The organism is Taklimakanibacter lacteus, assembly GCA_003576695.1.
Taxonomy (GTDB): domain Bacteria; phylum Pseudomonadota; class Alphaproteobacteria; order Rhizobiales; family Aestuariivirgaceae; genus Taklimakanibacter; species Taklimakanibacter lacteus.
Genome location: QOZQ01000018.1, coordinates 1 through 57,671, shown reverse-complemented (window position 1 = coordinate 57,671; position 57,671 = coordinate 1). Strand labels below are relative to the sequence as shown.

Here is a 57,671-nt window from a genome sequence, read left to right as displayed (position 1 = left end):
CCTCGGCATCGAGGTCACCATGGAGAACGGCCTGGTCAAGGTGGTGGCGCCGATCGACGACACGCCCGCCGCCAAGGCCGGCATCATGGCCAACGACCTGATCATCAAGCTCGACGGCGCCGAAGTGCAGGGCCTCACCCTCAATGAGGCGGTCGACAAGATGCGCGGCAAAGTCAATACGCCGATCACCCTCACCGTGGCCCGCCAGGGCGCCAAGGAGCCGCTCGAATTCAAGCTGGTGCGTGATGTCATCCGGGTGAAGTCGGTGAAATTCGAGATCGAGGGCCCGCAGAAGGATGTCGGCTATATCCGCATCTCCTCCTTCACCGAGCAGACCCAGGAAGGTCTCGAGGCGGCGATCAACCAGATCAAGAAGGACGCCGGTGACAAGCTCAAGGGCTATATCATCGACATGCGCAACAATCCGGGCGGCCTGCTCGACCAGGCGATCTCGGTATCGGATTCTTTCCTCGACCGCGGTGAGGTGGTCTCGACGCGCGGCCGCAATGCCGACGAGACCCAGCGCTTCAACGCCCAGAAGGGCGATCTCTCCGACGGCAAGCCGGTCGTCGTGTTGATCAATGGCGGCTCGGCCTCGGCATCCGAGATCGTCGCCGGCGCTCTGCAGGATCACAAGCGCGCCACCCTCATCGGCACGCGCTCCTTCGGCAAGGGCTCGGTGCAGACCATCATCCCGCTCGGCAGCCAGGGCGCATTACGTTTGACGACGGCGCGCTATTACACGCCCGCCGGCCGTTCCATCCAGGCCAAGGGCATCGATCCCGATACGATCATAGAGCAGGAGCTGCCGCCGGAGCTTCTTGGCAAGGACACCTCGACCAAGGGCGAAGCCAGCCTCAAGGGCCACCTGACCAATGAAGGCGGCGGCGACGAAGGCGGCGGATCCTCGGCCTATGTGCCCGACGACAGGGCCAAGGATCTGCAGCTCAAGGCGGCGATCGACGTGCTGCACGGCGTCAAGGTGGCGACCAACGCCAAGCCCAAGGAAGCCAAGCCTAACCAGCCGATCAACGGCACGAACAACGAGACCAACGCCAACTGACATTCGCTGCTGCGGAACATGGAGCGCGCGATCGGGGCAACCGGTCGCGCGCTTCTCTTATCGACAGGGTCTTGTCGCAGAGTTGCAACTCGTCTATGAAGTAGACCTTGGATAATTGTTTCGGGGGGCGACAATGTCGATCAGGGCAGTCATTTCCGCGGCCAAAGCAGCTTTGCGCCGCGCAGTATTTTCACGGTCTGTGGTCGTTTTGGGCTGCGTGGCGGCTTTGGCCGCGACCTCGCTCAATCCCGCCCTCGCCGACTACAAGAAGGTCGGGCCCGACAAGCGGTCGAAGGCCCAGATCGCCGAGGATGAATGCGAAGCGCAGTCCAATGGCTCGCGCCAGGTCATTGTCGGCGCCGTGCTGGGCGGCCTGATCGGCCAGGCCATCGGCCGCAGCAACTACGTCAAGGACTGCATGAAAGCGCGCGGCTACGAAAAGGCGCCCGCCCGGAAGAAGGTGAAGAAGGTAAAGACGGTGCAGAAAAAGCGGGTCAACAACAACTTCAACAGCAAGAAGGACTGACCGCCACGTCCCGCGGCGGCCTATGACGGATAAAATCCCGTTGTAATTCAACAGTTAAACGCGAAATTAACCCTTCCGCGCAAGCATGCCCGACGGGAGACGAATCGCTCATGCGGGCAAATGAACTGCGGCAACCTTTGCGCAAGCGTGGGGCTTTCGAGAAGCTCTGGGCCAAGCGCCCCTCCGCCTTGCTGGCGGCTTCGGTGGCGGCCGCTCTCCTGCTGACCCTTGGCGCGCTGTGGCTCATCCGCACGCCCTACCCCTATGCCGGCGAGCCCGTCGTCATGGTCAAGATCCCGCCGCTCGAGATCATGACCGCCGCGACCGACAAGGCGCCGGAGACCGCCCCCGAGGACCAGGACGAGACCGCTGAAAGGCCCAATGCTGGCGAGAATCGCAAGATCGAGATTCTCGAATCGACCCCGCAGGAAACGGTCGAGACCGAGGCGGCGATCATCGTTTCGCCGCGCCGCACCCTCAAGCCCGCACCTTTGGCCGAGGTCAGCGAGACCGGCCCCTATGGCACCTTGCCGCGCATCGGCACCGGCAACAAGAAACCGCAGAATGTCTATGCCCGTCCGGTTCCGGCCGGTATCGTCCATTCCGACATGCCGAAAGTGGCGATCCTTCTGGGCGGCATGGGCCTCAATACGGAACTGACCAAGAAGGCCATCGGCAAGCTGCCGGGCGAGGTGAGTTTCGCCTTCGCGCCCTATGGCGAGGATCTGCAGGCGCAGGTGAACCGCGCCCGCGCCCAGGGGCATGAGATCATGCTGCAGCTGCCGCTCGAGCCCTTTGGCTACCCTGCCAGCAATCCCGGTCCCAAGACCCTGATGGCGGCTGGCGACACCAACGCCAATCTCGACGCGCTCGCCTGGCATATGGGCCGTTTCGCCGGCTATACCGGCATCACCAATTATATGGGCGCCAGGTTCCTCGCCGATATCGGCGCCTTGCGCCCGGTGCTGGCCGAGATGAAGAAGCGCGGCCTTGTCTTCCTCGATGACGGCACCGCGAGCCAGAGCATGACGGCCCAGATCGGCAAGATCATCGGCCTGCCGGTCAAGACCGGCGCCAAGGTGATCGACGCCGACCCGGCCCAGGCGAGCATCGAGCAGGCGCTCGCCGATCTCGAGGCCGAGGCCCGGGCCTCGGGGCTCGCCATCGGCACCGGAACCGGCCTCGATGTGACGATCGATGCCGTCGATGAGTGGTCGCGTTCGCTCGCCGAAAAGGGCATATTGCTGGTGCCCGTCAGCGCGGCCTATCGCGGCCGGACGGGGTGAACCCCGTCGCTTGACGCCAAGCCAACAGCCATTAAAACCATGCCGGCTTCGAAAGGACCCGCGTGAGCAAGAAGAACTCGGATATGGCCTACCGCCCCTGCGTGGGTGTCATGCTGATCAACCCCAAGGGACTGGTCTGGGTCGGCCGGCGCGCCGACAAGCCCAATGACGAGGGTGGCGGTCAGTGGTGGCAGATGCCGCAAGGCGGCATCGACAAGGGCGAGACGCCTGAAGAGGCCGCCATCCGCGAGCTTGCCGAAGAGACCGCCGTCACCTCGGCCAAGGTGATCGCTGAGGCGCCCGACTGGTACAAATACGATCTGCCCGATCACCTGATCGGCAGGTCCTGGGGCGGCAAGTACAAAGGCCAGACGCAGAAGTGGTTTGCGCTTCGTTTCGAAGGGCCCGACAGCGAGGTGAATCTGGCGCCGCCCGGCCACAAGCAGGAATTCGATCAATGGCGCTGGGCCGGGATGAATGAGGTGCTCGATCTCATTGTCCCCTTCAAGCGCCAAGTCTATGAGAAGGTCATTGCCGCCTTCCGCCATCTCGGAGCCTGATTTGTGATTTGCCCGCCGATTTCCCGAACCGGTCCGTCCTCTCGATTTGCGAGCCCTGCCGGCTGATGTTCAAGCACGTCATTTTCGATTGTGACGGCGTCCTGGTCGACAGCGAGCCTCTGTCGATGGAAGTCGACCGCGACATCCTGGCCGAGAACGGCATTGCGATGACGGTCGAGGAAGTCGGCGCCCAGTTCATCGGCCTCACTTTCGAAGCCTTCATCGACAGGATCGAAAGCGACTATCGCATCAAGCTGCCGGACGATGTGAGCGCGGACAAGAACCGCCGCCTGCTGGCTCTGTATGAGCGCGAGCTCAAGGCCGCCCCCGATATCCATGCCACTCTGGCCACGATGAAGCTGCCGATGAGCGTCGCCTCCAACAGCCCGCGCCATCGCGTCGAGGCGGCCTTCCGCATTGCCGGCCTGACCGGATTCTTTGGCGACCGCATCACCACTTATGAGGATGTCGCCCTGGGCAAGCCTGCCCCCGATGTCTATGTCGAGGCGGCGCGGCGCGCGCAGGTGAAGCCCCAAGCCTGCCTCGTCATCGAGGACAGCAGAGCCGGCGTCACCTCGGCGGTCGCCGCCGGCTGCCATGTCATTGGCTTCACCGGGCTCGCCCATGACGGCGACGCGCTGGGCCGGACCTTGGCGCAAATGGGGGCGCAAAAGGTGGTTAACCGGCATGCCGATCTGCCTGCGGCAATTGCTGCCGCTTTAAGCCTTTGACTTTCCGGGGCTCTGGCCCCATATAGCGCCTGCTCGCGAGCATCAAAGGATGCGTGAAGCGGCACCGGTTCAAGACCGGGTGCCCTATCCGGCTCAAGCGGGCATCCCCGAACATTCCTGTCACGCGGAAGGTTTCAGCGCCGCCCAGGGCTTGCGCCTCTCAGCGCATGCCCGTTTCGGACGGACGGCGCTGCTCATCCGTTCCGAACGAAAGTGATTATTTTGACTCAATTCAACGAACTCGGCCTCAACGCGTCCCTCCTCAAGGCGCTGGACAGCGAAGGCTATAAGACCCCGACACCGATCCAGTCGGCTTCCATCCCGGAGCTGCTCAAGGGCCGCGACCTGCTGGGCATCGCCCAGACCGGCACCGGCAAGACGGCGGCCTTCGCGCTGCCCATCCTCGACCGGCTGGCCAAGCTCAAGGGCCGTCCCGACCGCGGCACCTGCCGGGCCCTCATTCTGTCGCCGACGCGTGAGCTCGCCGCCCAGATCGGCGAGAGCTTCCGCACCTATGGCAAGTTCCTGCGCCTGTCGCAGGCCACCGTCTTCGGCGGTGTCTCCATCAACAACCAGATCCGCACCGTAGGCCAAGGCGTCGACATCCTGATCGCCACGCCTGGCCGGCTTGTCGATCTCATCGACCGTCGCGTGCTGTCGCTCGCCAAGCTCGAGGTCTTCGTTCTCGACGAAGTCGACCAGATGCTCGATCTGGGCTTCATCCACGCCATCCGCAAGATCACCGGCCTCCTGCCGGCGAAGCGCCAGAACCTGTTCTTTTCGGCGACCATGCCGAAGGAGATCGCCGGCCTCGCCGACGCCCTCCTCAAGGATCCGGTGCGCGTCGAGATCACGCCGGTGGCGACGACCGCCGAGCGCGTCAACCAGAGCATCATCCATGTCGAAACCCGCAACAAGCTCAACCTGCTGATCGATCTCCTCGCCAACAACGCCATGCCGCGCACGCTGGTCTTCACCCGCACCAAGCACGGCGCCGACAAGGTGGTGAAGGGGCTGATCAAGCAGCGCATCGAATCGGCGGCGATCCACGGCAACAAGTCGCAAGGCCAGCGCGAGCGCGCCCTTGCCGGCTTCAAGAGCAGCAAGCTGCGCGTGCTGGTGGCGACCGATATCGCCGCGCGCGGCATCGACATCGATGGCGTGTCGCATGTGGTGAATTACGACCTGCCCTTCGTGCCCGATTCCTACGTGCATCGCATCGGCCGCACCGCGCGCGCCGGCGCCTCGGGCGAAGCGGTGGCCTTCTGTGATCCGGAGGAGCGTCCGCTGCTGCGCGACATCGAGCGCACCATCCGCCAGAAGATCCCCGTCACCCAGCATGCCATGAGCCTCGCCACACCCGAAGGCAATGAGCGCTCAGGCGGCCCCCAGGGTCATCACCACCCCAACCAGAACCAGCCTTCCTGGCGCAAGAAGCCCGGCCAGCGGCCGCAGGGCAACCGCGGCAACGGCAAATGGCGCCCGAAGCATCAGCAGCGCCAGGGCGGCGGCCAGTCTCGCTAACCTAAGGAAGAGCCCGCTTCACAGCGGGCTTTTTCATTTGCCCGGATAGCCTTGCAACCGGTCATCGATCCTGGTGCCGTAAGAATTCCAATAGATCACGGCAACACGCCCGACGAGATTTTCATAAGGAACGAAGCCTACTCCTCCGCCCGGCGCATTGTCTGCAAAGCGGCTGTCGAGCGCATTATCGCGATTGTCGCCCAACATGAAGTAGTGGCCATCGGGAACAATATACTCTGGCGTACTGTCCGCCGCGCCATTGGCTATGGAATCATTGACGACATATGAGTTTCCGCCAGGCAGGGTCTCGCGGAAATAGTTGCACGGATCATAGCCGAGGCACGGAACGCCCTGAACCGGCGCAAGCTTGAGCTCCTCTCCATTGAGATGGACGATGCCATCTCGCATCTGGATTCGATCGCCGGGCAACCCGATGAGGCGCTTGACATAGTCTGTCTGATTATCACGCGGCAATTTGAAGACGACGATATCACCACGCCGCGGTTCGGCGCCCCAGATACGCCCGGAGAAGTTCGGTCCCAAGATGAAGGAATAGCGGCTATAGCCATAGGCGGTCTTCGATACAAAGACATGATCGCCGGGCGTCAGGGCCGGGATCATACTGCCGGACGGTATATTGAAAGGCTGGAACAGGAGTTCACGTATCCCGAATGGAATGAGCCAGCTCAGGGCAAATGTGAGCACGATCGCGACATACCAGCGGGAAAACCATGGCCGTGCTGACGAAGCCTCTCTGATCCTCAGGCCATGTACGATGCCCACAATGTTGAACAGGGCGTTCACAAGAAGGACCATGACGTCGAAATCGGCAAAGGCAGGAGGCGCGACGACACCGGTCCCGACCACGAGGAGAGCAAGAGCGATCAGGATCAGCTGTGCCAGAAGATAGAAGAAGGCGAGCCAGCCGCGGCCTAACCACAACATCAGGATAATCGGTCCAAGGAGTAGTCCGATCAGCCAGATCGACAGCTTGCTTCTCGCCCGAGCTTCTTCCATGGCACGTCCCCCCAAAAACAAAGGCCCGCGCGAGGCGGGCCCTTCAATCAGATTGTGAAAGCTCTCACTGAAGAGCGCCCTGCAGCGCCAGCAGGTGATCGAGATTTTCCTGGGCACGCCGGCGCGTCTCATCGTCCTGCGCATCGGAAACGTCTTCCTGCGCGTCCTTGACCTGCTGCGCCAGAAGATCGGCATGGAGCTCGGCGACCGGCACGGCTACTTCGGCGAGAACCGTGAGCCCCTGCGGATTGACCTCGGCGAAGCCGCCGCGCACGAAGATGCGCTCCTTCTGGCCACCTTCCTTGGTCACCGTGACGACGCCCGGACGCAAGGTCGAGAGCACCGGCGCATGACCGGGAAGGATGCCCATATCGCCCTCAGTGCCCGGAATGTCGACTTCCGCGACATCGCCCGAGAAGAGCAGCCGTTCCGGCGAAACCAGTTCGAAATGGAGCGCCATGACGATCAGGCCGCCTCGGCCAGGCGCTTGCCCTTTTCGACCGCTTCTTCGATCGTGCCCACCATGTAGAAGGCGGGTTCGGGCAGATAGTCATACTTGCCTTCGCACAGGCCCTGGAAGCCCTTGATCGTGTCTTCGAGCTTGACCTGGACGCCGGGCGAGCCGGTGAACACGGCGGCGACGTCGAAGGGCTGCGACAGGAAGCGCTCGATCTTGCGCGCGCGGGCGACAGTCAGCTTATCCTCTTCCGAGAGCTCGTCCATGCCGAGAATGGCGATGATGTCCTGCAGCGCCTTGTAGCGCTGGAGGATGACCTGCACGCGGCGCGCCGTCTGATAGTGCTCGTCACCGATGACGCGCGGGTCGAGCATGCGCGACGTCGAGTCGAGCGGATCGACCGCCGGATAGATGCCCTTCTCGGCGATGGCGCGCGACAGCACGGTGGTCGCATCCAGATGGGCGAAGGAGGTGGCCGGCGCCGGGTCGGTCAGGTCGTCGGCCGGCACATAGATGGCCTGCACCGAGGTGATCGAACCCTTGGTCGTGGTGGTGATGCGCTCCTGCAGCGCGCCCATGTCGGTGGCGAGGGTGGGCTGATAGCCCACCGCCGAGGGGATGCGGCCGAGGAGAGCCGACACTTCCGAACCCGCTTGCGTGAAGCGGAAGATGTTGTCGACGAAGAACAGCACGTCTTGGCCCTGGTCGCGGAAATGCTCGGCGACGGTGAGGCCGGTGAGGCCGACGCGGGCGCGGGCACCCGGCGGCTCGTTCATCTGGCCGTACACCAGAGCGCATTTGGAGCCCTTGCCGCCGCCCTTCTGGTTGACGCCCGATTCGATGAACTCGTGATAGAGGTCGTTGCCTTCGCGCGTGCGCTCGCCGACGCCGGCGAACACCGAATAGCCGCCATGGGTCTTGGCGATGTTGTTGATCAGCTCCTGGATGAGCACGGTCTTGCCGACGCCGGCGCCGCCGAACAGGCCGATCTTGCCGCCCTTGGCGTAAGGCGCCAGCAGGTCGACGACCTTGATGCCGGTGACGAGGATCTGCGCTTCGGTCGACTGCTCGACGAATTCGGGCGCCGGCTGGTGGATGGCGCGAGCCGACTTGGTCTTGATCGGGCCCGCTTCATCGACCGGCTCGCCAACGACATTCATGATCCGTCCCAGCGTCTCATCGCCCACCGGGATGGTGATCGGGGCGCCGCTGTCGACGACTTCCTGGCCGCGCACCAGGCCTTCGGTCGAGTCCATGGCGATGGTGCGCACCGTGTTCTCGCCGAGATGCTGGGCGACTTCGAGCACCAGGCGGACATCGCCATTCTGGGTCTCGAGCGCGTTCAGGATTTCCGGCAGATGCCCGTCGAACTGCACGTCGACAACGGCGCCCGTCACCTGACGGATGCGGCCGACCGACTTGCCGTTGGCGGCCTTCACACTTGCGGGTTTCTTCGCCATTTCGCTGTTCCTTCTGTCGTCGGTCTAGAGCGCTTCCGCGCCCGAAATGATTTCAATGAGTTCCTTGGTGATCTGCGCCTGGCGCTGACGGTTGTAGCGGATCGACAATTTGTTGATCATGTCGCCGGCATTGCGCGTCGCACTGTCCATGGCGCTCATGCGGGCGCCCTGTTCGGACGCTGCGTTTTCGAGCAGCGCCCGGAAGATCTGCACCCCGATATTGCGCGGCAGCAGATCGGCGAGGATTTCGCCCTCATCGGGTTCGGCATCATAGATGGCGCCGCCGAGATCGGGCGTCTTGCCGCCTGAGACAGCTGCCGGGATGAGCTGCAGCGCCGTCGGCTTCTGCGAGATCACCGACTTGAATTCGGCGAAGAACAGCGTGCAGACATCGAACTGACCATCCTCGAACAGCTTCAACACCTTCTGCGCGATGCCCTGGGCATGGCTGAAGGCGAGTGTCCGCGCCGCACGCAGATCGACCGTGTCGATGATGAAGCGGCCATAGAGCCGTTTCAGGATGTCGTTGCCCTTCTTGCCGACGGTGAGGATCTTCACCGTCTTGCCCTGGGCGAGCAGCTTGTCGGCATGCTCGCGCGCCAGCCTCGCGATCGAGGAATTGAAGCCGCCGCACAGACCGCGCTCGGCGGTGCACACGACGAGAAGATGCGTCTGGTCCTTGCCATTGCCGGCGAGGAGCTGCGGCGCGTCATCGCGGCCTTCCATCGAGGACGAGAGATTGGCCAGCACCGTCGCCATGCGCTCCGAATAGGGACGCGCGGCAAGCGCCGATTCCTGGGCGCGGCGCAATTTCGCCGCCGCCACCATTTGCATCGCCTTGGTGATCTTGCGGGTCGACTTCACCGAGGTGATGCGATTTCTGAGGTCTTTTAGACTTGGCATCGTCCTGCCTTCAGCTCCTAGCCTCGTTCAGGATGATCAGGCGAACGACTTGGCGAAGCCCGCCACGACATTCTTGAGCTTGTCGCCGACCGCGTCCGAGATCTGCTTCTCGGTCCGGATCGAGTCGAGAATGTCGGCATGGCTCTCGCGGATGAGGCGCAGCAGCCCATCCTCGAAATCACGCACCTTGTTGACCGGCAGCCCGTCGAGATAGCCGTTCACGCCGGCATAGATCACCACGACCTGCTCTTCGGTCTTCAGCGGCGAGAATTGCGGCTGCTTGAGGAGCTCGGTCAGGCGGGCACCGCGGTTGAGGAGACGCTGGGTTGCGGCGTCGAGGTCCGAGCCGAACTGGGCGAAGGCCGCCATTTCGCGATACTGAGCGAGCTCGCCCTTGATCTTGCCGGCAACCTGCTTCATCGCCTTGATCTGCGCCGATGAGCCGACGCGCGACACCGACAGACCGACGTTCACGGCCGGACGGATGCCCTGATAGAAGAGATCGGTCTCAAGGAAGATCTGGCCGTCGGTGATCGAGATCACATTGGTCGGGATATAGGCCGACACGTCATTGGCCTGCGTCTCGATGATCGGAAGGGCGGTCAGCGAACCCGCACCCTGGCTGTCATTGAGTTTGGCGGCGCGCTCGAGCAGGCGCGAATGGAGATAGAAGACGTCGCCCGGATAGGCTTCGCGGCCCGGTGGGCGGCGCAGCAGCAGCGACATCTGGCGATAGGCGACGGCCTGCTTGGAAAGGTCGTCATAGGCGATCACGGCATGGGCGCCGTTGTCGCGGAAATATTCGCCCATCGTGCAGCCGGTGAACGGCGCCAGATACTGCAGCGGGGCGGGATCCGACGCCGTGGCGGCGATGATGATCGAATATTCGAGCGCGCCATTGTCTTCCAGGATCTTGACGAACTGGGCGACGGTCGAGCGCTTCTGGCCGCAGGCCACATAGACGCAGTAGAGCTTTTCCTTGTCGGGTCCGGCGATATGGATCGGCTTCTGGTTGAGGATGGTGTCGAGAACGATGGCGGTCTTGCCGGTCTGGCGGTCGCCGATGATCAGCTCGCGCTGGCCGCGGCCGATCGGGATCAGCGCGTCGACGGCCTTGAGGCCGGTCGACATCGGCTCATGCACCGATTTGCGCGGGATGATGCCGGGCGCCTTGACGTCGACGCGGCGGCGCTCTTTCGACTTGATCGGGCCCTTGCCGTCGATCGGATTGCCGAGCGCATCGACCACGCGGCCGAGGAGCTCGCGGCCGACCGGCACTTCCACGATGGCGCCGGTGCGCTTGACCGTGTCGCCTTCCTTGATGTCGCGGTCGGAGCCGAAGATCACGATGCCGACATTGTCGACTTCGAGATTGAGGGCCATGCCGCGGATCCCGTTCGGGAACTCGACCATTTCGCCGGCCTGCACATTGTCGAGGCCGTAGACGCGGGCAATGCCGTCACCGACGGAGAGCACCTGGCCGATCTCGGACACTTCGGCTTCCTTGCCGAAGTCCTTGATCTGCTTCTTGAGAATTGCGGAAATTTCGGCGGCGCGGATATCCATATCAGCCGGTCCCCTTCATCGCGATCTTGAGGTTTTGAAGTTTGGTCTTGAGCGAATTGTCCACCATGCGCGAGCCGACCTTGACGATAAGGCCGCCGAGGATGGCGGGATCAACCCGGGTGGAGAGTTGCACATCGCGCCCCACGCTCGCCTTGATGGCGGCCTTGAGGTCGGCGAGGTGTTTGGCGGAAAGCGCGTCGGCCGAAGTGACTTCGGCGCTGATCTCGCCCTTCGACTGGGCGACCAGCGTCTGATACGCCTTGATCATGTCGGGAAGGACGAAGAGCCGGCGGTTCTGCGCGACGAGCTTGATGAAATTGAGGGCGAGGCTCTTGATGCCGGCCTCTGCGCACAGTGCCTCGAGGGCGGAAATCTGGTCCTCGGCGGAGAAGACGGGCGAGCGGACGAGGCGCTTCAGATCGTCGGATTCATCGAGAAGGGCCTGGAAATTTGCGAGATCGGCGCCGATCTGGTCGACCGCATTGGCTTCCTGAGCCAGTTCAAAAAGGGCGGTCGCATAACGTCCGGGGACGCCTGATACCGTCTGATCACCTTGAGCCACGACAACTCCCCGCCGAACCCGCGCTTGTCGAACCATCGCCACTGGAACGGAAGCACATGAATTTATTGGATAATCGCACTTGATAAAGCACGTGCGGCATGGGTCCCGCCTGAAGCCGCGCGCGTGGGTTATCACATGGGAAATGGACTCGCAACTGGGAAGGCACGGCGGATTGCCGCAAGCGGAAACGGCACTGTCGGGGTCTGCGCATTTTAAGAGCTGGATCCCGAAAAGTTGCAGACTTTTCGGGACAAATCCCGCGGTCCTATAAAACGAAGAACCCGCCAGGGGAGGACCGGCGGGCTCTTTATGCGGAGCCATGATCACTTCGCCAGGACGCAATACGCGACGGCGAAGGATGAGGCTCGCGAATTTCTCTTTGGGTGAGCTTAGCGGGCAACGCTCTCGCGCGCGATGCGCGGAATGTCGGAGCGCATGATGCCGAGATCGGCAAGCTCACGGTCGGTGAGCAGGTCGAGCTCACGCTTGGTGATGTTGTAGCGGTTCCAGCGCTTGAGGCCGTCAGAGAAGAAGTTGAACATGGGTCATTCCCCTATGGATTGACAGGTTGGTTGGTTGCTTTCGACGAGAGTAATATGGTGCATCGCACCAATTTGTGCAATGCGAAATTCGCATGGCTGTTCCCACCGTCAATTTCATCAAACCTTAACAATCGAACGTCTTAACTAGTTGAAATTGCAGTGACTATTTCTTGACACAATAAACACGATCAAATTCATAGACTTAAACCCTGATTGGCCAAAACTTGACCAGCCCATGCCCTGAAATTGCGCAACGCAACATGGGATTCTGACCTCTGGATCCACCACTCTGGCCGCACTTGAAAAGACCCCTTATGGGTGTGCGATGAGCGCGATTCGCCTCCTTCTCGACTGCGATCCGGGCCTCGACGATGCCATCGCGCTGGCTCTGGCCATGGCATCTCCGGAATTGGAGGTGACCGGTTTGTCGACGGTTGCCGCCAATGCGCCGATCGACACCGTGACGGCCAATGCCGAGAAGGTCATGGGCCGGCTCGCCTGCCGCTTTCCACTTTTCCAGGGCGCCGCCAAGCCCCTCGCCATCACGGTGCGGCATTCGACCGATGTCTGGGGCGGCGACGGCATATTGCCGCTCGCGGCCCCGCAAAGACCAGCGCACCGAATGGCTCGCGAAGAATTCATCCGCCGCGCCGTCGATGCAGATGTCGTCTGCGCCATCGGCTCGCTCACCAATATTGCGGAGCTGATAAAGAACGGACACAGGCCCAGGCGGCTGGCCATCATGGGCGGGGCGCTTGGCCGCGGCAATGCCACGCCCCATGCCGAGCTCAATATCTGGGCCGATCCGCAGGCCGCCGAGATCGTCTTCGCATCCGGCATCGACATCACCCTCATCCCGCTCGACATCACCCGCACGCTGATCGTGCCTGCGGACATGACCCGGCACTTGGCCCAATCTGCCGCGGCGCCGGCGCGTCTGTGCGGCGAGCTCCTGCCCTATGCCGGCAGCAATGCCCATCCGGCCGCCATCCATGACGCGGCGGTGATCGCAGCCCTTCTGTGGCCGGATCTGTTCGCGCGCCGGCGCGGCACGCTGACGGTCACGACGTCAGGCGGGGAAGATGGCCGCACCCACTTTGCCGGTGACGCGGAAGGGCCGCACGAAGTTTTGACCGAGGTTGCCCGCGACGCATTGTTCGCGCATATGCAAAGGCGCCTTTGCGGGGAGATGTGAATAATGAGTGTTGCGGTTTTCGGCTCCATCAACATGGATGTCATCGCCTATCTCGATCGCCTGCCGAAGCCGGGCGAGACGCTGCACGGCATGGGCTACAAGATGGGCCTCGGCGGCAAGGGCGCCAATCAGGCGGTGGCGGCACGCAAGCTCGGCAGCGAGGTTCATTTCGTCGGCCGCGTCGGCGCTGATTCCTTCGGCGATGCTGCGCGCGCTGAGCTCGCTTCTTATAATGTCGATCTTGGTTCTATCCGCCGCGATGAGAATTCGCCGAGCGGCATTGCCATCATCAAAGTCGGCGAAGGCGGCCAGAACATGATCTCGGTGATCGCCGGCGCCAATGCGGCCATCGATGCGAGCGACGCCGAGCGCGCCCGCGCCGATCTCGAAAATGCACGCGTGCTGCTGCTCCAGCTCGAAGTGCCGCTCGGCGCCTCGCTGGCCGCCGCGCGGATCGTGCGCGCCAGGGGCGGCATCGTCATTCTCGATCCGGCACCGGCGCCGAAGCAGCCCTTCCCGCCCGAGGTGGCCGCCACGGTCGATATCATCACGCCCAATGAGAGTGAGACGGCGGGACTTCTCGGCTGGCAGCCCATGACACCCGATGACGGGCTGCGGGCCGCGCGCGAGCTCAAGGCCAAGGGCTTCCGCATCGCCCTCGTCAAGCTCGGCGCCAAAGGCGTTGCTTTCTCGGGCGACAAGGAAGAGGGCTTCATCCCGCCCTTCAAGGTCGATGCCATCGATACGGTGGCGGCGGGCGACAGCTTCAATGGCGGGCTCGCCGCAGCGCTCGATGACGGAAAACCGCTTGCCGAGGCGGTACGGTTTGCCGCCGCCTGCGGGGCTCTGTCCACGACCAAGCGAGGCGCATCCGCCGCCGCCCCGACGCGGCCGGAGATCGACGCCTTCTTGCGGATGTCATAAATTTGTGTGTATACTAACATTCAACGATACGAACCTGCCCGGATGAGCCGCCGATTGCTGGCCTGCCGCCCGTCCGATAAAGTCCATAAAAACCTAGGGAGATAGTCCATGTCACGCTTTGTTTTGTCCCGCCGCTCCGCTCTCGCCTTGATGGGCGGCGCTGCCACTTTCGGCCTTACCGGCCGCATCGCCCATGCCGCCGGCGAGATCAAGGTCCTCAACTGGCAGGGCTATGGCACCGACGAGAAATGGGCGCTCGAGATGTTCGAGAAGAAGACCGGCATCAAGGTCGTGCATGACTATTTCAACTCCGAGCAGGAGATGCTGACCAAATTGCGCACCAGCCCCGGCACCTATGACGTCGTGCTGATGAACAACATCTATGTCATGGAAGCCGCCCATGAGGGCCTGATCCAGCCGCTCGACACGTCGAAATTCTCCAACTTCGGCGACCTCGCGCCGTCGCTGCGCGACAGCGACCGCTTCGTCATGGGTGGCAAGCACTTCGCCATCGCCTGGGTGTGGGGCCTCACCTCCTTCGCCTACAACACCCAGAAGATTTCGGCCAAGCCCGACACGATGGGCGCTCTGTGGGATCCGGCCCATGCGGGCAAGGTCGGCTGGCGCGACGACGCCTTGGAATCGATCCAGATCGCCGCCCTCGCCACCGGCCAGGACATGAACGCGCCGGCCGATCTGGAGAAGGTCAAGGACAAGCTCAAGGCGCTCAAGAGCCAGATCAAGACCTTCTGGTCGTCGGAAGACGAGTGGAACAAATACATGGCGGCGGGCGACTATGACATCGCCGTCTACTGGTCGGGCTCGGCGGCGCGCTCCAAGAAGGCGATGAAGCTGCCGGTCGAATTCGTGGTGCCGAAGGAAGGCGCCATCGGCTGGTTCGACGGCCTCACCATCGCCGACAAGGCGCCGAATGCCGAAGGGGCGGCGGCCTTCATCAACTTCATGGTCGATCCCGAATTCTACGTGAAATGGGACAATGACATCGGCGCGCCCGCATCCGCCAACGCCAAGGCCAATGCGCAATTGCCGGCCGATGCGCTCAACCGCACGGTGCTCGGCGACCCCGAAGTGGTGAAGCGCGTCCAGTGGATGGCGCCCGTCTCCGACGAGCAGAAGCAGAAGAACCAGGAGCTCTGGGACGAAGTGAAGACGAGCTTCGCGCTTTAAGGTTCGCAATCTTACATCCGTCATTCCCGGCGAAAGCCGGGACCCCTTGAATTCGTGGAAATGCATGCGATTCCCGCCAAGCGGAAAGAATTTAATGGGCCCCGGCTTTCGCCGGGGTGACGGACAGTAATGACGCGCCAGGCCCGCACCGTTTTCGCCTTGACCGCACCGGCCTATCTCTGGCTGGCGGTGACGGTGCTGCTGCCGCTCGCCACCATGCTCTATTTCAGCTTCCTCACTGCTTCGCCGCTGGGCGGCAAGGAGGTGCAGTTCACCCTCAAGCACTACACCGATTTCTTCACCAAGCAGATCTACTGGTACAACGCCTGGCGCTCGGTCGAGCTCGGCCTCTATGTGACGGCACTCTGCCTCATCATCGGCTATCCCGCGGCCTTGGGCCTCGCCAAATACATCAAGGGCCGCTGGCGCGAGGCGATCTTCCTTCTCATCATCCTGCCCTTCTGGTCCAACGCGCTGGTGCGCACCTTCTCCTGGACCATGGTGCTGCGCGAGCCCTTCAACATCTTGTTCTCCTATCCGGCGATCGTCGTCGGCCTCGTCCATGCCTACCTGCCCTATGCGATCCTCACCTGCTACATCTCGCTCCAGGCGATCGATGACTCCTTGATCGAGGCGGGCCGCAGCCTCGGCGCCACGCCGGCCCAGGCCTTCCGCCGCATCACCCTGCCGCTCAGCATGCCGGGCATCATGGCCGCCATCTTCCTCATCTTCGTGCCGGTGATCGGCTCCTTCATGGAGCCGCGCATATTGGGCGGCAAGGACGCCATTATGCTGGGCCCGATCATCGAGGGCCAGTTCATCACCGCCTTCAACTGGCCGCTGGGGGCGGCGCTTTCCTTCACCATGCTCGGCATGGTGCTGCTCATCCTGCTCGCCGCATCGCCGTTCCTCAAGCACCAGATGGCGAGGAGCTAGCGCGATGGCCCAGCGCGTCGTCAAACTCTATCTCGCATTCGTGCTCGTCTTTCTCTATCTGCCGATCGTGGTGATGATCGCCATGGCCTTCAACCGCTCGGCGCTCTATGAAATGCCCTTCACCTTCGATCTCGTCTGGTTCAAGGCGCTCAGCACCAACGAGCGGCTGCTGCAGGCGAGCTGGAACAGCGTGTGGATCGCCTGCATCAACACAGTGATCGCCACCGCGCTCGGCACGCTCGCCGCCTACGCCTTCGCCCGCTACGAATTCCGCGCCAAGCGCCTGCTGCAGCTCCTGCTCTTCCCGCCGATCACCATTCCCTGGCTGATCATCGGCACCTCGATGCTCATCTTCTTCTTCTGGACCGGCATCGGGCGCGGCCTGCACGCCATCCTGCTCGGCCATGTGGCGCTGTCCTTGCCCTATGTGATCGTCGTGGTCGGCGCCCGCTTCGCCAATTTCGGCCCTGAGCTCGAGGAGGCCGCCGCGAGCCTCGGCGCCACGCCCTGGCAGGCCTTCTGGCGCGTCACCATCCCGGTGCTGGCGCCCGGCATCACCGCCGCAGCGCTGTTCGCCTTCGCGGTGTCCTTCGACCAGTTCGTCATTTCCTATTTCCTGGCGCCGCCCGGCACCTCGACCCTGCCGGTCGAGATCTACACCTCCATCCGCAAGGGCTTCACTCCGGAGATCAACGCCATTTCCTCCATCATCATCCTCTTTTCCATGGGCCTCATGCTGATCGTCGCCCGCAACTACAAATTCGGCGGAGATAATTGATGAGCCGCGTCGACATCCTGCATGTGAGCAAGCGCTATGGCAGTTTTGCCGCGCTCGACAATGTCACCATCACCTTCAATGACGGCGAGTTCTTCGGCCTGCTCGGACCCTCGGGCTCGGGCAAGACCACCTTGCTGCGCTCCGTCGCGGGATTCATCGTGCCCGATGAGGGTTCGATTTCCTTCGATGGCGAGCAGGTGGAGAATGTTCCGGTGCATCGCCGCGCCATCGGCATGGTGTTCCAGTCCTATGCCCTCTTCCCGCATCTCACCATTGCCGACAATGTCGGCTTCGGCCTCGATGTCCGATCGACGCCGCGCGAGGACATCAGGAAGCGCGTCACCGAGATGCTGGGGCTGGTGCGCCTGTCCGGCCTCGAAGGGCGTTACCCGAAGCAGCTGTCGGGCGGCCAGCAGCAGCGTGTGGCGCTGGCCCGCGCCTTGATCACCCGGCCCAAGGTCCTCCTCCTTGATGAGCCTCTGGGCGCGCTCGACCGCCGCCTGCGCCAGGAGATGCAGGTCGAGTTGAAGGAGATCCAGCGCGAGACCGGCGTCACCGCCATCTTCGTGACCCACGACCAGGAAGAGGCGCTCACTCTCTCTGACCGCATCGCCATCATCGACCAGGGCAAGCTCATCCAGGTCGATGCGCCGCAGACCGTCTATGAGCGCCCGGCCAATATCTTCGCCGCCAATTTCCTAGGGGATGCCAATGTCTTCCGCGGCACGCCGGTGAAGGACGGGCTCAAGCTGGCCGACGGCACGATGATCGAGACCTTGAAGGCCGCGACCGGTGCCGCCATCGTGCGGCCGGAGAAATTGCGCGTCGCCAGCGGCAGGAAGAAAGCCGCCGGCAACAGCCTTGCCGGCGAGATCACCCAGGCGATCTATTCCGGCGCCAGCGTCACCTACCGCATCCGCACCAAGGCCATGGGCGATGTGCCGCTTCTCGCCTTCATCCAGAACCAGACCGGTGAAGTGCTCGATACCGGCACCTTAGTCACGGTGAGCTGGGACAAGGATCAGACCATCCCGGTGGCGCCATGAGCATCCGGGGATTGCGCTTCGGGGCCATCGGCACCCGCGCCGTCCATGCCGCGATCGACATGCAGCTTCTCTTCGCGGAAGACAGCGAATGGGCCTCGCCCGTCGTCCATGCGATCGAGCCGCAGGTGAGGCGCATCTCGGCCCATGCGCCGCATCTCACCTTGTTCACCCGTTTCCTGACGCCCGAGCATGCCGAGGAAGCCAAGGGCCAATGGCAGATCTATTACCGCCATTGGCGGAGCGTGCTCACCAGCAATATCGATCCCGATCTGCTCGATCTCCTGCCGCCCTTGCGCCACTTCGTGCCGCCGGCGCGCGTGATCGACAAATATGCGCATTCGGCCTTCGAGGCATTGGAATTTCAGACGGCGCTCGATGAGCTGGAGGCCGACACGATCATCTTCACCGGCGTCGAGACCGATGTCTGCGTGCTCGCCACCGCTCTGACGGCGGTCGATCGCGGCTATCGCACCATCCTGATCGAGGACGCCATTGCGAGCTCGAATGCGGCGAGCCACAAGGCCGCACTCGACGGCATCTATCCGCGTTTCGACCAGCAGGTCGAGCTCATCGACACCGACACATTGCTGAAAGCCTGGACGCCATGACGGTTCCGAACTATCTGCGCACCCCCAATATCCCGGCCTCGCGCGCCTGGAACAGCTGGGCCGCCGACCGCTATCTCGAAATGTCGCATCTGCCGCTCGGCGTGAAAGTGACGCCCGTCTTCTATGCGGCAAGCACCGGCAAGACGACGCTGATGGGCCCGGGTTCCGACATCCGCCTCGGCCGGCACGAGCCGGATGGCAGCCTGATAGAGGCCAATTTCTCGCATGGCGGCACCCATCTCGACTGGACCTGGCGCAAGACATCCACTTTCGGCGTCGCCGGTTCATGGAAGGCGGCGAGATTCGGCGAATGGGGCCTGCGCTTCTGGGTCGTGCTGGCGCTCAGCCAGAATGACGGCGCGCTGTGGCACTATGACGAGGAAAGCCGCACCGCTTTCTGCACCGTCGGTCCGCGCACCGTGGCGATCAGGGCGAAGCATGATCCGCTGCTGGTCACGGGGCATGAGACGCTCGATGCCCTGCGTTCCGAATATGAGACCAATGGCTATTGGTATCTCGCTTCACGCAGCAGCGCGGCCAAGGTCCTGGCCTTGCGCTTCAATCTCGAAGAGGCGCCGGAGAACGACTTCGCCATTTCCATCGCAGACCGCAAGGACCAGGCACTGGCGCAGCTCGCCAGGCTGCCTTCGCCGGCAAAGGCCACCTCGCGCGGCGCGGCGCTCGATGCGATGGCCGACATCATGGGCTGGAACACCATCTGGGACAGCGTCAACCACCGCCCCTACATCACCTGCTCGCGCAACTGGGACCTCAAGAAATTCGGCGGCTTCGGCTTCTGGCTCAACGATACGGCGATCAACGCCTTCCTCGTGGCGCAGTTCGACCCCGACCAGGCGCGCGAGAATCTGGCGATGCTGCTCTCGGCCGCGACGCCGCAAGGCAATCTGCCCTGCATCATGACCGGCAATGACGCCTGGGTCGACCGCACCCAGACGCCGGTCATCTCCTTCATCGTCTGGCAGATCTATTTGCGCACCGGCAGCCGGCTTTTCATCGACATGGCCTATGAGATTCTGGCACGCAACAATGAGTGGATCAGGTCGGCGCGCGACGGCAATGGCAATGGCATCCTCGAATTCGGCTCGTCCGATGTGGGTCAGGGCCTCTATAAGGGCACCAAGCTCGCCGCCAAGGACGAATCCTTCATGGACAATTCGCCCATCCATGACGAGGCGCGCTGGAACGAGAAGAGCCGCACCCTCGATGTCGAGGATGTCGGCCTCAATTGCCTCGTCTGCCTCGATTGCGAGATGCTGGCGCATATGGCCCGCGCCCTCGGCCGTGTGGCGGAAGCGAAGAAGCACGACGCCAACGCCGCTTCCTTGCGCAAGAAGATCGGCACGCATTTCTGGGACGAGAAACGCAACATCTTCGCCAACCGCTTGTGGTCGGGCGGTTTCGCGAAAAGCGTGGCACCGACCAGCTTCTATCCCCTGTTGTGCGGCGCGGCTTCGAAGCAGCAGCAGAAGCATCTGGTGAAGCATCTCGAAGATCCGGCGAAATTCGGCGGCGAGTTCGGCCTGCCTTCGGTGTCGCGCGATGATCCGGCCCTTGCCGACAATGTCTATTGGCGCGGCCGCATCTGGCCGATCCTCAACTGGCTGGTGTGGAACGGGCTCGAGCGGGCGGGTGAATATGAGGCCGCCGACCGGCTCATCGACAGAAGCTGGCATCTCTTCACCAAAAGCTGGAACGAGCGCCGCCTGTCGCCGGAGAATTACCATCCGGGCACCGGCGAAGGCCTCGATCAGCCGGATACCGATCCCTTCTATTCCTGGTCGGCGCTTCTGCCCTTCCTGCAACAAGCGCGGGTGATGAGCTTCTCACCCTGGCAGGGCTGGCAGCTGCGCAATGAGGGCAAGGATTTCACGGTCGGCCCGGTCGAAACGCCGCTCGGCGCCGTGACGATCGCGCGCAAGAAGGGCACGCTCACCTTGGCCCGGGGCGAAGAGGCGCTTTTCACGACCGACAAGCAGGGCCGCATTTCCGGCCCCATCACGCCTGCGTGATCCCCTCTTTCGGGATTACCTGCCATTAATCCGACGGGTTTTACCTGTGGCTTCGTCTTAATCCTTGGATCACGTGACTTTTGACGAACTGTCAAATGTCATGAACATGATCGAGGGGTGAGCGGGAGCCTGTGGCGCTAGGAGGAACCTGTCCTGGCGCCATAGGCTCCGGATCGTTTTTTCGGTATTATGGGGCTCGATGAGAAAAACGCTGGTTTCCCTGTTTGTTCTAGCCGTTCTGTCAGCTGCCGGCTATTACGCGCAGCAGACAGGCTGGGTGACGGCGTTGTGGACCGAGGCAAACAGCAAGCTCGCCGAAAGCCAGGCCAAGCCGGACCAGAAGAAGCGCCAGGCCGCACCGCCCAATGCCTCCCCCGTCGAGGTCGCCGCCGCCGCCGCCAAGACGCTGAGCGACGACATCACCGCGGTGGGCTCGCTGCTTTCCGACGAGTCGGTCCAGATCGCCACCGAGACCGATGGCCGCGTTTCCGAGATCCGCTTCACCGAGGGCGATGTGGTCGCCGCCCGCGCCGTGTTGATCACCCTCGATGACGCCCTGATCACCGCCCAGCTCACCGATGCCGAGGCGCGCCTCACCTTGGCCAAGGCCAATTACGAGCGCGCCGTCGCCTTGCGCAAATCGGGCACCGCCTCGCAGACGACCCTCGACACGGCCCTGTCGGAATTGTCGGTCGCCCAGGCGGCCTTCGATCTCATGAAGGCCCAGCATGAGAAACTGTCGATCAAGGCGCCCTTCCCCGGCGTGCTCGGCTTCCGCACCATTTCGCCGGGCGCCTATGTCACCGCCGGCACGCCGCTGGTCAATCTCGAGAAGATCGACCGGCTGAAGGTCAATTTCAGCGTGCCGGAAGTCTATCTCTCGAAGCTCTCCGTCGGCCAGAAGATCGAGATCATCGCCGACGCTTTGCCCGCCACGCGCTTCGAGGGCACGATCTACGCCATCGATCCGGCGATCGACGTCAATGGCCGGGCCATCAGGGTGAAGGCGACGCTCGACAACCAGGACGGCAAATTGCGCCCGGGCCTCCTGGCCCGCATCACGGTCAAGGGCATCCCGCGCACCGCCGTGACCATCCCGGAAAGCGCGCTGGTGCCGCGCGGCAATGATTTCCTCGTCTACAAGGCCGACAACGGCAAGGCGAAGGAGACCAAGGTCCTCGCCGGCCGTCGCGAGAACGGCTTTGTCGAGATCATCGAGGGCGTCGATATCGGCCAGCAGGTGGTGATCGCGGGGCAAGCGCGCCTGCGCGACGGCGCCAATGTCGAGATCGTTCCGACGACCTCGGCCGCCGTCGAAGGCTGAGGCCGCCCGCATGTCGATCTCGGAACTCTGCATCCGCCGCCCCGTCTTCGCCACCGTCCTGAGCCTCATCCTGCTGCTCATCGGCATCGTCGCCTATGGCCGGCTCACGGTGCGCGAATATCCCAAGGTGGATGAGCCGGTCGTCTCGGTGACGACCAGATATCCGGGCGCTTCCGCCGCACTCATCGAATCGCAGATCACCCAGGTGCTCGAAGGATCGCTTGCCGGCATCGAGGGCATCGACATCATCGAATCGACCAGCCGCACCGAATCGAGCCGCATCACCATCCGCTTCAAGTCGGATGTCAATGTAGATACCGCCGCGAGCGACGTGCGCGACCGCGTCAGCCGCGTGCGCGGCCGCCTGCCCGACGAGGTCGACGACCCGATCATCGCCAAGGTCGAAGCCGATGCGCAGCCCATCATCTTCCTGAACTTCCGGTCCGACCGGATGAACGCCATAGACCTGACCGACTATGTCGACCGCTATCTTCTCGACCGGTTCAAGAACCTGACCGGTGTCGCCGATGTCATCATCTTCGGCGAGCGGCGCTATGCCATGCGCATCTGGATCGACCGCGACCGGCTCGCCGGCTACGGCCTCACCGCCCAGGACGTCGAGGACGCGCTGCGCCAGCAGAATGCCGAGATCCCGGCCGGCCGCATCGAGGGCAGCGAGCGTGAATTCACTGTCCTGTCCAAGACCTCGCTTTCGACGCCGGAGGAATTCCGCAACATCATGCTCAAATCGGCGGGCGGGCTGCAGGTCAAGCTCGGCGATGTCGCCCGCGTCGAGCTCGGCTCCACCGATCTGCGCCGCTCCAGCCGCTATATGGGCCAGACATCGATCACCGCCGGCATCATCAAGCAGGCGGTCGCCAATCCGCTCGACGTATCCAAGGCGGTGAATGCCGTCATGCCGCAGATCCTCGAATCGCTCCCCGAAGGGGTCACCGCCGAGGTCGGCTATGATTCGACGCAGTTCATCGCCCAGTCGGTGGACTCGGTCTTCCGCACCATCCTTGAAGCGATCGCCCTCGTCATCCTGATCATCATGTTCTTCCTGCACTCGCTCAGGGCCTCGGTCATCCCGATCGTCACCATTCCGATCTCGCTCGTCACCACTTTCGCGCTGATGCTGCTCGCCGGGCTGTCGATCAACACGCTGACGCTCCTCGCCATGGTGCTGGCCATCGGCCTTGTCGTCGATGACGCCATCGTCGTATTGGAGAACATCTTCCGCCATATCGAGGAAGGCATGAAGCCTTTCGCTGCGGCACTCAAGGGCATGCGCGAGATCGGCTTTGCCATCGTGGCGATGACGCTCACCCTGGCGGCCGTCTTCGCGCCTGTCGCCTTCATGCCGGGCTCGACCGGCCGCCTGTTCCTCGAATTTGCCCTGACCCTTGCCGGCGCCGTGGTCATATCGGGCTTCATCGCGCTCACCTTGACGCCGATGATGTGCTCGAAATTCCTCAAGCACAATGACCGGCCCAACATCATCGCCCGCTTCATCGAGGGAAGCCTTGCCCGCCTCGAGCGGCTCTATCGCGGCGCGCTGAAATTCGCGATCAAGGCGCGCTATTTCGTGTTCCTGATCGCGCTCGCCGTGGCCGGCCTTGGCGGCTTCCTGTTCACCGGGCTCAATTCGGAGCTGACCCCGACCGAGGACCGCGGCGTTCTCCAGCTCTCGGGGAATACGCCGGAAGGCTCGACGCTCGCTTTCACCAGCCGCTATGCCAACGAGGTCGAGGCGATCCTTGCCAAAGCGCCCAATATGCGCGCCTATCTCGTCAATATCGGCCAGCAGGATGTCAACCAGTTCAACGCCATCGGCCGCCTCAAGGCCTATTCCGAACGCGACGTGACCCAGGCGCAGATCGCCCAGCGCCTGGGACCGCAATTGCGCAAGATCGCCGGCGCTCAGGTCTCGGCGCGCTCGCCCGCCGGCTTCGGCCGCCGCGGGGCGGGCCGCCCGGTTGAATTCGTCATCCAGACATCGGGCACCTATGACGATCTGGAGAAATATCGCGATGCCATGTTCGAGCGGCTGAAGCAGGAGCCTGCGCTGGCCGATCTCGATTCGGATCTCGAGCTCAACAAGCCGCAGCTCGAGGTGAAGATCGACCGCGACCGGGTCGCCGATCTCGGCCTCGATGTCTCGGTCATCGGGCGCACGCTGGAGACCATGCTGGGCGGCCGCCAGGTGACGCGCTTCGAGATCGGCGGCGAGCAGTATGACGTCATCGTCCAGCTCGACGCCAGCGCCCGCACCGCGCCCGACAATCTCGCCCGCATGTTCGTGAAGGGCGCCAATGACGAGATGATCCAGCTCGCCAATGTCGTCCAGGTCACCGAGACGGTGGCGCCCAAGGATCTGCGCCGCTTCAACCAGCTGCGCTCGGTCACCATCCAGGCCAATGTGGCGCCCGGCTACACACTGGGACAGGCGCTGCAGGCGGTCAACCGGACCGCCGCCGAGATCCTGCCCAATAACGTGCTGACCGATGTGTCGGGACAGAGCCGCGAATTCCGCGACGCAAGCAGCAATGTGATGTTCATTTTCGTGCTGGCCTTGTGCTTCATCTATCTCGTGCTGTCGGCGCAGTTCGAGAGCTTCCGCGATCCCCTGATGATCATGCTGACCGTACCCCTGTCGATGGCGGGCGCCCTTCTCACGCTGAAGCTTACCGGCGGCACGCTCAACATCTATTCGCAGATCGGCCTCGTTACCCTCGTCGGCCTCATCACCAAGCACGGCATCCTGATCGTCGATTTCGCCAACCGGCTGCAGGAGGAGGACGGCAAGAACCGCGCCGAGGCCATCACCGAGGCGGCCACCTTGCGTCTGCGCCCGATCCTGATGACCACATGCGCCATGGTTCTGGGCGCCGTGCCGCTGGCACTGGCGACCGGCGCCGGCTCGGAGGCCCGCCACCAGATCGGCTGGGTCATTGTCGGCGGCATGACCGTTGGCACGCTGCTGACGCTCTTCGTGGTGCCCGCCGTCTACAGCCTGTTCGGCCGCAAGGCCGCAGCGCCATCGCTCGCGCCGCTGCCGTCGCCGGCGGAGTGACGCTTATTCGATCACCACCGTCTTCGGATCCCAGCCGTCGGGCGGCGGATATTTGGGCGCCATGTCTTCCAGTGTCTCGCGCACGACGCGCGCGATGGCGGCATTGCGCGTCCAGTTGCGGTCGGCGGGAATGACATGCCAGGGCGCATGCGCCGTCGAGCAGCGCTTGAGCGCCGTCTCATAGGCCGCCATATAGTCGTCCCACAATTTGCGGTCGGCGAGATCGCCTGGATTGAACTTCCATTGCTTGGTCGGGTCGGTGACGCGCTCCTTGAGGCGCTCGGCCTGCTCCTCCTTCGAGATATGCAGCATGAATTTGAGGATGCGCGTGCCGTTGTCGGAAAGCATCTTCTCGAACTGGTTGATCTCCTCATAGCGCCGCTCGATGGCTTCCGGTCTCGCGAGCTTCTTCACTTTCACCACCAGCACATCCTCGTAATGCGAGCGGTTGAAGATGCCGATGATGCCCTTGCGCGGGCAGGCCTTGTGGACGCGCCAGAGATAGTCGTGGTCGCGCTCTTCCTCGCTCGGCACCTTGAAGGGTGTGACCTCGACGCCGATCGGCCCGCATGTGTTGAATACCGCACGCACCGTTCCGTCCTTGCCGCTGCAATCGATCCCCTGCAGGACGACCAGAAGGCTGCGGTCGCCCTCGGCATAGAGGCGGTCCTGCAGCTGGTTGATCGCTTCGGCGTCCTCCGCGATCTGCGCCTTGGCCTTCTCCTTGCCGGCAAAGGCGCTGTCGTCGCGCGGATCGACCTTGGCAAGGGCGAAATTCCTGCCCTCGACCCTGAACTTCCCGGCAAACGGATTGGCCATGCACACCCCCTTCTGATCTGCCGACGTTGAGACATTGAGCCCTTGATTGCAAGGGCTTGAGACCCTAATCCCTAATGCCAAAGGATTGATTGAATGATCGACAACAAAGCCCAGATGGCGTCCCCGGCCTACCGGATCGCCGCCCTCGACCAGGACTTCGTTCTGGGCGACACGACCCGCGGCGTGCGCTTCCAGCTCGAATATCAGAAAGCGGAAGAATACCTGCGCAAATGGGGCGTGGCCTCGACCGTGGTGGTCTTCGGCTCCGCACGCGTCAGGGAGGGCGACAAGCGCGGCTGGTATGAGGCGGCGCGCGCCTTCGCCCGCATCGTCTCCAAAAGTGGCGGCGCCCTCCACAGCCATTCGGCGCCGCGCCGCAACGTCATCGCCACGGGCGGCGGCCCCGGCATCATGGAGGCGGCCAATCGCGGCGCCCATGACGTGGGCGCGCCCTCGATCGGCTACAACATCACTTTGCCGCATGAGCAGGAGCCCAACGCCTATTCGACACCGGAGCTTACTTTCCGCTTTCACTACTTCGCGATGCGCAAGATGCATTTCGCCATGCGCGCCGATGCGCTTGTCGTCTTTCCCGGCGGCTTCGGCACGCTCGATGAGCTGTTCGAGATACTCACCCTCAGGCAGACAAACAAGATGGACGATGCCGTGCCGATCGTTCTCTATGACAGCATCTTCTGGCACAAGACGATCAATTTCCGCCGCTTCGTCGATGAAGGCCTGTGCGGGGAAGCCGACCTCGACCTCTTCGCCTTCGCCGACACGCCGGAAGAGGCGTGGCAAGGCCTTCTCGCCCGCGGCCTCAAGATCCCGGAACACAAAGGATAGAGCATGACCGTCAAGCTGCATTTCCACGGCGCCACCCGCGTCGTCACGGGATCCTGCTACATGATCGAGACCGATCGGGCGCGCCTCCTCGTCGATTGCGGCATGTTCCAGGGATCGAAGACCGAGAAGGAGCTCAACTACCGCGCCTTCCCGTTCGATACCCGCAAGGTCGACACCATGCTGCTGACGCATGCGCATATCGACCATGCCGGCCTCATCCCGAAGCTGGTCAAGGCGGGCTTTGCCGGGAAGATTCATGCGACCCATGCGACCTGTGATCTCTGCGCGGTGATGCTGCCGGATTCGGGCTTCATCCAGGAGACCGAGGTCAGGCAGCTCAATGAGCGGAACCGCAAACGCGGCCTCCCCGAGGTCGAGCCGATCTATACGGCCGACGACGCTCGCGACGCGCTCACGCATTTCGAGGGCATCGCCTACAAGACGTGGATCACTCCGGTGCCCGGCATTCGCGCGCGCTACTGGAATGCCGGCCATCTGCTGGGCTCGGCCTCGATCGAGGTCGAGATCGAGCGTCCTGGGCGGGGGCCGCTGCGCCTCCTCTTCTCCGGCGATATCGGCCCCGACCAGAAATTGTTCCAGCCCGATCCCGAAGCACCGACCGATTTCGACTATGTCGTTTGCGAATCGACTTATGGCGGCAAGGACCGTTTCGCGCGTTCGGAAGAGAAGCGCCGCGAGAACCTGGGCACCGAGCTGCGCGCCGCCGCGAGTCGCCAGGGCGCGGTGCTCATCCCCTCTTTCGCGGTCGAGCGCACCCAGGAGATCCTGGTCGACCTGATCGCGCTGATGGACAAGGGCGTCATCCCCAATGCGCCGGTCTTCATCGACTCGCCTCTGGCGCTCAAGGCGACCGAAATCTTCTCGCAGCATGCGAAATCATTGGAAAATGGCGAGGCGCTGGTGAGGGCGCTGGCGTCACCCTATGTGAAGACGACGGAAAGCGTCGAGGAGAGCAAGGCGATTGCCCGCTTCTCGGGCTTCCACATCATCGTCGCGGCAAGCGGCATGTGCGAGGCCGGCCGTATCCGCCATCATCTCAAGAACAACCTGTTCAAGCCCAACGCCACGGTGCTGCTCGTCGGCTTCCAGGCGGCAGGCACGCTGGGCCGGCTTCTCGAAGAGGGCGCCCAGGCGGTCAAGATCCACGGCGAGGAGATCAAGGTACGCGCCACGATCCGCCGCTTCGAGGACTATTCCGGTCATGCCGATGGCCCGGAACTGCTGCAATGGCTGCGCGAGCGCCTGCCCATCGCGCGCATGGTGTTCCTGACCCATGGCGAGGAAGAGGCCCAGCTCGCCATGGCCGATGACATGGCGTCAGCGGGCATCATGGCTGCCGACCGGATCGGGCGTCCGATCCTCGATGACATTTACGACCTATCGGGCGAAGCGCCGGTGCGCCGCGCCGCCGAGGTCACGCCGCGCATCAGCCCCGACAAGATGGCGCGCCGCGATTGGCACAACGAGCTGGCCGAGCTGACGCTCGCCATCAACGACGAGATCGGCAAAGCCGCCGACGAGAAGGCGCGGGCCGTCATCATCAGGAGGCTCAAGCGCGCTCTCGCGGACGGCAATGGCAACATGCCGCCGCCGAACAAGCGGCGGCGCAACGGCGATGAAGGCCGCGGCGGCGCCAGGGGATTCGATGAAGGCTGAACCTGTTCCCCTCCCCCTTGCGGGGAGGGTAATTACTCAACTCACCTCGACCCATGTCTTCTCCCTGGCCGAGCGTGCCATGCCGTGGATGACGCGCTCGATCTTGAGGCCTTCTTCGAAATTGACGAAGCATTCCGCTCCACTGGCGATGCAATCGAGGAAATGCTTGGCCTCGATGACCTTGAGCTCGTTGAAGCCCAGCTGATGGCCGGGCGCCGGGGTGAATTGGCCATAGGGTGAATGGACCGGGCCGGTGAGGATGGTGCGGAAGCCGCGCGTCGCTTCCGGCCCTTCATTCACATAGAGCTGCAGTTCATTCATCCGCTCCTGGTCGAAGGTGAGCATGCCTCTTGTGCCATGGATCTCGAAACGGATCAGGCTCTTGCGCCCCCAGGCGGCGCGGCTCGACAGCAGCGTGCCCGAGATGCCGCTCCTGAAGCGTACGATGGCATGGGCGATGTCCTCATTCTCGACCTCGCGCATTTCGTCCGTGCCCGGCACCGGGCGCTGCCTCACCACCGTCTCCATGTCGGCCGAGACGCGGGCGATATCGCCGATGAGGAAATGCGCGAAGCTCACCAGATGGCAGGTGATGTCGCCGAGCGTGCCCAGGCCCCACAAATCGATGCGCGCCCTTTTGCTCCACGGCACGTCGGGCGAGGCGAGGTAGTCCTCGTCCACTTGCCCGCGGAAATGCACGACATCGCCGATGGCGCCCGCGGTGACCAGATGGCGGGCATGCAGCACGGCCGGATTCTTGATGTAGTTATAGCCGAGCAGCGTGCGGCCTCTGGCCTTGCGGGCCGCCGCCGCCATGGCCTCGGCCTCATCGAGGGTGAGCGCCATCGGCTTCTCGCACCACACATGCTTGCCGGCTTCGAGGAAGGCGACCGCCATCTCACGATGCACATTGTTGGGCGCGGTGATCGATACGACATCGATGCGGTCATCCTCGATGAGCTTGCGCCAATCGGTTTCGGCACGCGCAAAGCCATAGTCGCGCGAGCGCCGCAGCGTCAGCTCGGGATCGACATCGCACAGGGTCTCGAGCCTGATATCGGGCAGGTCGCCGAAGACCGGTCGCACATGGCTCCACGCCATCGCATGGCACTTGCCCATGAAGCCGGTTCCGATCAGTGCCACACCGAGAGATGCCATGACGTCCTCTGACAAAAGCAACAGGTCCCGACTTTCGCCGGGACCTGTCCTTACTGCAAGATCAAACCTGTCTTATTTGTACTGGTCGGCATTGTCCTTGGTGACCAGCACCGTGCCGGTATCGATCACCGCGTCGATCTTCTCGCCCTTCTGCAATTTGACGAGATTCTCGACCGCGAAGGCCCCCATATTCTTGGGCGCCTGGGCGACGGAAGCCGTCATGTCGCCGGCAAGGATCGAGGCCGCGGCATCCGGATTGGCGTCGAAGCCGACCACCATGACGTCCTTGAGCTTCTCGGCCGCTTTCAGGGCCTCGACGGCGCCGAGCGCCATATTGTCGTTGGAGGCAAAGACCGCCTTGATATTGGGATTGCCGGTGAGGACGTTCTCCATCACCGACTGGCCCTTGGCGCGGTCCCAGTCGGCCGGCTGCTCGGCGACGACCTTGAGGCCGCAAGCCTCGAGGCCGGTCTTGGCGCCGGTGGCGCGCGCCTGGCCGGTCGATTGGGTGATGATGCCCTGCAGGATCGCCACTTCCGAGCCCTTCTCGACCTTCGAGCAGATGAAATCGGCCGCAAGCTTGGCGCCGACCTCGTTGTTGGTGCCGATGAAGGTCACGCCTTCATTGGTGCCCTTGGTGTCGACGAAGACGACCGGCACGTTCTTGGCCTTGGCCGCATCGACGACGGGCGCCAGTGCGTTGGGATCGGTCGGCGCCAGAGCGAGGCCGGAAATGCCCTTGGCCAGCATGTCCTCGAGCTGCGCGATCTGCGCCGCGACATCCGATTCGGCCGGCGGAGACATCACCACCACTTCGACGCCGAGTTCCTTGCCCTTCTCCTCGGCGCCGGCTTGCACCGCCGCCCAGAACGGATTGCCCGCCCCCGGGCCTTTCATGTCGAGCACGATCGGATCGGCGAAGGCCATCGAATTCATCGCCGCAAGTGCCGCACCCGCGATCAGAAATTTCTTCATCTACTCCTCCCTTGGAACATGACGTCTCCAATTCAGATCGCGGCCGGCACGGAGACAAGGCCCCGGCTGCGTAAATCTATTTGCGTGTTGCCGCACGGCGCCGCAGCACGTCGATATAGACGGCCAGGATAATGATGAGACCTATCAGAATCTGCTGCCAGAACGGATTGATATTGTTGAGATTGAGCCCGTTGCGCAGCAGTCCCATGATGAGGACGCCGGCCAGCACGCCAAGCACCGTGCCGCGCCCTCCGAAAAAGCTTGCGCCGCCGATGATGACTGCAGCGATGGCATCGAGTTCGGCGCCGGTCCCGGCAAGCGGAAAGCCCGAATCCATTCGGCCGGCGAGCAGCAACGCTGCAAGACCGGCGAAGAAGCCGCAGATCGCATAAACATAGACCAGCACGCGGTCGACATCGATGCCAGACACGCGCGCTGCCTGCGGATTGCCACCGATGGCAAAGATATGACGACCCATATTGGTGCGGTTGAGGAAGAACCAGAGGCCCACGGCGCAGATAATGACTAGAAAGAAGCTGACCGGAATGCCCGCGGGAGGGGCTAACATTCCCCACGAGTAAAATGCCTGTCCCGGATACCGCACTTCCGGCTGCAAACCTGAGATTGGTGCCAGGCTTATGCGGTTGCTGATGCCGCGAAAGGTGTACAGCGTGCCGAGCGTCATGATGAAGGGGTGCGGCAGCTTAAGCATTGTATAGCCAAGGCCGTTGAAAAGGCCGCAAACAATGCCGACTGCGGGGCCAATGAGTAGCACAATAGGCCAAGGGACACCCGCCTTGTCGGCAATAGCAAGGCACATCATTGCAAGCACCAGAATCGATCCGACCGACAGATCAATGCCGGCCGTGATGATTACAACGAACATGCCAAGTGCGAGCATGGCCGGATAAGCATTCTGCTTGAGAATATTGGTGAGATTGGTGGCCGAGAGGAAGACGGCCGGTTGCGTCGCATAGAGGAACGCCATCATGAGTATGATGACGACGATGATGCCGTAGCTCTCGAGGAATTTCGACAAAGCGGGATTGTTGCTGATCATCAGTGCACCCGGTCATGCGCGAGCTGCGCGGTATGATCCTTGGTGCCCATGATCCAGCCGATGACCTCGTTGCGGCTTGTCTTGTCGAGCGGTGAATCGGCGAAATTGGCGCCGTGGAAAAGGGCCATCACCCGGTCGCAGGCATAGAAGATATCGTCCATGCGGTGCGAGATCATGATCACAGCGACACCATGCTCCTTCAGCGTCTTGATGAGGTCGAGCACCTTGCCGACCTCCTTGATGGCAAGCGCCGCCGTCGGCTCGTCCATGATGACGACCTTGGCATCGAAGGCGGTGGCGCGTGCGATGGCGACCGCCTGGCGCTGGCCGCCGGAGAGCTCCTCCACCGGCTGGTCGACGCTGCGGACATGGATCTTGAGCTTGTCGAGATGGGCCTGCGCCATTTCGCGCGCTTTGGCGCGATCGATGACGGTAAGCCCGCCGAATTTCATGCCGGGCTCCCGGCCGAGATAGATATTCTCATAGATGGGCAGGTTTCCGGCCAGGGCGAAATCCTGATAGACCATCTCGATGCCCATATTGCGCGCGGTCCGCGGGCTGGAGAAATGGACGGGCTGGCCTGCGAAGACGAGCTGTCCCTCGCTCGGCTGATAGAGGCCGGAGAGGATCTTCATCAGCGTCGACTTGCCGGCACCATTGTCGCCGACGACGCCCAGCGCTTCGCCGGAATTCACATGAAAGTTCACATTGCGCAATGCGGTGACGGCGCCGAAATATTTCGTGACGCCCTTGGCTTCGAGCAGCGCGGTTTCGGTGGTCAACCTGCCCTTCCTCCCTCTTCAGGACCCGGGCAGCCGGATCCGAAATAGAATATTCTGTTGATTATTCTTATTGTTGGAACATTTATTCCATTTTTGCTTGACGACGTCAAGCCCTTCTGTTGCAATGGCCGCATGGCCACAACCGACGCTGCCCCGCGGGATTTTGCGACGCTGAAGGCGAGTATCATCGAACGCGGCAAGACGCTGCCCAAGCGCTTGAGCCAGATCGCCGCCTTCGCGCTCGATCATCCCGACGACATCGCCTTCGGCACGGTCGCATCGATCGCCGAGCAGGCCGAGGTGCAGCCCTCCTCATTGATCCGGTTTTCCCAGGCTCTGGGCTATCAGGGCTTTTCCGAATTGCAGGAGATCTTCCGTGCCCGCCTGCGCGACCGGGTGCCAAATTACGAGGAGCGCATGGCGCAATTGCGCGAGCATGCGCGCTCGGCATCCAAGGCGCATATTCTGTTCGAGGGCTTCTCGGAAGCGGCGCAGAAATCGATCGCCGACCTGTCGGACAGGCTCGAGCCCAAGACGCTCGACAGAGCGGTGGCGCGGCTCGCCGCGGCGCACACCCTCTATCTCGTCGGTCTCAGGCGCTCCTTCCCGATCTCCTCCTACATGGCCTATGCCTTCGGCAAGCTCGGCATCCGCCATGTGCTGATCGACGGCCTGGGCGGTCTCGCTTCGAATGACCTCACCTTCGCCAGCCCCAAGGATGCGGTGCTGGCGGTGAGCTTCACGCCCTATGCGAGCGAGACCGTGACCCTGGTGACGCAAGCGGCGCGCATGAAGGTGCCGGTGATCGCCATCACCGACAGCGCCTTCTCGCCGCTCGCCCGCGACGCCGAGATCTGGTTCGAGGTGGCGGAAGCGAATTTCGAAGGCTTCCGCTCGCTCGCCGCCTCGCTGGCGCTCGCCATGACGCTGACCGTGGCAGTGGCGGAGAAACGGGGAAGTTAGGCACTGCTCCTTCTCCGCGCGAAGCGCGGGGAAGGTGGCGCGCGGCGCCGGATGGGGTGGAGCAACCGACAAAACTCCCTGGAATGTTGTGAGATTGTGTCTCGGTATGGGGGCCTCAGATGTGGAGGCCTTCAACACAGCCCGCGCAGCACCGCCCCCATCCGGCGCTACGCGCCACCTTCCCCCGCTTCGCGGAGGAAGGAGGAATTTGAAATGACACAGGTGGAACAAATATTCTGAATTGACTATCTAATAGAATTATTGTTTCATATCGTCCAAAGCAAACACAAGCCTACAAGGATGCTGGGAGGTCATGGCGGCGCTCGATGTCATTACCATTGGCAGGTCTTCCGTCGATCTCTATGGCCAGCAGATCGGCTCCAGGCTGGAAGATATCGCCTCCTTCGCCAAGTCGGTCGGCGGCTGCCCTTCCAATATCGCCATCGGCACGGCCAGGCTCGGCCTGAAATCGGGCCTCATCACCCGCGTCGGCGACGAGCAGATGGGCCGCTATATCAAGGAGCAGATGGCTCGCGAGGGCGTCTCGCTCGAAGGCATCGCCACCGACAAGGACCGCCTCACCTCCCTCGTCCTGCTCTCGGTCGAGAACGACAAGACCTTCCCGCTCATCTTCTATCGCGACAATTGCGCCGACAGCGTTTTGTCGGAAGCCGACATCGATCCCGATTTCATCCGCTCGAGCGCTTCCGTCCTCGTCACCGGCACGCATTTCGCCAGAGCGGTCAACGCCGCCGCCCAGAAAAAGGCGATGGCCATCGCCAAGGCGAATGGCGGCAGGATCATCTTCGACATCGACTACCGGCCCAATCTCTGGGGGCTCGCCGGCCATGGCGCCGGCGAGGAGCGCTATATCAAGTCGGACAAGGTATCGGAGGCCCTGCAGACCATTCTGGCCGATTGCGACCTGATCGTCGGCACCGAGGAGGAAGTGCATATTGCCGGCGGCGCGGAAGACACGCTTGCCGCCCTGCGCAAGATCCGTTCTTTGTCCAAGGCGACGATCGTGCTGAAGCGCGGACCTATGGGCTGCGTCGTCTTTCCCGACGCCATTCCGGCCCGCATCGAGGACGGCATTGTCGGCCAGGGCTTCCCCATCGAGGTCTATAATGTGCTGGGGGCGGGCGACAGTTTCATGTCGGGCTTCCTGCGCGGCTGGCTCAGGGGTGAGGACCATGCGACCTCGGCCACCTGGGCCAATGCCTGCGGCGCTTTCGCGGTGTCGCGTCTCCTCTGCTCGCCCGAGATCCCGACCTGGGAAGAGCTGCAGTTCTTCTTGAAGCAGGGCAGCCGGCACAAGGCGCTGCGCCGCGACGAGGCGATCAACCACATCCACTGGGCGACGACGCGCCGCCCGCAGCCGGAAGGCCTGCTGGCGCTGGCGATCGATCACCGGATGCAGCTCGAGGACATGGCCGACAAGCTGAATGTGCCCCGCGCGCGCATCGCCGATTTCAAGCGCCTCGCCGTCAAGGCGACGGCCAATGTCGCCAAAGGCGAGCCCGGCTTCGGCATGCTGCTCGACGATATCTATGGCCGCGAGGCGATGTTCGACGCGGCGAAGCACAATCTGTGGATCGCGCGGCCGCTGGAAGAGCCGGGCTCGCGTCCCCTGCGTTTCGAGTTCACCCAGGATGTAGGCAGCCGCCTGGTCGAATGGCCGGTCGGCCACACGATCAAGTGCCTCGCTTTCCATCATCCCGATGACGACAAAGCGCTGAAGGACGAGCAGCTTGGAAAGCTGCGCACTCTTTTCGAGGCGGCGCGCAGCGTGGGCCGCGAATTGCTGGTCGAGATCATCGCCGGCAAGCATGGCGCGCTCACGGACGACACCATCGCCCGGGCGCTGGAAGACGTCTATGAGCGCGGCATCAAGCCCGACTGGTGGAAGCTCGAGCCGCAGGCCAGCGCCCGCGCCTGGCAGAATATCGGCGCCGTCATCGCCCGCCATGATCCGCATTGCCGGGGCATCGTGCTTCTCGGCCTCGAGGCGCCGGAAAGCGAGCTGGCCAAGGCCTTCGAGATCGCATCGGGCCAGCCCTGGGTAAAGGGATTTGCCATTGGCCGCACGATCTTCAATGATGTGGCGAAGGACTGGCTGGCCGGACGTCGCCCGGATGAAGAGGCGGTCGCCGCCATGACCCAACGTTTCGGCAGGCTTGTCGAATTGTGGAAGAGGACGCATCCATGACCAAGACCATCCGCCTCACCATGACCCAGGCGCTGGCGCGCTTCCTCACCCGCCAGATGACGCTGATCGACGGCCGTAAGGAGCCGATTTTCGCCGGAGTCTGGGCGATCTTCGGCCATGGCAATGTCGCCGGCATGGGCGAGGCGCTTTATGGCGTGAAGGACGAATTGCCGACCTATCGCGCCCATAATGAGCAGGCCATGGCACATGCGGCGATCGCCTTCGCCAAGACGACGCGTCGCCGGCGGATGATGGCTTGCACCACCTCCATCGGCCCCGGCGCCCTCAATATGGTGACCGCCGCCGCCGTCGCCCATGTCGACCGCCTGCCGGTGCTGTTCCTCCCCGGAGATATCTTCGCCAACCGCAAGCCCGATCCCGTCCTGCAGCAGATCGAGAATTTCGGCGACGGCACCGCTTCAGCCAATGATTGCTTCAAGCCGGTGTCGCGTTATTTCGACCGCATCCAGCGGCCCGAGCAGCTCATCCCGGCGCTCCTCCGCGCCATGCAAGTGCTGACCGATCCCGCCGAATGCGGCCCGGTGACGCTGGCGCTCTGCCAGGATGTGCAGGCCGAGGCCTATGACTATCCGGCGAGCTTCTTCGCCGAGAAGGTCTGGACGCAGCGCCGTGCAAGGCCCGATGAGAACGAGCTTGCCCGCGCGGTGGCGACATTGCGCGAGGCGAAGAAGCCGGTGATCATCGCCGGCGGCGGCGTCCTCTATTCGGAAGCCTCCGCCGCTCTGGCGGGCTTCGCCGAGCGCCACGGCATTCCGGTCGCCGAGACCCAGGGCGGCAAATCTTCGCTGCCCTTCCTCAACCCGCTCAATATGGGCGCCATCGGCGTCACCGGCACATCGGCCGCCAATCACCTGGCCGAGGAAGCCGATGTCATCCTGGCGGTGGGCACGCGCTTGCAGGATTTCACCACCGGCTCCTGGGCCTTGTTCAAGAATCCCGGCAAGACCCTCATCGGCCTCAACACCCAGGTCTTCGATGCAACCAAGCATCAGGCTCTGCCGCTGATCGCCGATGCCCGCACCGGACTCGAGGAGCTCTCCGCCGATCTCGGCAGCTACAAGGCCGATGCCCAATGGACCAAATCGGCCAAAGACGGCTTCAAGGCATGGATGAAGGAAGCCGAAGCGGCGACCGCCGCTTCCAATGCGCTGCCCTCCGACGCGCAGGTGGTCGGCGCGGTGCAGCGCGCATTGGGCCGCGACATATCGGTCCTGTGCGCGGCGGGCGGCTTGCCCGGCGAGATGCACAAATTGTGGCAGGCGAGCACGCCTTCTTCCTATCATCTCGAATATGGCTTCTCCTGCATGGGCTATGAGATCGCCGGCGGCATCGGCATGAAGCTGGCGCAGCCCGAGCGCGATGTCGTGGTGATGGTGGGCGACGGCTCCTATCTGATGCTCAATTCGGAAGTGGCGACCTCGGTGATGCTGGGCGTCAAGCTCACCATCGTGCTGCTCGACAATCGAGGCTATGGCTGCATCACGAGGCTGCAGAAGGCGACGGGCGGTGCCCGCTTCAACAATCTCCTCGTCGACTCGGTGCATGAGACTCTCCCCGAGATCGATTTCGCCGCCCATGCCAGGAGCATGGGCGCCATTGCCGAGAAGGTCTCCTCGCTCGCCGATCTCGAGGCAGCACTCGTCAAGGCGAAGGGCAATGCGCGCACCACCGTCATCGTCATCGACACCGATCCCTGGATCTCAACCGATGCCGGCGGTCATTGGTGGGACGTGGCGGTGCCGGAAGTCTCGGCCCGCAAGGAAGTCGAGGCCGCGCGGAAGAAATACGAGACGGCGCTGAAGCAGCAGCGTATCGGGGATTGACGATCCGATGCAGTGCTACCCCATACCGTCATCCCGGCGAAAGCCGGGACCCATTGAATCATCGCAAAGCGGGCAGCGCCGCCCGGTTTATTTTATTCAGGGGGTCCCGGCTTTCGCCGGGATGACGTTCATTAACAGTATGACGAAGTAGTTCAGGAGGTATCACCCATGGCAATCCGCATCGGCGCTAATCCGATCGGCTGGTCGAATGACGACATGCAGGAGATCGGCGGCTGGATCCCGCTCGAGCAATGCCTGAGCGAGGCGAAGGCGGCGGGCTTCGTCGGCATGGAGCTCGGCAACAAGTTCCCGCGCGAAGCGGCGAAACTGCGCCCGATCCTCGAGAGATACGGCCATGCGCTGATCGGCGGCTGGCATTCGATCTTCCTGATCGAGCGCGATGCCGAGACCGAATTCGCCGAAGCCGCGCATCACCGCAAGCTCCTCAAGGACATGGGCACCCCTGTCTTCATCGTGGCCGAATGCACCCGCACCATTCATGGCGACAAGTCGAAGCCGCTCTCGACGAGACCCAGGATGACGGAAGAGGAATGGAAGCGCTTCACCGAGCGACTGACCAAGCTCGCCGAACTCTTGCGCCAGGAGGGCTTCCAGCTCGTCTATCATCATCACATGGGCACCGTCATCCAGACTCCGGAAGAGATCGACCGGCTGATGCAGGAGACGGGCGAAGCCGTGCATCTGCTGCTCGACACCGGCCACGCCACCTGGGGCGGCGCCGATCCGGCCGAGCTCGCGCGCAAATACAGGAAACGCATCAGCCATGTTCACTGCAAGGATGTGCGCCCCGCTGTGCGGAAGGAATCGGATGCCGGGGACTGGTCCTTCCTCGATTCAGTGATCGCCGGCGTCTACACCGTGCCGGGCGACGGCATGGTCGACTATGTCTCGGTGTTCAAGCAGCTTCCGGGCTATTCCGGCTGGGTGGTGGTCGAGGCCGAGCAGGATCCGAGGAAAGCCGAGCCCGCGAAATATGCCAAAATGGGCTATGACAATCTCGTCCGGTTCCTGAAACAAGGCGGGCTCACCTGATGGCGAAACTGCTGCTGAAAGCCAAGACGGGCGAAGGCCGCATCGTCCATGTGACGCCGGAGACGGCCGGCTGGACCTATGTCGGCTTCGATCTGTGGAAGCTGAAGCCGGGCCAGGCCGCGAAGGCTGAGATCAAGGACCGCGAGACCTGCCTCGTCTTCGTCTCCGGCAAGGGCCGGGTCACGGTCGATGGCCGGGACCTCGGCATCCTTGGCGAGCGCATGTCGCCTTTCGAGGGAAAACCCTGGTCGGTCTATGTGCCGGCCGGCAAGGCCTGGAGCGTCGCCGCCGAGACGCCGCTCGAAATCGGCGTGTGCACGGCGCCCGGCTCCGGCAAATTGCCGGCACGCGTCATCCGCCCCGACGATCTCGGCCAGGAGACGCGCGGCAAGGGCACCAATATACGCCATGTCACCAATATCCTGCCCGAGACCGAGCCGGCGGAAAGCCTGCTCGTCGTCGAGGTCATCACGCCGGGCGGCCATACCTCGTCCTATCCGCCGCACAAGCATGACGAGGACAATCTCCCGCATGAATCGCTGCTGGAGGAAACCTATTATCACCGCTTCAACCCGCCCCAGGGCTTTGGCTTCCAGCGCGTCTATACCGATGATCGCTCGCTCGACGAGGCGATGGCGATCGAGGACGGCGATGTGACCCTCGTCCCTAAGGGCTATCATCCCTGCGCCGCCACGCATGGCTATGATCTCTATTATCTCAATGTGATGGCGGGGCCGAAGCGCACCTGGAAATTCCACAATGCCAAGGAGCATGAGTGGCTCATCGCCAGGTGAAGCGCTCCAGCAGGTAATCGGGCTCGGGCTCGAATTGCGTGAGGCCTTCCGACACGCCGGTCCTGACCAGGAGCGTGGTCAGCCCGGCGCCGCGCCCGCCGCCGACATCATGCTCGGCGCTGTCGCCGATGCACAGGACCCGCTTCGGCCTGCCGATTACCTTCAGCGCAGAATCATAGATGTCGCGATAGGGCTTGCCGATCCAGCGCACCTTGCCGCCCTGCGCCTCATAAAGTGCTGCGATGGCGCCGGGCGCCGGCTGCAGGCCGGATGAGGTGATCATCAGCTTGTCGGGATTGCAGCAGATCGCCGGTACGGTGATGCCGTTCAGGAGCCGGCCATAGTCCGCAAGCGAGATCCTGGGCACATCCGTGCCGAGAATGAGAATGATATCGGCATCCTGCGGCCGCTCGACGAGCTCGAAATAATCGAAACCATATTCATCGCCCGTCCTGCCGATGATGAAAGCGCGCTTCGCCGCCGTGCCGCGCAAGAGATCATGGGCGACCTCGCCCGAACTCACCGCATCGACGAAATGATCGCGCGGAATTCCCATTTGCGTGAGGCGCGCCACATTGGCCGCCGCGCGCCGGCCGGAATTGGTCATCACCGCGACGGGAATGCCGAGCCGGTGCAGTTCGGCAAGCACACCGAGGCTGCCGGGATAGAGTCTGGCGCCATCATGCAGCACACCGAACTGGTCGATCAGCATGCCGTCATACTGATCGGCGATCCGGCTCAGGCCTTCAATGGAGATCATGGCCGATACCTTGCCAGGCGAGACGCGCCGTGCCGACGGCCGCATGCTCGGACAGCGCCGGCACGTTCCGGACCTTGAGCAGGCGCTCGCGGATGCGCGTCCATGGGTCATTGCCGGCGCCACCGCCGACCGAGCGCAAGGACTTGAGAGAGGACGCGCCGAGCTCGGCGAGGCGGCGATAGCCCAGCGCTTCGACCCCCGCTATGCCTTCGAGCAGGCCCTGGAAGAACAGGCGCTGGTCATCAGGCCGGGGCGTCACGCGCGACGCGAGCGACGGATCATTGATCGGGAAACGCTCGCCCGGCTTGGGCAACGGATAGTAATCGAGCCCGGTCGGATGATCGGGATCGATCAAGGGCGTGAGCCGCGCAATATCCTCGCGGCTGAAATGGGCGGCGAGCGCGGCGCCTCCCGTGTTCGACGCGCCGCCGGCCAGCCACTGATCGCCGATCCGGTGGCTGTAGATTCCATATTGCGGCGCGAAGACCGCGCGGTCGGACAGGAGCTTCAAGGTCAAGGTCGTGCCGAGCGAGGTGACGCCATCTCCGGGTGTGGAGGCGCCGCTGGCAAGAAAGGCGGCACAGCCATCGGTGGTGCCGGCCACGACGGCCACATCGCGCGGCAATCCATAGCGCTCGGCAATATTGGGAAGGATCGTGCCGGTGCGCTCACCCGCCGCGACGATCTCGGGCAAAAGCGTCATATCGAGGCCGGTCTCACCGATCCAGGACGGCCATCTCCGCTTCACCGGATCATAGCCGGTCTTGAGCGCGTTGTTCTCATCGCTGACATCGAAGCGCCCCGACAGCCGACCCGCGAGCCAGTCGGCCTGGTGCAGGATCCGCGCCGGCGCAATCGTGGCCTGCATCTCGAGCGCCCGCGCCAAGGGCGATGAGCCGCCGCGCGCCGCCGTCTCCTGCGGCGCCACCTTCATGACAGGATCGAGGAATCTCTGCTCGGCCACGTCATTATACATCGAGGCGAGGCCGACCGGCGCACCGTCACCATCGATCGGCAGGATGGTTCCCGACGTGCCGTCTATGGCGAGCGCCAGCACCTGGTGCCCGTTGAGTTTCGCCTTGAGCCCGAGCAGCACTTCATCGAGCGCCGCCGACCAAACATGCGCGTCCTGCCACAGCCGCCCGAAGCTTTGCTGCGGCAACGCCATCGCCGTCTGGCTCATGGCGAGGATATCGCCGTCGCGCCCGGCGAGCACAGCGCGGATGCCAGAGGTGCCGACATCGATACCGAGAGCCGCTTCGCTCATTTATCCCTCTCCTCCGCGATGGCGAGGACGCCCGAGGCGGTGGCCTCATCGGTGATCAATATGTCGACCATGCCGCCTTTCAGCGCGCCATGCAGCACCTCGACCTTGTCAGCGCCGCCTGACGCCACGATGACGCAGGGCACGGATTTGAGATCGAAGGGCGACAACGCCACCGCCCGCTTGTTGAGCGGGTGATCGACCAGCCGGCCCTCGACATCGAGCCAATGGGCGCACAGATCGCCGACCGCTCCCGCTTTCCTGAGCGATCCGGCGTCGGTCTCGGAGATGAGATCGACCTGATGGATGGTGCTGTCGGGTGCAAGGCCGCCGACCGAGACAAGGACCAGATCGACCTTGCGCAGGCGCTCGAACACATCCCTGATCATCGGCTGCTGGGCCAGGAGATCGCGCGTCGCCTGCGAATCGGCAAGCGCCGGTGCCGCGATGTAGAAGCATTGCGCATCGATGAGGTCGGCGAGATGCGAGGCTGTCTCATGCGGATTGACGGCGGCACCCCGGGTGAGCCCGCCCATCAGCGAGACGACCGAGACGCGCCGCAAGGGCCGCCGCGGCACCGAGCGCAGGCTGAGCCGCAAGGTGCGGCCCCAGCCGACGCCGACCGACATGCCGTCCTTGAGGCGTTCCGCCAGCGCGCCACCGGCCGCGGCGCCGATCACATGACGGATAAGCGACGCATCGGGCGGCGTCGGCACGATGATCGCCTGGTCGATCTTGAAATGCTCCGTGATCCGGTTCTCGAGCTCGATGCAATCGGCCAGCCGGCCGGTGATCCTGATCTGCACCATGCCCTGCTCGCGCGCCTGGGCCAGCAGCCGGTTGACGCGGATGCGGTTGATGCCGAGCTTCTTGCCGATCTGCGCCTGGGTCAGGCCGGCGACGAAATAAAGCCATGCGGCGCGGGTCGCGAGCTGCTCGTCGCGATCGAGCGCGTGATCAGGAAAAGTGGGCACCGGTTTTCCGTCCGATCACGCGCCAAATGAAAACGATCACGTTCATCACTTCAGATCGTTCCGATCTGAAGTGATCGTGATCTCTCAGCACCAGCATGGACTCATCGTTCATTTCACGGACTTGCGATACTTCTCGTCCAGCGCATCCATCTTGGCGACCTTGGGTGCCGAGCGGCCGCCCTGGAATTCGGCATTGAGCCAGATATCGGTCAGCATCTTCGCCACCGCCGGCCCGACAATGAGCTGGCCGAAGGTGATGACCTGGGCATTGTTCGATGCCATGGCGCGTTCCGCCGTATAGGGGTCCATCACCGGCACGGCGCGCACGCCCGGCACCTTGTTGGCGGTGATCGCCATGCCGGCGCCGGTGCCGCACACCAATATGCCGCGCGGATAATCGCCGCGTCCGACCGCTTCCGCCACCTTGATCCCGATATCGGGATAATCAACCGGACTGTTGTCGGCGACCCCCATGTCCTTGACCTCATAGCCTTTCGACTTGAGGTGCTCGACCAAGGTGTTCTTGAGCTCGAGGCCCAGGTGATCGGCGCCGATGGCGATGGATTTCTTCTCTGTCATGACACACTCCGATAATTCACGCGTAACGATGCAATTGGTCCCACGGCATGGCGAGCTTCTCATGGCCGGTCAGGGCCTGGAGCAGCGCCGCCGTCACCGGCAATTGCGCGGCATCGAGCCTGCCCGACGCCATGAGCTGTTTCAGGGTCGCAGCGAGCGCGATGCCGAGCTCGGCCCCCTCGATCGTATCATCTTTCATCGGCCCGGCCTTGACCTCGGCATAAGAGAGGCCGAGGCCCAACTGCCGGCCGAGCCTCGAATTGCGCCCCGCCTGGCAGGTCACATAGAGATCGCCGGCGCCGGGCATGCCCCATACGCTTCCATCCTTGCCGCCGAGGAAACGCGCCAGCACCATCATCTCGGCGATCGCCTGGTCGAAGATGATCGAGGCGGCATTGAAATTGAAGGCGTTGTTCTCGGTCTTCGCGGCCTTCTCATGCTGGCCCTGGGCCCAGCCGACCGAGATGGCGAAGAAATTCTTGAAGGCGGCGCACAGCTCGACCCCTTCCATGTCGCCGGAGACGCGCGGATGATAGTAGTCGGTGGCGAGCATGTCGCAGAGCCTGCCCGCAAGACCCTGCGTCCGCGAGGTGATGACGACACCGGTCTGCCGGCGCACCGCCAGCTCGCCCGCGATGCAGGGCCCGCCGACCGCGGCGAGATCCAGCGCCAGGCCCTTGCGGCGCTTCACTTCCGCCTGCACGAAGTCCGGCAGAGTGAGGATGGCGCCATCCTTCGGCATCAGCCCCTTGGTGATCATCATCACCGGGACTTGCCGGTTCAGCGTCTCGCACAGGCGATCGATGGCCCAGCCGATGCCGGCCGAGCTCACGCCCAGGATCAGGAGATCGGTGTCCTCGCCGAGCGCCCGGCCGAATTCGGCATGAGAAAAAGCTTTGACGCCGTCCGGCAGTTTGACATTGAGGCGCGGATGCCGGCCGCTCGCCTTGACACTGTCGATGATCGCCTGGTCGAGATGCGTGCCGACCAGCCGCACCTCATGACCCTTGTCGCGCGCCGGCAGGACCATGGCCGATCCCATGACCCCTGCCCCCAGAATGGTAATCACTGCCATGTCCTACACCGTCATCCCGGCGAAAGCCGGGCCCCCCTGAATAAGTGCAGTCCGGGAAGCGCCGCCCGCCTGGAAAGAATTTAATGGGTCCCGGCTTTCGCCGGGATGACGATGGCTGGGCAGGTCAGAGAATCTCATCCGCTTCCCTCATTACAAAATCGCCTTCCCGCTCTCTTCGTCGAACAGATGGACGCGGTCGAGCTTCGGTTCGAGGCCGAGCGTTTCGCCGCGTTTCAATTCCAGGCGCTCATCGGTGATGGCGCAGACTTCCTCGCCGGCGAGCTCGGTATAGATATGGATCTCGGGTCCAGTCGGCTCGACGACGCTGATCCTGGACGGGATGCCGCCTTTGCCCGCCACGGGATCGAGATGCTCGGGACGGATGCCATAGACGACCTTCTGCCCCTTCTCCGCCCCGGCGCCCTTGGGTAGAGGCAGCAGCACATCGCCCGATTTCACCGCAAGCCCGGCCTTGTCCTTGACGATCTCGCCTTTCAGCAGATTCATCGCCGGCGAGCCGATGAAAGTGGCGACGAAGAGATTGACCGGATGGTCGTAGACTTCGAGCGGCGAGCCGATCTGCTCGATGCGCCCATCGCGCAGGATGACGATCTTGTCGGCCATCGTCATCGCCTCGATCTGGTCATGCGTCACATAGACGGTCGTTGTCTTGAGCCTTTCATGCAGTTCCTTGATCTCGGTGCGCATCTGCACGCGCAATTTGGCGTCGAGATTGGACAGAGGCTCGTCGAACAGGAAGACCGCCGGATCGCGCACGATGGCGCGGCCCATGGCGACGCGCTGGCGCTGGCCGCCGGACAATTCGCGAGGGTAACGCTTGAGATAGGGCTCGAGATTGAGGATCTTCGCGGCCCAGGAGACCTTCTCGTCGATCTCCGACTGCGGTCGTTTGGCGAGCTGCAGCGAGAAGCTCATATTGGCGGCGACATTCATATGCGCATAGAGCGCATAGTTCTGGAACACCATCGCGATATTGCGGTCCTTCGGGTGCACGTCATTGACGCGTTTTCCCGCGATCTCGATATCGCCCTTGGTGACCGTCTCGAGCCCTGCGATCATGCGCAGGAGCGTTGACTTGCCGCAACCGGACGGTCCCAGCAGCACCACGAAGGAGCCATCCTCGATATCGAGGTCGATGCCGTGGACGACCGCCACCTCGCCATAGTTCTTGAAGACTTTCTTGGCTGAAACCGATGCCATCAGCTGTTCCCGTCCCTATTGCGCATCACGTGAAAGGAAATCATCGAGCAGACCGGCGTCATCCGCAAGGTCGAGGAAGGACCAGCGGTTGCGCACGTCGCGCGCGTATTTCATGGCGTCCCGCCAGATCTTGCGCGGCAGGTTCATGTCGCTCGCCGTCAGGGGCCCGCCGGCGGCTTTCAATGCCTTCTCCATCTCCCGGGGATCCATCATGAAGGGCTTGAGCTCCTCGCGCAATTGCGGCCACATCTCGCCGAGCCTGGCATTGAACTCATCCGCCCCCTTGCGATCGAAGGCCTTCTTCTTCGCTTCGGCACAGCACATCATGCCGATCTCGCGGCCATAGCGGTCGATGAACTCCGCCTCGTCAATATGGGTGGGCTTGATCCTGGGCGCCTTTTCGAGGGCGAGAATCTCGGCCTGCAGCCGGGCGATCGCCAGCGAGGCGACGCCCACTTGCTGGCCATGGGTGGTGCCCGGATGGGCGGGACCTGCGAACATGTCGATCCAGTGCGAGACCTGGTGCTCGCCCATCGAGCCATGATGCGAGACGCCGGTGAAGCAGACGCCGAGCCCGCACAGCGTCAGCACGCGGTGCAGCACGCCATTGGCAGCGATATCATGCCTGGCGAGACCGGACGCCGCCTCGAGCATGGGCGCTTCGTCTTCCTTCTGCAGCATATAGGGAACGGATGAATAGAATGTGCCGAACAGGCGGTGCGACGCCCACCAGTCGATCTGTGCGGTCGAGCGGCAGAGGCAGTCGCCGAGACCCGCCGCCGACAGCCAGGTCGGCGCATCGGCCGAGACCTTGAGGTCGAGGAAGATGCCCTTGGGCGCATGCGCGGGCAGCGATGTCTTGTAGCCGCTGGCCAGCGTCACCGAGGCGGTGGAGGCCGCATAGCCGTTCATCGAGGCCGCCGTGCCGAAAGTGGCATAGGGCCGGCCGTCCTTGAAGGTCGCATATTTGCAGGTATCGCTGAGCGCGCCCGAGCCCACCGCGACAAGCGCATCAGCATGGCGCGTCTTCTCCTGCAGCGCCGCGATGGTGGGCTCGTCGCATTCCATGTTGCCCGGCATGACGATCTCATCGATCGTGCCGAGCGCCTTCATCTCGCGGGCGACGCGCCGGCCCATGGCCTCGACGGTGTTGCTGTCGGAAACCACCGCCAGCCTCTTGCCGAGCTTGAGCGGAGCTGCGACGTCGGCCGCCCCGCCTTCCAGCGTCTCGGCGAGAAGGATGGTCTTGAATGGCACTTTCGCGGGCTTGCCCGTCTCGGGATCGGCCCAATGGCCGGCCACCACGTCGCTGATCAGTTCATTCCAGTCGCGCATGGTTACGCTCCTCCTTGGGCAAAAGCGGCCATGCGCTCGTTCCATTTCGATAGTGACGGCCAGAGATCGGCATAGATGGCAGCAAGCTCTTGGTAGCGCGCATGCGCCCTAGCTTCGGGAGTGAAGGTCCTGGTGAGCGCGCCCGCCATGGCGCCGGCGGCTTCGGTGACCGACTTGTACCAGCCGGCGCCGGTCGCCGCGGCGACTGCCGCGCCCAGCGATGAGGCTTCGACCGTGGTCGAGCGCCGCACCTCGCGCCCCGACGCATCGGCGATGATCTGGCACCAGAGATCGGATGCGGCGCCGCCGCCAATGGCGACATAATGATCGATCGGCCGGGTCGCCCGGGCGATGCGCCCGGTGACCATCGCCTGTTCGAGCGCGATCCCTTCGAGGATAGCGCGGTAGACATCTCCGCGCCGGTGCGATGCGCTGAGGCCGGCAAGGACACCCCTGGCATTGGCGTCCCAATAGGGCGTCATGCAGCCCGACCAATAGGGAACGAGGGCGAGGCCATGGGCCCCGATCGGCGACTGCGCCGCTTCCGCCTCCAGGGTCTTGAAGATCTGCGGGTTTTTGGCGGGATCGACAGTGAACAGCTGCTCGACCAGCCAGTTGATCAGGAACGTGCCGGTGCGCAGGCAGCTTTCGTAGATATAGCCGGTCTCGGCCATCGCATTCATGGTGCGGAAGGCTGGATCATGCGCATAGGTCTTGCCGAAGCTGCCCGAGACGACGGCGGTGCCGAGATTGAGATAGGCGCGGCCTTCGGCGAAGACATTGGCGCCGCTGCCGGCGCATTGCCCGTCGCCGCCGCCGGCGACCACCGATACATCCTGCGGCAGGCCGGTGGCTTCTGCCGCCGCCTTGGTCAGCATCGCGATGCGCTGGCCGGGCCGCGCCAGCCTGGGCAATTGCGCGCGCGTGAGCCCGACCGCTTCGATGAGCGTGTCCGACCAGTCCTGCGCCTGCATGTCGAGGAGGCCCATCGGATCGGCGGATGCGGTCGAGGTCACCCACTGGCCGGTCAGATGATGCACCAGCACGCCATGCACCTCGGCGGTCTTGCTGGTCTTCGCCCACATCTCCTTCATATGCGCGTCGAACCAGGCGCAGCGATAGAGGCAGGGCGTCATGTCGACGGGCTTGCCGGAGATGCGATGAATTTCGTGACGGCCGAGCCTGGCCGAAAGCCGCTCGATCTCGGAGCGGCCGCGCTCATCGAGCCACAGCGTGGCGGGCCTGAGCGCCTTGCCGTCCTTGTCGAACTGAGCGAAGCTTTCGCGCTGGTTGGAAATGGCGATGGCGGCGATGCGCTCGGGCTTGACCTTGGTGATGAGCTCGCGGATCGCGGTCCTGGCCGATGCCCGCCAGTCATCAGCTTGCTGCTCGAACCAGCCGGCTTGCGGATTGGCGAGCGCGATCGGCGCGCGGCCTTCGCCCACGGCATGGCCATGGCGGTCCCAGGCGATGGCCTTGGTCGCCGTCGTTGAGGAATCAAGGCCAATGACGAGATCGCGGGTCATGAATTCAATCAGAAAAAAAGCGGCGGAGACGGGATGCGACCGTCTCCGCCAGTTCAGGGAGTCCTAGAGAAGTCCCGCGTCTTCGACGGCCTTGTTGATAAGGCTGGCGACATTGTCCATGCATTTCTTGGCATCGCCGCCATAATCCTGGTTGGTGAGGAGCTTGCCGAGCTCGACCGGGATCTCGTTATTGGAGAAGCCGGCCCACAGCGGCATGTCGGGCTCCGACGCCATGACATTGTCGATGGTCCACTTCACCGTCTCGAGATGGCGCGTCGTGCCGGGGCCGACGACGGCCTTGGCCTTGACGCGCGGATCTTCGAAGGACGAGAGCCGCATCGGCGCGAAGCCGCCGAGCAGCGTGCAGCGGGTCATGATCTCTTTCGAGCAGGCCCACTGCATGAAGATCCAGGCAGCATCGACATTCTTGGAATATTTCGACAGGCCGAGGATCGACCCGCCCTGGTGGCCGACATTCGGGATCTCGCCGAAGCCCGCATCGGCGACGGCGCGCACGCCCGTCATCGAGGAGATCGGGCGCAGCGGCTCCCACAGGCCCTTCACCTTCGAATCATCGGCATCGAGTCCGGGGAAGAACTCGTCCCAGCTGTTGACGAGCGCGACCTGGCCCGCATGCATCATCTGAAACTGGCCGTCCCAGGTCGATGCCGTCGACTGCGGCGGGGCGTTCTTCAGCATCTCCTGGTACCATTGGAGACCCTTGATGGCCTGCTCGTCATTGCCGGCGAACTTCTTGTCCTTGCCGAAGATCGAGCCGCCATGGCCCCACACCGCCGCCGTCCAGTCGCATTCGAGCGAATAGTGGCCCGACTTGGCCTGGAGGCCGGTGCCGAAGATGCCGTTGGCCTTCTCGGCTTCGGTGATCGCCTTCACGCCTGCCGTGAATTCGTCGAAATTGGTCGGCGGCTTGATGCCATGCTTCTCGAGGATGTCCTTGCGGTACATGGTGATGAAGATCGGGATGTCGAAGGGAATGCCGACCCACTTGCCGTCATAGAGGGCGAGGCCCTCGACCAGCGGCTTGGAGAAGTCGTCGAAGTCGAAGCCCGGCATAGCGAGATCGGGCTTGTCCTTGGTGTACTGCACCGGATCGACCGTATCCTGCGAGAAGGTCGCGACCCAGGACTGGTCGAGATAATAGACGTCATAGGTGCCGAGCTGGCCCTGGACGTCCTGCGTCGCCTTGGCGAGCACCTGCTCGAGCGGCACGATCTCGATCTCGACTTCGATGCCGGTCGCCTCGGTGAACTCACCCTTGATCTGGTTGAGGACGACGGTGGGCGGCGTGGCTTCCGAGGTGTAGCGCACCTTCGAGCCCTTGAACTGGCCGCCGACATCCTTGAGCCACTTGGTCATCTCTTCCGGCGTCTGCGCATAGGCGGCGTTGCCTCCGAGATTGCCGCGGAACGGCCGCGTCGAGCCGAGGAGACCCGAGGCGAAGGCCGAGAAGCCGATGCCGGCCATGCCGGTCTTGCGCAGGAAGTCGCGCTTGGAGATGCGCCGCGCGGCGAAGTCGCGCGCCGTGTCGATGATGAAGGTCTTCTTATCGTGTTCTTTGAAGCTCATAAAGTCCTCCCATTTGGTTGAGTGATGCTCGTCCGGGTCATTCCTTGAGTGAGCCAAGGGTAAGGCCGCGGACCAGATGCCGTTGAACCAGTAGAATGAAGATGAAGCCGGGCAGGATCGCCGCCGTGCCGAGCGCCGAGATGAAGCCCCATTCGGAGCCGGTCGAGGTGACGAAGGTGGTGATCTTGACCGGCACGGTGCGGATGATCGTGGTGAGGAAGAGCGCCAGCAGGAACTCCGTCCACGAGAAGATGAAGCACAGCACGGCCGCCGCCGCGACGCCGCCCCTGACCATCGGCAGCACCACCTTGCGGAAAGTCTGCCAGCGCGTAGCGCCGTCGATCATCGCCGCCTCGTCGACATCCTTGGGCACATCGTCGAAGAAGGATTTGAGCAGCAGCACGGCGATCGGCAGGTTCATCAGCGCATGGATGACGATGAGACCGACATAGCCGAGGAAGAGATTGTCGGTGTCGCGCATGCCGGCCACTTTGTACATGCCGACCAGCGGGACGATGATGGCGATCGGCGGCAGGAAGCGCTGGCCCAGCACCCAGTTGAGGAAGCCGCTGCGGCCGCGGAAGCGCATGCGTGACAGGGCATAGGCGGCGAGCACCGCGATGATGATGGTGAGGCCGGTCGAGCCCACCGCGATGACGATCGAATCGACGATGGTCTGGCGCGAATCATAGGAGCTGGTGCCGCCGACGCCGAAGGTCGAGCCGCTCTCGATGGCGATCTCGGCGCGCGACCAGCCCAGGAGCACGACGGCATAGTTGATGAGCGTCGGCACGAAGTCGAAGACGACAACCTCGTCCTTGTTGAAGATCGCATACATGGGCTTGATCGAGGTCAAGGCCCACCAGAACAGCGGGAACATGAAGACGGCGACGGTCAGGACCGCGGCGATGTCGCGCAAGCTGCGCCTGGCAAAAGACTGTTCCATCAAAGCTTCACCCGGAAAATCTTCATGAACAGCGTCGAGGCGACGATCACCAGGATGAGGGTGATGAGCGACAGCGTCGAAGCATAGGGGAAATCGCCGTTGAAATAGATGCGGCCCGAATAGGAGGTGAGCGTCTCGGTGGCGGTGCCGGGCCCCGAATCGGTCATCACCTTCACATAGTCGAAGACGCGAAAGAGATCGATGCCGCGGATGAGGACGGCGATGCCGATCACCTTCGACATCATCGGCAGCGTCAGCTTGAAGAAGGCCTGGATCGAGGAGGCTCCGTCGATGGCCGCCGCCTCGAACGGTTCCTTGGGCAGCGACCGCAAGCCCGCCAGCATGATCAGCACCATGAAGGGCGTCCATTGCCAGATATCGGCAAGCAGCACGCCGGCGAGCGCGGTCGAGCTGTTGGCGAGAATGGGATATTGCGGCGACAGGAGGCCGATCGCATAGAGCGAGCGCGACAGCACGCCGAAGGAGCCGTCGAGCATGAGCAGGAACATCATGCCGGTGACGGCGGGCGGCACCACCAGCGGCAAAGTCATCAGGGCGCGCAGCACGCCATAGCCCTTGCGGTCGGAATCGAGCAGCAGCGCGATCAGGAGCCCGAGCACCAGCTGGATGACGAGGGCGATGCCGGTATAGAGGAAGGTGGTGGCGATCGCGTCCCAGACGCGCTGGTCGCCGAAGGCCTTCATCCAATTGTAGTCGGGATCGAAGACATTGAGCCGCGTCACCGGGTTGCGCTTATGCAGCGACAGCCACAGCGCATAGAGCAGCGGATAGATGCCGAAGACGATCATCAGCGCCGAGGCCGGCAGCAGCCAGGGCAAGGGATGCTCGGAGGAAAGCCAGCGCCATTTGGGCAGGAAGCCGGCGGACGGACGCTCGAGCACCGCCTCGCTCATACGCGAACTCCGGCAGGTATCGTCGCGCCGCTCGGGCGTCCGGTCATTGCTGTAGCGCCTCCCATGCTCATCTGGCGGTTTTGAACTTTTGTAATTTCGCCAGAACAAATGTTATGGGCAGTAAACGCGGCAGCGCCCATGATGTCAATCGCCGATTTTGAAGGAAAGAATGACCAGCTAATTCAGTGGGTTAGACCACCAAGAGACGCCGTTGTCGGCCAAAGCTGATTTTCACTGCCCCCATGAAGGGATATAATGCAGACCTCCATAAGGTGCCGTGCTGGTGTCCAAGGGGGCCGTGCGAGAAGGACGTTCACCAGTCGGCGTCCCGGCAAGGGAGGCACGGTGAAATGAGCGATCAATGGCTCTTCAAAAGTGAAACCTATGACAACTGCAACTGCGCTGTGAATTGCGGCTGCCAGTTCAACTTGCCCTCGACCCACGGTCATTGTCAGTCGGCTTTCGTCGGCAACATCGTCGCGGGTCATTTCAATGGCACGCCGCTCACGGGCTTGAATTGGGCGGCGCTCTACAAATGGCCCGGCGAAATCAAGGATGGAAACGGCAGGCGCCAGATCGTCATCGACGAGCGTGCCGATGAGGCGCAGCGGATCGCGCTTCAGACAATCATCTCGGGCGAAGCCTGTGCTCCGTTGAGCAATATCTTTGCCGTCTTCGCATCCACCTGCTCGGCATTGTCCGACACGCTGTATTTGCCGATCGATCTCGAGGCCGACCTCGAAGAAAGGACAGCAAAGGTCGACATACCGGGCGTCATGAAAAGCAGGGGCCGGCCGATCATCAACGAATTCACCGGTGAACCGTTCCACATTGCCCTGGCACGCCGGCGCGGCAGTTTCGAATTCACCTACGCCGAAATCGGACGGGGCACGACCTCGGTGACCGGCGCAGTGGCGATGGCGCAGGAAGATTCATGGGCGCATTATTGCGTTCACCACTTCAATCAGGACGGCCTCGTCCGGGAAGGATCGCGACTCACGGCGTGGCTGGCGGGCATGAATCCGCGATCCCGTGAGAGATAGTCCTACTCCGCCGCCTCCAGGAACCGCGCGTCCGCCTGGTCAAGCCGGCGGCGGATCTGCGTGATGGTGAGCCCGTCATCGGGCACGCAATTGTCGTAGGTGAGCGTGGCACCGGCCTTCACCGGCTTCACCACCTTGGCCTTCTCGGCAAGTCCCACGGGCAGCGCATTGGCGCGCCGCGCCTCGCCCCAGGTCATCGCCCAGGCGCGATATTGCGCCTCGCCGATCTTGCCCAATGTCTCGCCGACAGCGAGATCGCGTTTGGCGACCGCAACGGCCTCCGCCACCGGATGATCGAGCGGCACCATGTCGGCCCGCTTGTGCAGCACCGCATGCGCCGCCGACAGCGGCACTTCGAGGCTGGTCAGATGATAGGGGCGGAACAGCGCGAAATACGGTCCCTTGCCCACTTTGAGGTCGATCATGCGCTCGAGCACGCGCGGATGATCGGTCGCGACGATGCAGAACACGCCCGGCGCTACGCCCTTGCCGATCGAATAATCGACGCAGCCGGATTTGCCGAGCACACCGCCCCGGGTTTCAGGGATCAGAACATCGGCCAGCTCGTCGCGCGACGCGGCCGGCCCGTGCATGCCAGGCACATCGGGAACGAGGCCGGTGGCATTGGCGATCGCCACCATCTCCACCATCGTCTTCGAGCCGTCGACGAATTCGACCAGCATGCGCGCATTCATGTTGCGCCGCCTGGCTTCCGCCTCGTAATCGGCCGGCACCGCATTGAAGTCGAGCGGGTTGTTCTTGCCCTTGCCGGCGCAGACGATGTCGAGGCCAAGCGATTGCGCGAAGCCGATGAGCTCGAGCGCTGCCGCCGGCTCATCGCCTGCCGCCCCGGTATAGACGATGCCGGCGCGCCGCGCCTCCTCATGCAGATAGCGCCCGATGGTGATATCGGCCTCGACATTGAGCATGACGATCGGCTTGCCGGCGCCGATCGCGGCGAGCGCGAAGCGAGCGCCCGTTTCGGGACTGCCGGTCGCATCGATCACCACATCGATCCGTCCGGCCTTCACCAAGGAGTCGATATCCTGGATGATGGCGATGCGGCCGGCCTCGATCAGCCGGTCGATATCATTGGCATTTTTCGCCTCGGCAAAATGGTCGGCGCCATGTCCGGCGAGGCTCAGCGCAGCCTTTGCCCGCTCGATACTGATTTCGGACAGCGCACCCAGCCTGAGGCCCGGCATCCGGGCGAGCTGCACCACGAGATCGGTCCCCATCTGCCCGGCGCCCGCAAGGCCGACCGTGACGGGTCCCTTCGTTTCCGCATGCCGGCGCAAGTCCTGCGCCAGCGCCGATATATTGGCGATCACTTGTCCCTGGCCTTCTTCGCCTTGTCCTTCGCTTTGTCTTTGGACTTGCTCTTCTTGCCCGACTTCGGCTCATCGCGCCGCGTCGGTGCGATCACCGCCAGCGCCTCGCCGGTTTTGAGATCGGCGGCCTGCTTGCCATAGGTCTTGAAGCGCGCCAGCACGGTCTTCATCTGGCCTTCCGAGAGAATGACCGGCTTGCCGGCGAGCGTCGCCGCCCAATATTGATGGCACAGCGTCTCGATCTCGCCCGCCAGCCACAGCGCCTTGTCGAGATTGGGACCGAAGGCGATCTGGCCATGATTGGCCAGAAGGCAGGCGGTGCGCTCCTTGAGCGCCGTGAGCATGGTGTCGGACAGAGCCTGGGTGCCGAATTCGGCATAGTCGCTGACCCGCAAGGTCGAGCCGCCGGTGACGCCGATCATGTAATGGAAGGGCGGGATGTCCTTGCGCAAGGTCGACAGCGCCGTCGCATAGATCGAATGGGTGTGGACGATGGCGCCGGCCTCGGGGCGCGCCTTGAAGATGTCCATATGCATGCGCCATTCGGTCGAGGGCAGGTACTTGCCGTAATAGCCGCCATCGAGGTCCATCTCGACGATATGCTCGACATCCATGACGTCGTAGGGAATGCCGGAGGCGGTGATGATGAAGCCTTCATCGGTGCGGGCGCTGACATTGCCCGACGTGCCCTGATTGATGCCCATCTCGTTCATCTGGCGGCAGACCCGGATGATTTTTTTCTTGAGATCGGCAAATTTCGTCTTCGCCATTCATCGCTCCATTGGAAAATTCGCGCGGGACCCTACATCCCCGGTCCCCAAAGGTCCAGAAATGGAAGGTCGCGCCCCTTGACTTCCTCCCATTATTGAGAATATTTCTCATATATGGAAAACATGATCCTGGACGAAACCTCCATCGATGCCCGCATTTCCGGGCGCCTGAAGGATTTGCGTCTCGAGCGCGGCTGGTCGCTGGATGATCTCGCGACGCTGAGCGGTGTGAGCCGCGCCACCCTGTCGCGGCTGGAGAATTCCGCCATCAGCCCGACCACCAGCATGCTGAGCAAGCTCTGCGCCGCCTATGGGCTCACCATGTCGCGCCTGATGCATATGGCGGAAGGCGGCTTCGTGCCGCTGGTCCGCCGCGGCGCGCAGGCGATCTGGACGGATGCGGCTATTGGCTTCCGGCGCCGCGCGGTGTCGCCGCCGGCGCAGACGCTTGCCGGCGAGGTGATCGAAGGCGAGCTCGGTCCCGGCACCCGCATTGCCTATGACGAGGCGCCGAAGCCTGGCCTCGAGCATCATCTGCTCCTGCTCGAAGGCCAGCTCGAAATCACCGTCGGCGGCCAGACCCATGATCTGAAAGCCGGCGACTGCCTGCGTTACCAGCTCTTCGGCCCTAGCGCCTTCGCGACACCGAAGAAATCATCCGCCCGCTATCTCATTTTCATGGTGTAGACATGCCGATCACTTTGTCGCTCTTTTCGGACGAGGACATCGGCGCTCACCTCGACGGTCTGGCCGAGCTGTTGCATGCCTGCGTCCATGCCGGGGCCAGCATCGGCTTCATCATGCCGCATAGCCGCGCCGAGAGCGAGGCCTTCTGGCTCAGCAAGGTGTTGCCTGCGGTGAAGGACGAAAGCCGCCTGCTGCTGGTGGCGAGGTGCGGCGAAGCGATCGTAGGCTCGGTCCAGCTCGACTACGACACGCCGGCCAACCAGCCGCACCGCGCCGAGATCCGCAAATTGCTGGTGCATCCCGATCACCGCCGCCAGGGCATCGCTCGCCTTCTGATGGCCAGGATCGAGAGCCATGCGGTGCGTTTGCACCGAAGCCTGCTCACCCTCGATACCCGCACCGGTGACAGCGCCGAGCCGCTTTATGCATCGCTGGGCTACGCGACCACCGGCATCATACCGGGCTATTGCCGCGACACGCTCAGCGACCGCCTCGACGCTACGACAATCATGTACAAGAATTTGCCGCAACACACGGATTGACGCTCGGCCGTTTTCTGGTTCACTTTCTTCCTCAAAGCGTGTGGGGAGGAACACCGGCATCATGAGTGAAGAAACACTCCGCGGCATTGCCGTGGTCGATGTGGGCGCGACCAACAGCAAGATCGTTCTCTTCGATGCAGCCGGCAAGATTCTGGCAGAACGCAAGATGGCGAGCCGTCATGTGAAGGGCCCGCTCTATCCGCATCTCGATCCCGCCCCGCTCGTCTCCTTCTGCGCGAAGCACCTGCCCGAGCTCGACGGCATCATGCCCATTGACGCGGTGGTGCCCTCGGCCCATGGCGCCGCCATTGCCTGCCTCGCCGCCAATGGTTCGCTCGCTTTGCCGGTCATGGATTACATGGCGGAACCGCCGCCCGAGATCGTCGAGGCCTATCGCAAGATGGAGCCGCCCTTTTCAGAAGTCTTCGGGCCGCTTCTGCCGATGGCGCTGACCCATGGCCTGCAGCTGTTCTGGCAGGAGACTGAGTTTCCCGAAAAATTCGGGAAGGTCACGACCATCCTGCCCTGGATCCAGTATGTCGCCTTCCTTCTGAGCGGCAGGCGCGTCATCGAGATCGCCAGCATGTCCTGCCAGTCGCAGCTCATGGATGTGCGCGACAACAGCTTCTCGTCTCTGGCGCGCCTGCGCGGCTGGGACAAGCTCTTCGCGCCCTGGGCCAAGGCCTGGGAAGTGATCAGCCCGCTGAAGCCCCAGTTCCGCAAGGACCGCTTCCGCGGCCGCGGTCATGTGCTGGCCGGCATCCATGATTCGAGCGGTAATTATCTGCGCTATCTCGCCGGCGGGCGGCGGCATTTCACTTTGCTCTCGACCGGCACCTGGATCATCGGCTTCGACACCGATACCGGCATCACCGAGCTCGATCCCGAGCGCGACACGGTGACCAATACCGACATCTTCGGCAAGCCGGTGGCCTGCTGCCGTTTCATGGGCGGGCGCGAATTCGAGGTCCTGTCGCGCGGCGCCCCGGCGGAAGCGGCGAGCTTCAAGGCGCTGGGCGATCTCATCGCCGGGGAGACTTTCGCGCTCCCCTCCTTCACCGATTCAGGCGGGCCGATGCCCGGCACCGGCAACAAAGGGCGCGTGACCGGTCCGGCACCTTCCAACGAGGAAGAGCGCGCCAGCCTCGCGGCCCTTTATTGTGCGCTGATGGTCGACCGCTCGCTCGCCGCGGTGAAATCGAAGAACGACATCATCGTCGATGGTCCCTTTGCCAAGAATCCTGTGTTCCTCGGCGTCCTTGCCGCCTTGCGGCCGCGCCAGAAGGTGCTCGCATCCGAATTGCGCGACGGCACGACGGCAGGCGCCATGGTGCTGGCATTGATGACGGCAACGGGCAATATCCCCGAGCTGGCGCTGACTCTCGACCCGGTTAACCCGGTCGCCCAGGCGACGATTGCCGACTATGCCGAAAAATGGCGGCAGCTGTCGGCGGATATTTGATCCTGTTGCGCGGCCAACTAAGCTCCGTCACCCCGGCGAAAGCCGGGGCCTGCTGAGTCGCCCGTGAAGAAGCTGATTTCAAGCTGGGATAAGCCGGGGCCGGGGATTGTGGAGCGTGTCAGTCTCCCCATCAGCTTGGGCAAAGCCGATCAGCCGGGCGAGGCATAGGCACC

52 protein-coding genes (1 of these 52 running past the window's edge) are annotated in these 57,671 nt (G+C 63.3%); 27 read left to right on the top strand and 25 right to left on the bottom strand.

All coding sequences use genetic code 11. The features are described from left to right. The 6 genes from DT068_RS27555 to DT068_RS27530 form a co-directional block, all read left to right on the top strand. A protein-coding gene (locus DT068_RS27555) for a S41 family peptidase (RefSeq protein ID WP_119393148.1) crosses the window boundary here: on the top strand, positions 1–1,063 show its 3' portion. The gene continues 287 nt to the left of window position 1, outside the view; the window shows 1,063 of its 1,350 coding nt (coding positions 288–1,350); its start codon lies off the left edge, out of view; it ends in the stop codon at positions 1,061–1,063. A gap of 133 nt (positions 1,064–1,196) precedes the next feature. Next, the gene (locus DT068_RS27550) at positions 1,197–1,589 is read left to right on the top strand and encodes a hypothetical protein (protein ID WP_162914503.1); all 393 of its coding nucleotides are present in this window, start codon (positions 1,197–1,199) and stop codon (positions 1,587–1,589) included. Positions 1,590–1,699: 110 nt separating this feature from the next. Then, positions 1,700–2,875: a divergent polysaccharide deacetylase family protein gene (locus tag DT068_RS27545; protein WP_119393121.1), complete on the top strand. Its 1,176-nt coding sequence runs from the start codon at positions 1,700–1,702 to the stop codon at positions 2,873–2,875. 62 nt (positions 2,876–2,937) lie between these two features. Further along, the gene (locus DT068_RS27540) at positions 2,938–3,435 is read left to right on the top strand and encodes an RNA pyrophosphohydrolase (protein ID WP_119393120.1); all 498 of its coding nucleotides are present in this window, start codon (positions 2,938–2,940) and stop codon (positions 3,433–3,435) included. Between the two features lie 65 nt (positions 3,436–3,500). After that, positions 3,501–4,166, top strand: a complete 666-nt coding sequence (locus DT068_RS27535) for an HAD family hydrolase (protein WP_119393119.1) — start codon at positions 3,501–3,503, stop codon at positions 4,164–4,166. 222 nt (positions 4,167–4,388) lie between these two features. Then, complete coding sequence (locus tag DT068_RS27530) at positions 4,389–5,690, top strand: DEAD/DEAH box helicase (RefSeq protein WP_119393118.1); 1,302 nt, start codon at positions 4,389–4,391, stop codon at positions 5,688–5,690. A gap of 33 nt (positions 5,691–5,723) precedes the next feature. Here the strand turns inward: DT068_RS27530 and lepB are convergent, their stop codons facing one another. The 7 genes from lepB to DT068_RS27495 form a co-directional block, all read right to left on the bottom strand. Further along, on the bottom strand, positions 5,724–6,707 hold the full coding sequence (lepB, locus tag DT068_RS27525) for a signal peptidase I (protein WP_368905316.1): 984 nt from the start codon (positions 6,705–6,707) through the stop codon (positions 5,724–5,726). Positions 6,708–6,771: 64 nt separating this feature from the next. Then, on the bottom strand, positions 6,772–7,167 hold the full coding sequence (locus DT068_RS27520; RefSeq protein WP_119393117.1) for a F0F1 ATP synthase subunit epsilon: 396 nt from the start codon (positions 7,165–7,167) through the stop codon (positions 6,772–6,774). Positions 7,168–7,172: 5 nt separating this feature from the next. Beyond that, on the bottom strand, positions 7,173–8,624 hold the full coding sequence (gene atpD / locus DT068_RS27515; RefSeq protein ID WP_119393116.1) for a F0F1 ATP synthase subunit beta: 1,452 nt from the start codon (positions 8,622–8,624) through the stop codon (positions 7,173–7,175). A gap of 24 nt (positions 8,625–8,648) precedes the next feature. Further along, complete coding sequence (locus DT068_RS27510; RefSeq protein WP_119393115.1) at positions 8,649–9,527, bottom strand: F0F1 ATP synthase subunit gamma; 879 nt, start codon at positions 9,525–9,527, stop codon at positions 8,649–8,651. 36 nt (positions 9,528–9,563) lie between these two features. Next, complete coding sequence (gene atpA / locus DT068_RS27505) at positions 9,564–11,093, bottom strand: F0F1 ATP synthase subunit alpha (protein WP_119393114.1); 1,530 nt, start codon at positions 11,091–11,093, stop codon at positions 9,564–9,566. A gap of 1 nt (position 11,094) precedes the next feature. Next, entirely contained in the window at positions 11,095–11,655 is a 561-nt protein-coding gene (locus DT068_RS27500; protein WP_368905315.1) for a F0F1 ATP synthase subunit delta, read from the bottom strand. A 389-nt stretch (positions 11,656–12,044) separates the two neighbouring features. Continuing rightward, a complete protein-coding gene (locus DT068_RS27495) occupies positions 12,045–12,197 on the bottom strand; it encodes a DUF1127 domain-containing protein (protein WP_119393112.1) in 153 nt (50 codons plus the stop codon). 325 nt (positions 12,198–12,522) lie between these two features. Between DT068_RS27495 and DT068_RS27490 the strand changes: the two genes are divergently transcribed. The 10 genes from DT068_RS27490 to DT068_RS27445 all read left to right on the top strand — a co-directional run bounded on the left by DT068_RS27490 (position 12,523) and on the right by DT068_RS27445 (position 25,302). Continuing rightward, entirely contained in the window at positions 12,523–13,392 is an 870-nt protein-coding gene (locus tag DT068_RS27490; RefSeq protein ID WP_119393111.1) for a nucleoside hydrolase, read from the top strand. A 3-nt stretch (positions 13,393–13,395) separates the two neighbouring features. Then, positions 13,396–14,316: a ribokinase gene (rbsK, locus tag DT068_RS27485; protein ID WP_119393110.1), complete on the top strand. Its 921-nt coding sequence runs from the start codon at positions 13,396–13,398 to the stop codon at positions 14,314–14,316. Positions 14,317–14,424: 108 nt separating this feature from the next. Beyond that, positions 14,425–15,504, top strand: a complete 1,080-nt coding sequence (locus tag DT068_RS27480) for an ABC transporter substrate-binding protein (protein WP_119393109.1) — start codon at positions 14,425–14,427, stop codon at positions 15,502–15,504. Positions 15,505–15,633: 129 nt separating this feature from the next. Then, positions 15,634–16,440 carry an ABC transporter permease gene (locus DT068_RS27475; RefSeq protein ID WP_119393108.1) on the top strand — a complete coding sequence of 269 codons (807 nt, stop codon included), beginning with the start codon at positions 15,634–15,636 and terminating at the stop codon, positions 16,438–16,440. A gap of 4 nt (positions 16,441–16,444) precedes the next feature. Then, a complete protein-coding gene (locus tag DT068_RS27470; protein ID WP_119393107.1) occupies positions 16,445–17,218 on the top strand; it encodes an ABC transporter permease in 774 nt (257 codons plus the stop codon). After that, entirely contained in the window at positions 17,218–18,264 is a 1,047-nt protein-coding gene (locus tag DT068_RS27465; protein ID WP_119393106.1) for an ABC transporter ATP-binding protein, read from the top strand. Before DT068_RS27470 ends, DT068_RS27465 begins: the two co-directional genes overlap by 1 nt. Beyond that, on the top strand, positions 18,261–18,872 hold the full coding sequence (locus tag DT068_RS27460; RefSeq protein WP_119393105.1) for a cysteine hydrolase family protein: 612 nt from the start codon (positions 18,261–18,263) through the stop codon (positions 18,870–18,872). The genes DT068_RS27465 and DT068_RS27460 overlap by 4 nt, the downstream gene beginning before the upstream one ends. Further along, the gene (locus DT068_RS27455; protein ID WP_119393104.1) at positions 18,869–20,902 is read left to right on the top strand and encodes an amylo-alpha-1,6-glucosidase; all 2,034 of its coding nucleotides are present in this window, start codon (positions 18,869–18,871) and stop codon (positions 20,900–20,902) included. Before DT068_RS27460 ends, DT068_RS27455 begins: the two co-directional genes overlap by 4 nt. 199 nt (positions 20,903–21,101) lie before the next feature. Then, a complete protein-coding gene (locus DT068_RS27450; RefSeq protein WP_119393103.1) occupies positions 21,102–22,226 on the top strand; it encodes an efflux RND transporter periplasmic adaptor subunit in 1,125 nt (374 codons plus the stop codon). A gap of 10 nt (positions 22,227–22,236) precedes the next feature. Next, positions 22,237–25,302 (top strand): efflux RND transporter permease subunit, encoded by a 3,066-nt coding sequence (locus tag DT068_RS27445; protein WP_119393102.1) that lies wholly within the window; start codon positions 22,237–22,239, stop codon positions 25,300–25,302. Positions 25,303–25,305: 3 nt separating this feature from the next. Here DT068_RS27445 and DT068_RS27440 read toward each other — a convergent pair whose 3' ends face one another. Further along, positions 25,306–26,121 carry a polyphosphate kinase 2 family protein gene (locus tag DT068_RS27440; RefSeq protein WP_119393101.1) on the bottom strand — a complete coding sequence of 272 codons (816 nt, stop codon included), beginning with the start codon at positions 26,119–26,121 and terminating at the stop codon, positions 25,306–25,308. Between the two features lie 93 nt (positions 26,122–26,214). On the opposite strand from DT068_RS27440, the gene DT068_RS27435 reads away from it, so the two are divergent. Continuing rightward, positions 26,215–26,967 carry an LOG family protein gene (locus tag DT068_RS27435; RefSeq protein WP_119393100.1) on the top strand — a complete coding sequence of 251 codons (753 nt, stop codon included), beginning with the start codon at positions 26,215–26,217 and terminating at the stop codon, positions 26,965–26,967. A gap of 3 nt (positions 26,968–26,970) precedes the next feature. Continuing rightward, positions 26,971–28,644, top strand: a complete 1,674-nt coding sequence (locus DT068_RS27430) for an MBL fold metallo-hydrolase (RefSeq protein WP_119393099.1) — start codon at positions 26,971–26,973, stop codon at positions 28,642–28,644. 36 nt (positions 28,645–28,680) lie between these two features. Here the strand turns inward: DT068_RS27430 and DT068_RS27425 are convergent, their stop codons facing one another. The 4 genes from DT068_RS27425 to DT068_RS27410 form a co-directional block, all read right to left on the bottom strand. Continuing rightward, positions 28,681–29,802, bottom strand: a complete 1,122-nt coding sequence (locus DT068_RS27425; RefSeq protein WP_119393098.1) for a Gfo/Idh/MocA family protein — start codon at positions 29,800–29,802, stop codon at positions 28,681–28,683. A gap of 72 nt (positions 29,803–29,874) precedes the next feature. Continuing rightward, positions 29,875–30,777, bottom strand: coding sequence for a sugar ABC transporter substrate-binding protein (locus tag DT068_RS27420; protein ID WP_119393097.1), 903 nt, complete (start codon positions 30,775–30,777; stop codon positions 29,875–29,877). 76 nt (positions 30,778–30,853) lie between these two features. Further along, positions 30,854–31,837, bottom strand: a complete 984-nt coding sequence (locus DT068_RS27415; RefSeq protein WP_119393096.1) for an ABC transporter permease — start codon at positions 31,835–31,837, stop codon at positions 30,854–30,856. After that, on the bottom strand, positions 31,837–32,619 hold the full coding sequence (locus tag DT068_RS27410; RefSeq protein WP_119393095.1) for an ATP-binding cassette domain-containing protein: 783 nt from the start codon (positions 32,617–32,619) through the stop codon (positions 31,837–31,839). Before DT068_RS27410 ends, DT068_RS27415 begins: the two co-directional genes overlap by 1 nt. A gap of 132 nt (positions 32,620–32,751) precedes the next feature. Here DT068_RS27410 and DT068_RS27405 point away from each other — a divergent pair, with 132 nt between their 5' ends. From DT068_RS27405 to iolB, 5 genes are all read left to right on the top strand, one after another. Further along, positions 32,752–33,582: a MurR/RpiR family transcriptional regulator gene (locus tag DT068_RS27405; RefSeq protein ID WP_119393146.1), complete on the top strand. Its 831-nt coding sequence runs from the start codon at positions 32,752–32,754 to the stop codon at positions 33,580–33,582. A 313-nt stretch (positions 33,583–33,895) separates the two neighbouring features. Further along, positions 33,896–35,791: a bifunctional 5-dehydro-2-deoxygluconokinase/5-dehydro-2-deoxyphosphogluconate aldolase gene (locus DT068_RS27400; protein WP_119393094.1), complete on the top strand. Its 1,896-nt coding sequence runs from the start codon at positions 33,896–33,898 to the stop codon at positions 35,789–35,791. Next, positions 35,788–37,635, top strand: a complete 1,848-nt coding sequence (gene iolD, locus DT068_RS27395; RefSeq protein WP_119393093.1) for a 3D-(3,5/4)-trihydroxycyclohexane-1,2-dione acylhydrolase (decyclizing) — start codon at positions 35,788–35,790, stop codon at positions 37,633–37,635. The genes DT068_RS27400 and iolD overlap by 4 nt, the downstream gene beginning before the upstream one ends. 168 nt (positions 37,636–37,803) lie before the next feature. After that, a complete protein-coding gene (iolE, locus tag DT068_RS27390; protein WP_119393092.1) occupies positions 37,804–38,688 on the top strand; it encodes a myo-inosose-2 dehydratase in 885 nt (294 codons plus the stop codon). Continuing rightward, entirely contained in the window at positions 38,688–39,482 is a 795-nt protein-coding gene (iolB, locus tag DT068_RS27385) for a 5-deoxy-glucuronate isomerase (RefSeq protein WP_119393091.1), read from the top strand. The genes iolE and iolB overlap by 1 nt, the downstream gene beginning before the upstream one ends. Here the strand turns inward: iolB and DT068_RS27380 are convergent. From DT068_RS27380 to DT068_RS27330, 11 genes are all read right to left on the bottom strand, one after another. Next, positions 39,469–40,242: a TIGR01459 family HAD-type hydrolase gene (locus tag DT068_RS27380; RefSeq protein WP_162914502.1), complete on the bottom strand. Its 774-nt coding sequence runs from the start codon at positions 40,240–40,242 to the stop codon at positions 39,469–39,471. The two genes, iolB and DT068_RS27380, sit on opposite strands and share 14 nt — an antisense overlap. Continuing rightward, positions 40,229–41,509, bottom strand: coding sequence for an FGGY-family carbohydrate kinase (locus DT068_RS27375; RefSeq protein ID WP_119393089.1), 1,281 nt, complete (start codon positions 41,507–41,509; stop codon positions 40,229–40,231). The genes DT068_RS27380 and DT068_RS27375 overlap by 14 nt, the downstream gene beginning before the upstream one ends. Continuing rightward, positions 41,506–42,480 carry a sugar-binding transcriptional regulator gene (locus tag DT068_RS27370; RefSeq protein WP_119393088.1) on the bottom strand — a complete coding sequence of 325 codons (975 nt, stop codon included), beginning with the start codon at positions 42,478–42,480 and terminating at the stop codon, positions 41,506–41,508. The genes DT068_RS27375 and DT068_RS27370 overlap by 4 nt, the downstream gene beginning before the upstream one ends. A 108-nt stretch (positions 42,481–42,588) precedes the next feature. After that, the gene (locus tag DT068_RS27365) at positions 42,589–43,059 is read right to left on the bottom strand and encodes an RpiB/LacA/LacB family sugar-phosphate isomerase (protein WP_119393087.1); all 471 of its coding nucleotides are present in this window, start codon (positions 43,057–43,059) and stop codon (positions 42,589–42,591) included. Between the two features lie 16 nt (positions 43,060–43,075). After that, positions 43,076–44,134 carry a glycerol-3-phosphate dehydrogenase gene (locus DT068_RS27360; RefSeq protein WP_119393086.1) on the bottom strand — a complete coding sequence of 353 codons (1,059 nt, stop codon included), beginning with the start codon at positions 44,132–44,134 and terminating at the stop codon, positions 43,076–43,078. Positions 44,135–44,284: 150 nt separating this feature from the next. Further along, positions 44,285–45,355: an ABC transporter ATP-binding protein gene (locus DT068_RS27355; RefSeq protein ID WP_119393085.1), complete on the bottom strand. Its 1,071-nt coding sequence runs from the start codon at positions 45,353–45,355 to the stop codon at positions 44,285–44,287. 15 nt (positions 45,356–45,370) lie between these two features. Further along, the gene (locus DT068_RS27350; protein WP_119393084.1) at positions 45,371–46,690 is read right to left on the bottom strand and encodes an iron-containing alcohol dehydrogenase; all 1,320 of its coding nucleotides are present in this window, start codon (positions 46,688–46,690) and stop codon (positions 45,371–45,373) included. A gap of 2 nt (positions 46,691–46,692) precedes the next feature. Next, entirely contained in the window at positions 46,693–48,216 is a 1,524-nt protein-coding gene (locus DT068_RS27345; protein WP_119393083.1) for an FGGY-family carbohydrate kinase, read from the bottom strand. A gap of 63 nt (positions 48,217–48,279) precedes the next feature. Next, positions 48,280–49,803 (bottom strand): ABC transporter substrate-binding protein, encoded by a 1,524-nt coding sequence (locus DT068_RS27340; RefSeq protein ID WP_119393082.1) that lies wholly within the window; start codon positions 49,801–49,803, stop codon positions 48,280–48,282. A 37-nt stretch (positions 49,804–49,840) separates the two neighbouring features. Beyond that, positions 49,841–50,749 (bottom strand): carbohydrate ABC transporter permease, encoded by a 909-nt coding sequence (locus DT068_RS27335; protein WP_119393081.1) that lies wholly within the window; start codon positions 50,747–50,749, stop codon positions 49,841–49,843. Continuing rightward, positions 50,749–51,663 carry a carbohydrate ABC transporter permease gene (locus DT068_RS27330; protein ID WP_119393080.1) on the bottom strand — a complete coding sequence of 305 codons (915 nt, stop codon included), beginning with the start codon at positions 51,661–51,663 and terminating at the stop codon, positions 50,749–50,751. The genes DT068_RS27335 and DT068_RS27330 overlap by 1 nt, the downstream gene beginning before the upstream one ends. Positions 51,664–52,013: 350 nt before the next feature. Between DT068_RS27330 and DT068_RS27325 the strand changes: the two genes are divergently transcribed. Next, a complete protein-coding gene (locus tag DT068_RS27325; RefSeq protein WP_119393079.1) occupies positions 52,014–52,706 on the top strand; it encodes a DUF1326 domain-containing protein in 693 nt (230 codons plus the stop codon). A 2-nt stretch (positions 52,707–52,708) separates the two neighbouring features. Here DT068_RS27325 and DT068_RS27320 read toward each other — a convergent pair whose 3' ends face one another. Together DT068_RS27320 and DT068_RS27315 are read right to left on the bottom strand one after the other, a co-directional pair. After that, positions 52,709–54,037 (bottom strand): NAD(P)H-dependent oxidoreductase, encoded by a 1,329-nt coding sequence (locus DT068_RS27320; protein ID WP_368905309.1) that lies wholly within the window; start codon positions 54,035–54,037, stop codon positions 52,709–52,711. After that, complete coding sequence (locus DT068_RS27315; RefSeq protein ID WP_119393078.1) at positions 54,034–54,807, bottom strand: class II aldolase/adducin family protein; 774 nt, start codon at positions 54,805–54,807, stop codon at positions 54,034–54,036. The genes DT068_RS27320 and DT068_RS27315 overlap by 4 nt, the downstream gene beginning before the upstream one ends. 123 nt (positions 54,808–54,930) lie before the next feature. Between DT068_RS27315 and DT068_RS27310 the strand changes: the two genes are divergently transcribed. From DT068_RS27310 to DT068_RS27300, 3 genes are all read left to right on the top strand, one after another. Next, a complete protein-coding gene (locus tag DT068_RS27310; protein WP_368905307.1) occupies positions 54,931–55,494 on the top strand; it encodes a helix-turn-helix domain-containing protein in 564 nt (187 codons plus the stop codon). Positions 55,495–55,496: 2 nt separating this feature from the next. Further along, on the top strand, positions 55,497–56,036 hold the full coding sequence (locus DT068_RS27305; RefSeq protein ID WP_119393076.1) for a GNAT family N-acetyltransferase: 540 nt from the start codon (positions 55,497–55,499) through the stop codon (positions 56,034–56,036). A 61-nt stretch (positions 56,037–56,097) separates the two neighbouring features. Continuing rightward, on the top strand, positions 56,098–57,498 hold the full coding sequence (locus DT068_RS27300) for an FGGY-family carbohydrate kinase (RefSeq protein WP_119393075.1): 1,401 nt from the start codon (positions 56,098–56,100) through the stop codon (positions 57,496–57,498). The last annotated feature ends 173 nt before the right edge of the window (positions 57,499–57,671 follow it).

Coding starts and splice junctions, on each gene's coding strand:
- DT068_RS27550 (WP_162914503.1), top strand. CDS start 1,197: ATGTCGATCAGGGCAGTCATTTCCGCGGCCAAAGCAGCTTTGCGCCGC.
- DT068_RS27545 (WP_119393121.1), top strand. CDS start 1,700: ATGCGGGCAAATGAACTGCGGCAACCTTTGCGCAAGCGTGGGGCTTTC.
- DT068_RS27535 (WP_119393119.1), top strand. CDS start 3,501: ATGTTCAAGCACGTCATTTTCGATTGTGACGGCGTCCTGGTCGACAGC.
- lepB (WP_368905316.1), bottom strand. CDS start 6,707: ATGGAAGAAGCTCGGGCGAGAAGCAAGCTGTCGATCTGGCTGATCGGA.
- DT068_RS27520 (WP_119393117.1), bottom strand. CDS start 7,167: ATGGCGCTCCATTTCGAACTGGTTTCGCCGGAACGGCTGCTCTTCTCG.
- atpD (WP_119393116.1), bottom strand. CDS start 8,624: ATGGCGAAGAAACCCGCAAGTGTGAAGGCCGCCAACGGCAAGTCGGTC.
- DT068_RS27510 (WP_119393115.1), bottom strand. CDS start 9,527: ATGCCAAGTCTAAAAGACCTCAGAAATCGCATCACCTCGGTGAAGTCG.
- atpA (WP_119393114.1), bottom strand. CDS start 11,093: ATGGATATCCGCGCCGCCGAAATTTCCGCAATTCTCAAGAAGCAGATC.
- DT068_RS27495 (WP_119393112.1), bottom strand. CDS start 12,197: ATGTTCAACTTCTTCTCTGACGGCCTCAAGCGCTGGAACCGCTACAAC.
- DT068_RS27490 (WP_119393111.1), top strand. CDS start 12,523: ATGAGCGCGATTCGCCTCCTTCTCGACTGCGATCCGGGCCTCGACGAT.
- rbsK (WP_119393110.1), top strand. CDS start 13,396: ATGAGTGTTGCGGTTTTCGGCTCCATCAACATGGATGTCATCGCCTAT.
- DT068_RS27480 (WP_119393109.1), top strand. CDS start 14,425: ATGTCACGCTTTGTTTTGTCCCGCCGCTCCGCTCTCGCCTTGATGGGC.
- DT068_RS27475 (WP_119393108.1), top strand. CDS start 15,634: ATGACGCGCCAGGCCCGCACCGTTTTCGCCTTGACCGCACCGGCCTAT.
- DT068_RS27470 (WP_119393107.1), top strand. CDS start 16,445: ATGGCCCAGCGCGTCGTCAAACTCTATCTCGCATTCGTGCTCGTCTTT.
- DT068_RS27465 (WP_119393106.1), top strand. CDS start 17,218: ATGAGCCGCGTCGACATCCTGCATGTGAGCAAGCGCTATGGCAGTTTT.
- DT068_RS27460 (WP_119393105.1), top strand. CDS start 18,261: ATGAGCATCCGGGGATTGCGCTTCGGGGCCATCGGCACCCGCGCCGTC.
- DT068_RS27455 (WP_119393104.1), top strand. CDS start 18,869: ATGACGGTTCCGAACTATCTGCGCACCCCCAATATCCCGGCCTCGCGC.
- DT068_RS27450 (WP_119393103.1), top strand. CDS start 21,102: ATGAGAAAAACGCTGGTTTCCCTGTTTGTTCTAGCCGTTCTGTCAGCT.
- DT068_RS27445 (WP_119393102.1), top strand. CDS start 22,237: ATGTCGATCTCGGAACTCTGCATCCGCCGCCCCGTCTTCGCCACCGTC.
- DT068_RS27440 (WP_119393101.1), bottom strand. CDS start 26,121: ATGGCCAATCCGTTTGCCGGGAAGTTCAGGGTCGAGGGCAGGAATTTC.
- DT068_RS27435 (WP_119393100.1), top strand. CDS start 26,215: ATGATCGACAACAAAGCCCAGATGGCGTCCCCGGCCTACCGGATCGCC.
- DT068_RS27430 (WP_119393099.1), top strand. CDS start 26,971: ATGACCGTCAAGCTGCATTTCCACGGCGCCACCCGCGTCGTCACGGGA.
- DT068_RS27425 (WP_119393098.1), bottom strand. CDS start 29,802: ATGGCATCTCTCGGTGTGGCACTGATCGGAACCGGCTTCATGGGCAAG.
- DT068_RS27420 (WP_119393097.1), bottom strand. CDS start 30,777: ATGAAGAAATTTCTGATCGCGGGTGCGGCACTTGCGGCGATGAATTCG.
- DT068_RS27415 (WP_119393096.1), bottom strand. CDS start 31,837: ATGATCAGCAACAATCCCGCTTTGTCGAAATTCCTCGAGAGCTACGGC.
- DT068_RS27405 (WP_119393146.1), top strand. CDS start 32,752: ATGGCCACAACCGACGCTGCCCCGCGGGATTTTGCGACGCTGAAGGCG.
- DT068_RS27400 (WP_119393094.1), top strand. CDS start 33,896: ATGGCGGCGCTCGATGTCATTACCATTGGCAGGTCTTCCGTCGATCTC.
- iolD (WP_119393093.1), top strand. CDS start 35,788: ATGACCAAGACCATCCGCCTCACCATGACCCAGGCGCTGGCGCGCTTC.
- iolE (WP_119393092.1), top strand. CDS start 37,804: ATGGCAATCCGCATCGGCGCTAATCCGATCGGCTGGTCGAATGACGAC.
- iolB (WP_119393091.1), top strand. CDS start 38,688: ATGGCGAAACTGCTGCTGAAAGCCAAGACGGGCGAAGGCCGCATCGTC.
- DT068_RS27380 (WP_162914502.1), bottom strand. CDS start 40,242: ATGATCTCCATTGAAGGCCTGAGCCGGATCGCCGATCAGTATGACGGC.
- DT068_RS27375 (WP_119393089.1), bottom strand. CDS start 41,509: ATGAGCGAAGCGGCTCTCGGTATCGATGTCGGCACCTCTGGCATCCGC.
- DT068_RS27365 (WP_119393087.1), bottom strand. CDS start 43,059: ATGACAGAGAAGAAATCCATCGCCATCGGCGCCGATCACCTGGGCCTC.
- DT068_RS27360 (WP_119393086.1), bottom strand. CDS start 44,134: ATGGCAGTGATTACCATTCTGGGGGCAGGGGTCATGGGATCGGCCATG.
- DT068_RS27355 (WP_119393085.1), bottom strand. CDS start 45,355: ATGGCATCGGTTTCAGCCAAGAAAGTCTTCAAGAACTATGGCGAGGTG.
- DT068_RS27350 (WP_119393084.1), bottom strand. CDS start 46,690: ATGCGCGACTGGAATGAACTGATCAGCGACGTGGTGGCCGGCCATTGG.
- DT068_RS27345 (WP_119393083.1), bottom strand. CDS start 48,216: ATGACCCGCGATCTCGTCATTGGCCTTGATTCCTCAACGACGGCGACC.
- DT068_RS27340 (WP_119393082.1), bottom strand. CDS start 49,803: ATGAGCTTCAAAGAACACGATAAGAAGACCTTCATCATCGACACGGCG.
- DT068_RS27335 (WP_119393081.1), bottom strand. CDS start 50,749: ATGGAACAGTCTTTTGCCAGGCGCAGCTTGCGCGACATCGCCGCGGTC.
- DT068_RS27330 (WP_119393080.1), bottom strand. CDS start 51,663: ATGAGCGAGGCGGTGCTCGAGCGTCCGTCCGCCGGCTTCCTGCCCAAA.
- DT068_RS27325 (WP_119393079.1), top strand. CDS start 52,014: ATGAGCGATCAATGGCTCTTCAAAAGTGAAACCTATGACAACTGCAAC.
- DT068_RS27315 (WP_119393078.1), bottom strand. CDS start 54,807: ATGGCGAAGACGAAATTTGCCGATCTCAAGAAAAAAATCATCCGGGTC.
- DT068_RS27310 (WP_368905307.1), top strand. CDS start 54,931: ATGATCCTGGACGAAACCTCCATCGATGCCCGCATTTCCGGGCGCCTG.
- DT068_RS27305 (WP_119393076.1), top strand. CDS start 55,497: ATGCCGATCACTTTGTCGCTCTTTTCGGACGAGGACATCGGCGCTCAC.
- DT068_RS27300 (WP_119393075.1), top strand. CDS start 56,098: ATGAGTGAAGAAACACTCCGCGGCATTGCCGTGGTCGATGTGGGCGCG.